Below are 57671 nucleotides of genomic sequence, written 5' to 3'. Positions count from 1 at the left end.
ACCCCGATAGCCATTGTTCACCCTCAACCGAGGAGACGGGCGTGCGGCTCGTTTTACCCCTGATCGTCCTGGGATCGATGTTGTCGCTGCCGGCTACTGCGGCAGACACTCGTGACGATGTCACGAACGCGATCGTCATGGTGGCCGTGCGTGGAAAAGTGGCCAACGGAACCACCGTTGAGCGCAACGGGACCGGGTTCGTCGTCGGCACCAGCAGAAACGTGGTCACCGCAAATCATGTCGTAGCGACGCCACCCGAAGGATGGGCTAAAACTGATTTTGGTCTCGCCGACGTCACCGTCGTCATAAGGTTCAGAGATCAGCAAACCGGGTTATTGACCGAGATCAGGCGTGCGAGCGTTCAAAAAAGCGTTCCGGACAAGGACTCCGCCCTACTCGAATTCGAAGGTCTGCCGCGGCGAGGACTAAGCACGTGCCCGGCCGCCGAAGCCGATAAGGTTGGGACGCAACTGAACGTGGCTGGCATACTCAACAGCGAGGGCACAGACGTGCCTCGCCTCGAACTAAACGTCGGTGTCCTCAACGAAGGACAACCAGAAGACGGTAAGCTTCGGCGATTGTCGGCTCAGACGAGATCCGGTTTTAGTGGCGGCCCGGTATTTCTCGTCGAGAACCAGGATAACTGGCGTTTGGTCGGCGTGTTAAAGGGAGGCCAATCGGTCGGTATCAGCTCGGAAAGCTTCTTCACGCCGGCCAGCGAGCTAAGAAACTTCGTCCTCGGGGCATGCGCGGTCGCGTGCCGCGATCCTAGTCACGGCGTCGAGCGTTATGACCGCGACATGCTCGGGCCGCGCACCGAATCTGACTGGCTCAGAGGCGGATCCACCAGTGAGGGCTTCTGCGGATCGCTAAGGTCGTCGGAGATGAACTCGCATCCAGGTGAAGACATCTCGATAGAAAACCACGGCAATGTGGATCAGCGGTTCTTTACCGGCTGGAGAGACGGCAGCTACATCGTGCGTGAATCCCAGTACAAATTCTACTGCCAGCTTCGCTATCGTTCCGGACCGACATTCAAGCTCGCACTTACCGATAAGTGCCCTCTTCCTCCCAATCCAGAAAAGCTGCCCAATTGACCGTTATGAAACTCGCAGCCATTCTGATGGTCTACCTTTGGGTAGACGGCTGCTACGCGGCCGGGAACCGAAGCACTCAGCCGCACGTGCCTCCGCCTCGTCCCCTGATCATCATCCCTGGGATCGCAGGGTCGGAATTATGGATCGATGGCAAGCTTGCCTGGGGTACACTCGACGGACTGCGTCACTTGGAAACCCTACGCATCGCGGACGGCCCCCGAAAGATCTCAGCGGCCGACACATGCGACCCAAACAACTCGAACGACGACTACAGAACAAGCTGTGGCACCCTGAACCAATTTGTCGCCTTAGGCCCTTTGAAGGCCGACGTGTACGCCCCTCTTTGGTCTTTTCTCGAGTCTCTCGGCTACCACCGGTTTGGCGAGCAAAAGAACCTTTTCGTTTTCCCCTACGATTGGCGACGTAGCAATTTCGACACCGCGGCCGACCTGGATACATTCGTCAAAAGCAAACCCGAATTGGCTGGAAAGGAATTCGATATCCTTGCACACAGCATGGGCGGCCTAGTGTCTCTCATCTACACCACGAAATACGACGCGCCTCCGAACTCGGAAGGAAAATGTGACTTTCCGAAGTCTTGCCGCGTAAAAACCGTCGTAACGATGGGAACACCCTTTTGGGGATCGGTGACCGCCGTCGCCACGCCCTTTCTGGGGTGGGGACGAGCCTCGCGCTGGCTGATCGGCGGCAGTGACACCATAATGCGAACTCTTATGTCCTGGCCTTCCCTTTACGAGCTGCTGCCGACCTACGAAAATTGCTGCGTGTCTACCGACGGGCCAAGTGTGCGGTCGCTGAACCTGCTCGATCCGGCCGACTTTTCCGTCGTGCCCTTCGATCTCGTGAGGAGCGGCATTTCTTCCGAACGTATCTCCCAGGCCCTGAAATCCGCGGCAGACCTCAAGACCATCGTTGAAGGCGGTTTTCCGAAGCACATCCGTAACGCTACAACCTGCCCCGGGCCATCACCCGAGGGGCTGTTCACCTTCGCCGGCGACAGGAACGGCACGCGCCAGAGCGTCACGATAGGATCGGGCAAAATGCTCTACGTCGAACGGCGGGGCGACGGAACGGTTTCCCTCCGTAGCGCCACCTCCGGCAACCCCGGTGGCGGCTTTCTCTCCTTCACGCCACACATGAGTCTCTTCAACGACGAGAACGCCCACGCCAAGCTCGAAACTATCCTATTTCGATGCGAAATGGCTTCTAGCGACTTCAGCGCGACAATTCCGACCGTGGAGATCGGCCGCCAATTGGGACCTTCCGCAAGATTGCCGATCGACTTTGTCTCGGTCGAGCTCTCGGAGGACGACACTTCGTCGGACGGCTTTATCGCCACGGGCATACTTTCGCTCTCAGCTCCCGACGACGCAGTCGCCCCGCCAGCGTTCCTCACGGTCACCCTGAACGGAGCGGAAGTCACCCGAGTGGACGTAAAGTCGACGTCGCGACGATTGGACGGATCAATGACGCAGTTCGAGTACGTTGCCCGATCGATCAAGGTAGAAGGCGAAGGCCGCCTTGATGTCGAGTTAAAATTCGGAAGATTCGGGCCGAGTGCCTCCGACCACCTCTCTTTGCTGGCCAAACCGTAGTTTGCGAAACAACTAAGCTGGTGCGGCCGCTAAGCAGCTACCGGCTGATTCGGACATCCTCAATAGCGGCCGACCAGTCTCCGAGGTCGCATGGCAATTTGTAGACATCGGCTCCAACCTGCTTGCGTACTCCAACCTCTCCGCTCGATAGCCATCCAACGCTCGGTCTCTTTAGAAGCGGCGCTCGGTGGGGAGATGAAAGTTGTGACGCCGCTGTTGCGCCATAGGTGGTCGAGGCTTCAGCCGGTCTTCGGCCGATCAATCCATCGAAGAGGCCGTACTCGAGCAATACGCCCGATGACTTGGGCTGTCGGCCGTATCTGCGATCCGCCGCTATTTGGTCGATCACTTACGCACGTATCTGCCTCCCTGCGATATTCGGTCGAGCCGCGAGGCTGGTGCTGCTCTGAGTGTCGCTTCAAAGACGAGGAAGGCGAGCGCTCTGGGTGCGTGATCAAGTCAACATCACTCGATGTGACGTTATGAGCCCATCGCTAAGCCCTGCCGCGCGGGTCCGGGCGCGGTCACTCTCCGGGCTCTGGATCGACAAATCCGACCACAGCGTGGCCGCTGAGACAATGGCAGCGGCCGGCGAGCCATCATCTTGCGGAACAGGCAATTCCCTGTGGCCTGCCTCACGTGGGCATTCTGTCAGAATACAAGCGCGCTTCATGTCTGAAACCCGTCTCCGACTGTCTTCGAAAACCACATTGCGCCAAGAAAGACGCGAGCGTGCCCCTTCAACAGTGCTGGCCCAAATCCTGCACCGGCTCTCCGCGCCAGGAAGTTGGGCGGCAGCAACAAGATGGGAGTCGCGTTTGGGCATCGATCTGTCAATCGATAATGCGGTTGCCGCACCGGAGGTCGCCTGTCCGCGCTGGGAGAACGGAAGACGCTTCTGCTTGCCACGGCCTCACCGGAAACCTGTTTTCAGAAGATGGCTGGGGTATCTTCACTTGCACGCGGCAATCCTTCGGTGGTGGGCGATGTCCGTGGGATTCGGAGACAGACAACCATGCCCACGTCGTTCTAGGCCTTCGTCGGACGGTGTCGCACGCCGCCCCCGAGGTCGGGGAACGGCTTGCTGGCGCACCGCTAGAAGCATTAATCCACAATACCGGCATTTCGCCATAGACAGCGGACCGTACCCCGCAGACGTCTTTGACGGCGTCAGTCGAAAGCGGGATGAGGCTGTTCCGGCTCAATCTGCTCGGCCTGATCCTGCTCCCGCAAGAGCACTTTCTCGAGCTGAAGGCGACCTCGGGATCGATCGTTAACGTGACTTGATCGGTGCCTTGCCGCGCACCCGTTTTCCAGCACCGCCAATGCCTCCCGCGTCAAGGCTGACGGTTGCTTGCTCACTCTGAAGCGAGGCGTCAATACATGATCGATGAACTGGATCTGCGAACCTTCACGCCACATCCGCAACGCGACGCCGTGCTCGGCGAAGTGCACGCGCGCCCTTTCACGCGCCTTGTTTCGCCATTCAGCGTGATCCACTTGGCTTTTCTTGCGCAGGGCGAGGCGGCCGCAAGCGATCGCTGCCGTTTTATCGATTTCTGCCTGGAGCGCAATCTTCCGCCGCCTGCGCAATCGGCGAAACATCATCAGATTGTCATCGGTCCCGCGACGCTACGCTGGGAGCAGCATTCGGAATTTACGACATTCACCTGGTTCTGGACTAACGCAAATGGTCCTGCCGCTCACCAATTCGACAAAGTTGATGATGCCGTCCGATCGCTGATCCGCGCGTTGCGGCAGTCCGGACAATTGCTGGTCGCGATCAGGTTAGACGTGGAGCAGGACGCTTCGCCGACCAAGCGGGCCGAACAGATTTTTGATAAGAATAGCCTGGCCATGGTCGCCACAAAGAGCGGTGCAGGCGTTGCCGCCTCAGACTTCCGCGTGGACGAAAAAGGCTTCACGAAAATCCTCGTCTGCGACCTCGGGTTGATGTCGCACGATCTCGGAGCGCTGGTGCAACGGCTCCTGGAAATCGAGACCTACCGTCCTTTGGCGCTGCTTGGCCTGTCGGCGGCCCTTGAGCTTGCACCGTCTGTTGATCGCATCGACCGCCGTCTTGTCGAGGCGCTCGAAAAAATGCAAAGCGGTGCAGGGCTGCAATTCAACAACCATCTGCTTGCCGAGCTGACGGCGTTGGCCGCCTCCTTCGAAAGAGGCGCGACCGGCAGCCTGTTTCGCTTCGGCGCCAGCAGGGCCTATAACGAGCTGGTCCAATCGCGATTGTCAATCATTGAAGGCAACGACGTCTCGGGCTATCCGACCTGGTCGTCGTTTCTGGCGCGCCGCATGGCGCCTGCGATGCGAACTTGCGCGACCGTGGAGGATCGTCAGGCGGCCCTGTCGGTCAAGCTCGCGCGTACCGCCGATCTGTTGCGAACCCGTGTCGACGTCGAAATTGAACGACAGAATCGTGACCTCTTGCACGCTATCAACGAGCGCGCGAGGCAGCAACTTCGGATGCAGTGCACGGTCGAAGGATTGTCGGTCGGGGCGATCGGATATTACGTGGTCAGCCTGTTTAGCTATCTGGCCAAGGGCGCGCACGACGTCGGACTGCGTGTAGAGCCCTCGTTCCTAACCGCAGCCTTCGTGCCGATCGCGGTCGGCGTGATCTGGCTGGTGAGTTACAACATCCGGAAGCGACACCTCAAGCACGACGACGCGCCCTCGGTGGCTCGCGACTAAAGCTCCTTGAGAGAAACAGTGCGTCCGTCCTACGAGGCTCGCATAGCCGTGGTGCGACGGTCGACAGGAATCATATATTTGAGAAGGCTCACTTTTCAGCATGCGGAGGCTGAGATGAGTCCGTCAAAATCGGGAGACGTAGGGTCGCGGTTTTCGGCATATATTGCGGGCCTTGCGGGCGTGATCGGACATGCGGGACGAGCCAAACCGCTTCGCGATTATTGCACTGGGCTGGTGATGCCATCCGATCGCAAGAGTGTCGAGCCGATGGCGGCGATGACGGCTCCTGAGCGGACAGCCGCGCAACACCAGGCGTTGTTGCATTTTGTTGGTCAAGGCGACTGGTCGGATCAGCAAGTGCTGGCCAAGATCGGTGAGTTAGTGCTGCCGAGCATCGAACGGCACGGAGAGATCGAAGCTTGGATCATCGATGATACGGGCTTTCCTAAGAAGGCGCGGCATTCGGTCGGGGTTGCACGACAATATTGCGGTCAGTTGGGCAAGCAAGACAATTGTCAGGTTGCCGTGACGCTTTCGCTTGCGAACCACCATGCGAGCTTGCCGGTGGCCTATCGGCTCTATCTACCAAGGGAGTGGGTGACGGACCGTGTACGTCGGCGCAAAGCTGGAGTCCCCAAGGAAATCACCTTCAAGACCAAGCCGGCAATTGCACTTGATCATTTGCGCTGGGCCTGTGCGGTGGGCTTACCGCGCGGCGTGGTCCTGATGGACGCCGGCTATGGCAGCGACACCGCTCTGCGTGGGAGCATTACCGAACTGGGCCTGAGCTATGTGGCCGGCATCTTGCCACAAACCTCGGTATGGGCGCCCGGAACTGGACCGCGGCCGCCGAAGGAATGGTCGGGGAACGGACGACCTCCAAAACTGCTACGGCGCGATAGCAAACACCAACCGACTTCGGTCAAGAAGCTTGCGATCGGTCTGCCAGCGCAAGCTTGGCACAAGATCACGTGGCGTGAGGGTGCGGCAGAACGGTTGTCTTTGCGGTTTGCCCGTGTGCGCGTCCGTCCGGCACATCGAGATTACTGGCTCGCCGAAAGCCGGCCGGAGGAATGGCTTCTGATCGAGTGGCCAGAGGGCGAGGAAGCGCCGACCAAATATTGGTTTTCAACGCTTCCGGCCAACATTGGATTTCGTCAGCTCGTCGATATCGCAAAGCTGCGCTGGCGCATTGAGTGCGACTACCATGACCTTAAACAGGAGGTTGGCCTTGCCCACTTCGAGGGGCGAAGCTGTGCGTGGCTTTCACCATCACGCAACACTGTGCATCGCCGCTTACGGATTCCTGGTCTCGGAGCGAGAAACGATTTCCCGCTCAGAAACAGCCTCCACCAAAATCTTCAAGGGAGCTACCATTCCCGAAAATTATCGGCCGAGGGCATCCGCCATTGCGGCCTGAACGGCACGTCCCAAATTCGATTGCGACCATCCGAAGAAAGTTGAGCGCTGCTCTCGTCGTCACACTATCTCGATGCCCTTGTTGCATCACGGCAATCTCAAGTCAAAGTAGCTATCGAAATTTATGACGCAGTAAGATTAGCTAGCTCCGGCTTCAGCGTGAGACACCATGATGCTCTGCGAACACGCCGATTGCTGACCTTTGATCGGCGAGAAGTCGCGTTTCCAACCAGCTGCGCGCGCCCTATTCAGTTGAAGCCGACATCAGCCCCTGAGACGGTTTTGCAGTGCCGGGCGATTGATGCGGAGGTCGTTGAGGTTCAGGGGGTCTGGGTATCTTTCCGCCAATCGCCTAACCAGCTCCCGCGTGCCGTCCACGACAAAGACGCCGCAATCATAGGTGTTTCTCTGCTGGCTTATGGGAGCGTCTTGCAGGTTGGCTCCCACCTGTGCTGCGAGCATTGCCGCGGGTCTGTCATTGTATCCCCGAGCGGAATCATAGTGATAGGCAACCGGTCTTGCCCGATCGCGGCGGTCAACCAGCAGCAGCGACCAGTGACTGCCGCGCCGCTCTCCATCCGCAGCGCTGGCATCGCTTACGGGCAGGAACAGGAAGTCGGCTTTATCACCGCGAATCCACCCGAATGCGCGTTCCGCGCCCTCGTTGGAGCCTGACCGCAACATTTGGGCTATCAGAGGATCCACGAACCGCATCCGGGCGGCGAGATCCGGATTGCTCTCCTGCAACTCCCGCCTCAGGAGGTCATAGTCCCGCTCGATATGCTCGTCACCCAGCCACTGCCTAGGACCCAGCACGCGTCCGCTGTGGTTGACGGAAGAGGCTCCGGTAACCGAAGGGCCGATCTGAGCACGCGGGACCGGGGACGGGTGAGGATGATGGATGAATTGCGCACCGCGTCCTCGCGGCCCCAATGCGATCGAGTAGGTCTCACCGTTGATCAAGACCTGCGTTGGGCCGCTGAACTGGGTCGGCAGCAACCCGTTATTATTCAGCACACCGAGCAGGGCATCCGGCACCGGCTGGGAGCCATGCTGCCAATGCTGGGCGTCCAGGAGATGCCAGATATCCTGCAGCTTTTGAGGCGCGCCTGATTGCCCGATGAAGAGCGAGGGTCTGCCGGCAGGGCTAAGCACCGGCGCGGACTGAGCATCGTCACGCATCTCCTGCGGCGTGTACGGCAGATCAACGAAAGACTGAAGACCGCGGTAGATATCTGATGAGGGAGCTGGCGCATTCTGCGGAGGCACCAGCCCGGGACCTCGGGAACGCGCTGTCGGGTCCAAACCTCTGATCTGAGCATCGCAGGGGAGGGCCGGAAATGCCCGCGCAGAATCAACCTCGTCGTCCAATTCGGATGGCGTCGGCCCGTTCAGATCAACGAGAGGCTCAAGACCGGCGTAGGTGTCTGAGCGAGTCCCGGCAGCGTGCGCTGGCGAAAAATGAGCGTCGTCGTGCAATTCGGATGGCGTCGGAGCATTCAGGTCAACAAACGGCTCAAGGCCGGCGTAAGTGTCTGAGGGAGCCCTGGCAGTTGACGGTGACGCGCGTTCTTGCATCTCCTTCCTCAACAAAGCCCAAGCTCCCTCGCTCGGGCTGGCTGGGGTTGCGGGAAGCGCCTGCGACGGGCTGGGCTGCCCAGCGCCCAGCCCGGACGGCAAAGCCGGCTGCTCGCGGGCTTCTAGCTCTAGAGCATGGTTCGCCTCGACGAGTTTTAAGGAGTTCCGAAGATGCGCCAAATCGGGATCATAGAGTCTGCTTCCAGTCAGTTTGAATGCAAGCACATCGTCGCGCAGCGCAAAATCCTCCTTGTCGGAGCGGTTAAGTCGGCCAGCCATGCTCTCCCTGCCATTTTCTTTAAGCCACGCACCCAGGGCATGAAGACGTGCAGCCCGCTGCTGGGCAGACTTCCTTAGCTCAAGATTGTTCAAGGCTTGGCCGAGCGCTCCGTCTATGATGGCGGCGTCTTCGGGATAAAGACCAAGATGCCATGAGCTACTTGCGCCGGATGGGCGCTCCGCGCGTTGAAAGTCGTTAATCATCTTCAACGCGGTCAAGAGGCTTCTGTCGTTCGGACGCAGCTCTTTGGCGCGCTTGATGCGTGACTCGTGATCTAGCCTGGCAATTCCGTGGCCCTCGCGGTTAAGCGCTTCAGAAAATATGCGAAGGCTGCAACTATAGACCTCAACCGCCGTTGCGGGTCGCTTGCTGCTACGAGCTGCGGCCTCGATGAGGGCCTGGTCTTCCGCTGGAATACTCCGTTGCCCCCCGGGCGCCGCCCACGCTGGGAACGGCCTAATGTAGCACCGGGTTCAAGATACTCCCGAAGATAGCGCAAGGCAGCAACTCTCGTGTCATCGAATTTATTAGCGTGGGCTGCCAGCGAATCGTCATCGAGCGCAGAAATCGATTGCCCATTACGTGCGAGGTCCTCCCCAAGCCGACGAAGAAAGGCTACATAACCAACGACCGTTGCCGCGCTCAGCCCCCGGCGTTCACCCGCTGACCGAATGGCATTGTCGATCAGGGAGGCGTCTTCATTAGACAGATTGGGGGTGTATCGGTCTCGAGGCGCGGGCGCCGCTGGGACTGGAGCGGCATCGGCTTGTTGCACCTCGTCCAAGCGTTGCTCAAAGCTCCGATGCGCAGCCTCGTCCGCTTGCCTCCCCTGACCTGACTGTTGCTCCGCCAAGGCGGGGTGATACCCATCTTGCCGGTCGGAAGGGAAAGTATTGAATCTGTTCGGATCCATCGCGACCTCGTTCGACTGGACAGGCTACCGTCGCAACCTGACGAGAGGCTGACGTCCTGGAACCGGCGCTGCCAGCGGCGCCCCCAAAGCTAGCAATCCGAAGACTTGAAAAATCTGTCGTGCTTCAGTTTGAGATTTTTCCGGCCCACCAGATCGTCGTCCACTAGATAGTGGGGCTAGGTGGTGTGGGCTCTAGGGATTCCCCTTTGGGAGCAAGTCAGATTCAAGACTGCTTTGGGGAGGCAGTCTTGGGTGTTGATGGATCGTTTGGTTCTGAGCGATGCGGCGTGGGAACGGATCGCGCCGCTGATCATAGGTCGGCCCGACCAGAAGGGTTCGACGGGCCGCGACAATCGGATGTTCGTGGAGTGCGAACCTCGAACTTTTGAGAATAGCCTCCTTCGGCTTTGCCTCCACCGCATCTATGGGGCACGCTCGTTATGTTTCGGAACCTTGACCGTCAATAAACGGACGCCGAACACGGGTCCAGCCGAGCTGAGGTGATGGGGTGCGAAGCGCACTTTGACGCTCTCCTTGTCCCTGGTCAGCTTGCTGGGCAGCGGGTAATCGACGTCGAAAAACTTGCCGGGTGCATTTTGGTCCAGCTTCTGCGTCGCGATCTTCACGCCGTCGACGAGGATGTCGAACGTGCGCAAACGCGCCCCGCCCCAGTAGCTGGCCTGCAGCAGCAGCGGGCTGGGTATCACTTTCATCGTGAACTCGAAATAGCCGCCAGAGCGGGCATCGCGCCCTTGGCGACCACGGTGGGTGACCGGATACGAGATGTGGGAGGTCAGGACATGGTCACGTTCGGACTGCATTTTGCCGAGGTGCATAACGTCAATCGAACGGGCAGCGATGTCGTTCTGGCGCGCCTGCTCCGCAACAAGGGCAGTTTCCTCTTGCTTCCAACCCGATTCGGTGAAGTGCTTGAAGTAAACCGCGCTGCGCCGATCGTACTGGCTGTAGAACGGCAGGAATGTAAGGTCTGCGGGGCGAACGATACCCTGCGCCCGAAAGCGAGGGCGATCCGAAGCCATGGGCGCGAAGGCGCTCAGTAGGTTCTCCCCTACCATGGTGGGTTCGACGCCAGTCCATTCCGTTTCCGGGCCGAGATCCGCGGCCATAACGAGGGGGCCGTACATGACGGCGAGGACATCCTGGGAACCTTCAGCCGTCTCGAGGCGAAGTTCCAGCGGCATGCTGAGGGAGACGACGTCGCCTTTTTTCCAACAACGGTGGATCACGGCATAGCCGTTGACCGGCGTAGAGGGGACTGGGTCACTGTTGACCGTGATCTCCGCGCAGCCATTGGCCCAGCCTGGAATGCGTAATGCTACCGCGAACCGATCTAGCTTCACCGAATCAAACACGAGCTTGGTCTCAGATCTAAACGGGTAATCGGTCTCAAGTGTGAGTGCGACGCCTTTCGCTTGCCATTGAGCGGTCGAGGGGATGTAGAGATTGACAAACAGCGTATCGTGTCCTTCCCAGAAGATGGAATCGCCGTGCTTGGCATGGCTTTCCATCCCCGTGCCGACGCAGCACCAGAACACCTCCTCTCCCGGCTTGGAATATCTGCGGGGAGCACCGCTCATCATCGGCATCAGATAAGTGAAGCCGCCCGTCTCTGGGTTCTGCGTCGCCATGACGTGGTTGAGATGCGCCCGCTCGTAATAATCAAAAAACGAACCGTTCGGGGCCCGGGAATAGAGCTGTCGCGTCAGCTTGAGCATGTTGTACGTGTTGCAATGCTCGCACGTCGATTCTGTGAGGTGCAACGCAATCGTATCGGGCTCAAAAAAGTACTCGTGATCGGAGTTGCCGCCTATGACATAGCTATGGTGGCGGGTTACGCGCTCCCAGAAGAACCGAGCGGCGTCGCGTGGAGCGTCCTTGCCGGTGAGCTCATGGATGCGCGCGAGGCCGATCAACTTGGGAACCTGTGTATTTGCGTGAAAGCCGGAAAGTTTGTCCTCCCGCGCCACAAGAGGATCGAGCAACTCGCGGTCGCAGAGACGCTCGGCGAGCTTCAACCAACGCTGATCGCCGGTGCGAGCATAGAGCTCTGCATAGCTCTCGTTCAGACCGCCGTATTCACAGACAAGCAGCTCCTGCATCTGCTCATCGTTCAGCGCAGCGAAGACCTTCTCGAAGTAGCTGCCAAGCAGAGTGGCAACCTTGAGGGCGGTCGCATTGTCCCAGGCCGCATGAACGTCCAGGAGCCCTGCTAGTATTTTGTGAACGGTGTAAAGCGGGACCCATGAACCATTGAGTTCGAAACGGCCCGGCTTGATCTCGCCGCGCACGATTTCTCTGAAGATTTCCTGACCATCGATGATTCGGCCGTCCCCTGCCTTTCGACCGAGTGCGCCGACATAACCGTCCTTGCGCTTCGACTGGCAGAGAGCGACCTCGTCGACGATGTAATCGGCGCGGCGGCGGCACTCGGCCTTGTCGGTCTGCTGCCAGGCTAGCACCAGAGCGCTCATGTAGTGGCCGAGAGTGTGTCCCGCGATCGCCTCAGATTCCCAGCCGCCATAGATAGGCGCCTTGGGTTCGAGCCCGGCGTACTTGCGGAAGTTGTGCAGCAGGCGATCCGGGCTGAGCGAGAGTAGGAATTTGATGTTGATCTCGACCGCGCTTGCATAATTTGACGGGCGAAGGCGCACATCGGTCAGCGGCAGTGGGTTGGCCTTCAGCGGAAGTTTGGGTCCGACAGTCGCTGCGCCCGCCTCAAGATGGAACCCGCAGATGGCCGTCGTCGCCGCACCTGCCATCCACTCCCGTCGACTGTTTCTCATTTCCGGCAAGCTCCTGTGGAATACGGTAAACTGAGGTGGTCGCGGTTATCTGGACGGCAATTCCGCGTCGATAAGTGGAGCTTCTGCCAGAGTTAGGTCGCCGCGCGGAACGGCAGCGGGTTGAAGTAAGCTTGATCCGGGGGCCGCCAAGACGCGAGTGGGGACGTGGGCCATTGTAAAAGTCGAGGTATCGGCGGATCGAGGCGCGGGCGTCGGACACGGTGTCTTAGGCGCGCAGATAGACCTCCTCGAATTTTGACGCTGCGCCACAGCCGCTGGACGAACACATTGTCGCGCCAGGCTCGTGCAGCTCATTTCTTTACTCCCATGCCAAGACATCTACCCGAGCAACGGCTGTTACCGAGCAGCAATGTCAAGCGCAGTCCCAGCAAACCGGCGGCGGATCAGGCCCTCGGCGGCGAACTGCGCGACTGAGCCGCCTTACATCACCAATCCTCCGGACTGATCGGTGACGTTGCCGTGAATAGAGCAAGTGGCGTGCCGAATTGGAAATTGCTGCTATCGCAGGCGCTTTGTGATCCTGTTTGTCGTGAACAGGTCGATTGTCGTCTTAAGGCTGACATCGGCGCGGCAGGTCTCCGACAACGGATCCAGAGCGCGTCAGATTCAACGCCTCGCCGTGATCTCTGTCGCGAGCTTGTAGAGCTCGGCAAATTGAGCAGAGCATAGAGAATACATCGATCTTTGCGCCGAGATTGGAGTCTTCCACGAATAGATCGCCGAACTTGCTGTCATACATTGCGCAAAAGCCCTGAACGTCATAGCTCAGGTCCTATTCCATCGTTGGCGAGGTTCGTCCATGCGAATCGTGAAGCGATCCATTCTCCTTTCCGGCCTGGGGCTGGTTGCGGGCCTAGCCGGGCCTTCGCTCGCGCAGGACCGTAGGCCGGCACCGATCGCCATCGACGCGCGACACAATCCCATTATCGCCGACGGCAGCTTCTATACGGCTGATCCCGCGCCGATCGCGCTGGCCGACACGCTGTACGTCCTTACGGGGCGCGACGAAGCGCGAAGGGACCAAGCGGGGTTCGCCATGCACGAATGGGAACTGCTGGCCTCGACCGACCCGGCATCCGGCAAATGGACGCTGTACCCGCAGTTTCTGCGGCCCGATAAACTGTTTGCCTGGGCCAGCGGCGGCGCGGCCTGGGCCGCGCAGATGGTACAGGGACCCGATGGGCTGTTCTACCTCTATGCGCCGGTCGAGCAGCGCGACTGTGGCGACCAGGACTGCATGGGCATCGGCGTGGCGGTTGCAGACCACCCGCTCGGGCCATGGCACGATTGGCATCCGGAAGGCCCGATCGTTTCGCAGCGCCTGCCGACGGCCAACCACATCAAGAACATCGATCCGACCGTCTTCGTCGACGAGGATGGTGCCGCCTACCTGTATTGGGGAACATTCGGCCAGTTGCGCGGCGCTCGCCTGGGATCCGACATGAAGACAGTGGGCGAACCCGTGTCGGTGAAGACGCTGACCGGCTTCTTCGAGGCGCCCTGGCTCTTCAAGCGCAAGGGCACTTGGTACATGGTCTATGCTGCGAACAATGCCGGGCCCGATTCACCCTGCACCAACGCCGTCTACCATGCCTGCCAGGCTTATGGCACCGCCCCCACGCCGCTCGGGCCCTGGACGTATCGCGGCGTGATCTTGGATCCGGTTTCGTCGACCACGTCTCACGCGGGCTTGATCCCGTTTAAGGGCCAGTGGTACATGGCCTATCATACGGCTGATGCGAAGCTGGGCGGCCATTTCCGGCGGAGCGTGGCCATCGACCGTGTGGAATGGGATGACAGCGTCCAGCCGGCGGCGATCCGCAAAGTGGTGCCGACGCACGCGCCGGCCGACCGCACGCCGACACACAATGTCGCGCGAATCGCCCATCCGACCGCGTTCAACGTGCCGATCCCGCTGCAATATCGGCTGGCGGCGCTCAACGACGGCGTGATCTACCCGGCGCCGCTGCCACCGGACATGTGGGCGAGCTGGAATGGGCGTGGCGACGTGAGCCACGGGTGGGTGCAATATCGCTGGGACGCGCCGGTAACAATCGACGGGGTTCGCCTGAAGTTCTGGGGCGATCAGCCGCCTGGTGCCGGCGTCGGCATCGCGACGCCACGCGCCTGGCATCTCGAGGTGGGCAAGGGCGGCCGCTGGCGCCCGCTGGTGACGCGGGGCGTGCCGACCACCGGAACGGCACAGCCGGTGGAGCTGCGCTTCGGCCCCGTCACCACGCGTTGCCTGCGGCTGGTGCTCGAAGCGTCGACCGATGGCAAGAGCCATGCCGCGTTCGGTATCGAGGAGTGGGAAGTCCTGTCACCCGCCAAGGTGGTGCCGCCCGCGGTGCCCCCGACGGCGGCAGATTTGGCGCGCTGCGACTGAACCGGGCGGCGCCTCAGCGCCTCGTCACCCGTAGTAACACCGTGCCGTGCGGCGGAGAGGGTAGGCGCCGCAGCGTGAGGCATCCTTCAACGATCCGGCCGAGGTTAATAATGAAGCATTACTCAATTGCAACAGTCTGTATGTCGGACGGATGTCCGTCTGCGCGATTTCGCGGACAATATCGGAACAACCGATGATGTTCGTGCGCAATGGAAGAGCAGATGGGCGGGCCCCACCAGCAGCTTTACGCCGAAAGCGGCGCTTCGCTACGGTACGGCTTTTCCGTTCCACTTATAAGAAGCGGCCTGAAGTGACGTACCCCAGCGCTCGAGGCTACACTTCTCAAATAAGGCGGTGCACCCGACGCAGCCGCTGCTGCAGATTGGCCTGCCACTTAACTTTCATCCAGCGGCAGTCTCGGGGTTTTTGTAGCATGTAGCGAGACCGAACTTTGGACCACCCAGAACTAGAGTTTTGCCCCTCTGTCACGTTGGCGGCTGGCGCCGACGTGGTTGTGCAGTAAAATCGGCGGTCGATTGCCGATCGCCCCATGGGGCCGTTCTTCGTTATAGAAGCCCTCGATGAAGGCGAAGATATCGCGCTGGGCCTCGGCGCGGGTCGTGTAGCTGCGATAATGCACGAGCTCGCTCTTCAGGGTATGGAAGAAGCTCTCCATCGCGGCTTTGTCGTAGCAATCGGCCTTGCGGCTATTGATACGGTGATGCCAGCTCTGGTGAGAGCGTTGCGATAGGCGTGTGAGGCATACTGTAATCCGGCCTACGGCTGTTGCTGCTGGATAGCCATCGTCAGTGCCGCGGATGCGAGTTCGATCTGCATGTGATCCCGCATAGCCCAGCCGATGATCTTGCGGCTGAACAGATCCACGACGGCCGCGCCAGATACAGCCAGCCCTCTGCGGTCGGGATGTAGGTGATATCGGCGAGCCAGACCCGGTTCGGGGCTTTAGCCGTAAAGTCGTGTGCGATGAGGTTCGGTGCGATCGGCAGGTCGTGACGGCTGTCGGGGCGCGGCAGCGCCATGATGGCGCGGATACCTGCTGACGCATCATCCGCTCGATCCGGCCGCGGCTGATGCCACGGCCCTGCCTGCGCAGGACGGCATGGACGTGGGGACTGCCGTAGCGCCTGCTGCTGTCTCGATGGACCTGCCGGATCGCGGCCAGAAGCGCAGCATTGGATTTTGTCCGCTCACTCACCGGGCGATCGCGCTAGGCGTAATAGCCGGCCGGCGAGACCTCGAGCACGGCGCACATCAGCCGTACCGGATAGGTGTCGCGGTGGTCCTCAATGAAGCGGAAGCTCATGTCCGGGTTCCGGCATCGACTTCCTAAGAAACAGCCAGGTCGGGGCGCCTGGAATTGCGTGTAACACGAAGCCCAGAGATTTGGCTCGGCGCTGAAGGTTAGCGAGGACACGGCCGCGATATTGCTGCTCATAGTGATCCGCGCCGGGGTCTCTGTAGTGCATGCCGTGCCGGAGGGTGTTGTAATGAGGACGGGAGCCGCCGCGCAGTCACTTCGGTAGAGAAGCTTCAGGCCAATCTGCGAACTCCATCTCGAAGCGACGAGAGCCGACAGATTTGGTCGTGAATTTGACGGTCTTTCCGGAGAGAGCCGCCAATGAGCCGGACGCGAATTTGAACACCGTCTTCCCGGCAGCTGCGATACCGGCAGCCCTGTTGTCCTCCATGACCGAGGCGCCGTCCCCGTCCAAGAGCTGACCGACCGCATATCCTTCGAGCGCGCGGTGAACGTCGAGAGAAGCCAAGTACCTCCCTTTCTCGCTGTCCCATTCGCTGACCGATATCGCCGTGATTCCTGCGTCCTTCAACAGCCCATCTGCAATGTGGCAGGTATATTGAAGGCTGACAATGATGTGCCCATTCCGATCACCTATCGCCTCGCGATCGGTTCCGTCTATGGTGCAGTCGTAGCGTCGGATTGAGTCCGCGAGCGCTCCCCCAGTCAGCCCGAGCAAACCGAAAGCAGAACATAGAACAATAGTGAAAAACGGTTGCTTCATTTGCCGATGCTTTCGCGAATGTGTCTTTGCAAAGAATGTACAACCTGACGCAAGGGCAGATTCAAGTGCCTTCGATCTGTTGCTGACTCGGTCTTTGTCGGTACAGAACGGCCGAGCGACGCGCGCGAGGTTAGCTGCGACGAAAGCTTGATCGCGCTCGGGCGACAACCATAAATCCTCCCCCTACACGAGATTCACGCAGTTAAAGAAAAACCCCCGCAGGCTTACACGGGATCGGGCCGCTCCGGCCCTTCACTAAGTGGCTCTACGTCCGCCCCCTGCCGAGCGCTTCTTCGCGGCAGATCGCGCCTTTGCGAAAGCGCGCCGGACGAGCTCGTTCTGACTTGAGTCGGCCCTTGCTGCATATTTTGGATGCCTTCCATGGTCAATCCATGCACGAACACGAAAAGCCGCGGAAACCGTTGAATCTGAAGGAGGTTGCTTCCCTCTTACAGAGCGCGACCTTCCATGGTGGATCGCGGTGGGTCGCCATTGAACACTTTGTCCGACGACAGTACCGGGCCATGCTTACATGGACGTCCTCGTGGTTCGTAAGGACGCCGGGCGCTTCGACGCTATCTCTCGGATCGGGATTGTTGGGTAGCCGACCCACCGGGCCAACTGCGCTTCTGGAACATCGAGGGGCTCTGATGACATCCGTGACGTCTGTTGCCGGAAAGACTAAAGCTTCCCCGTGGGCCTTTCAGGTCATGCTCGACGAAAGCGATGGTCTGGATTGGCCGCCCACAACTCGCCGCTGCCCCGATCACTGCCTGTCCGCCGGCAAGCACCAGCCACGTCGGCATCGTTAACCGGACGGCGCGGGACCTCTGGTCTGCGCGATGGATTTCTCACGTCCGCAGTTCAGATGATTGCGATCGTGCTTCGCGTCGCGACGATATCTGCATGCTCATGCCGTCACCGGCGCCTTCCACCGCATGAAGCGCTGCTCTAGCGCCTGAAGGACGGCATTGCAGGCGAGCCCGATGACCGTGATGCTAAGGATGCCGAAATACATCTGCGGGATCAGGAAGCTGTACTGGCTGTTGATGATGAGATAGCCAAGACCGGCCTTGGCGCCGACCATCTCGGACGCGACGAGCACGAGCATGGCGGATGCGCTCGCGAGGCGAATACCAACGAAGATGGTCGGAAGTGCAGCCGGCAGGATCACCTTTCGGAACAGCTGCGGCGGCGTTGCGCCCATGGTCCGCGCCGATTTGATCAAGAGCGGATCGACCTGCTTCACCGCGGCAATGGTGTTGAGCAAGAGCGGCCAGGCGCAGCTATAGACGACCATCGTGATCTTCGACATCTCGCCGATCCCGAGCAGCAGGATGAACACCGGCAGCAGCGCGAGCGGCGCGGTGTTGCGGCAGATCTCGATGAACTGGTTCAGGAGATTACCGAGCCGGGCTGACCGGCCGACCGCCAGGCCAAGCGGCACAATTAGTGCGACTGATATCAGAAACCCGCTCAGCGCGCGCAGCAAGCTGGCGGAGACATCATCACAGAGCTCGCCGGTTTGCGCGAGCTGCCAGCCGGCGGCAATCACCTCCGAGAACGGCGGTAGGAACACCGCATCGATCAGGCCGAGCCTGGGAGCCGCCTCCCACAGCAACAACAGGGCAATCAGTAACAGGGAGCGGTGTCCAAGGACAGTCAGCCGGCGGATCGCGGCACGAACCCTACTCACCGTCGGCGACGGTAGACCTTGCGCGCCGGTGAGCGCCTCTCGGCGTCCGTGCGCGAGTTCCAGCAGTGTCAGCGTTTCAAGACTAGACATGTGCAACCTCCTTCACCTCGTGGTCCACATGACGCACACCGACACCTGCGTTCAACTGGCCCCGCTGAGCCTTCTGAACCTCGTCGCGCAGTAGGCACCAGACTTCATGGCGTACATGGCCGAACTCCGGCAGCGAGCGCACATCGTCTGCCTCGTGGCTCAGTACCTTGGGGATGTCGATGACTTGCTTGATCCGGCCCGGACGCGACGTCATGACCGCTACGCGCTCGCCGAGCACGACGGCTTCGTCGATGCCATGGGTGATGAAGACGATGGTCTTGCCAGTGGCGCGCCAGATCCGCAGCAATTCACCCTGGAGCGTCTCGCGAGTCTGAGCGTCCAGGGCCGCGAACGGTTCATCCATCAGCAGCACCTCCGGATCGTAGGCGAGGCTTCGGGCGATCGCGACGCGCTGCTTCATGCCGCCGGACAGCTCGTGCGGATACCGATTGGCAAAGCCCGACAAGCCGACCAGGTCGAGGAAATGTCGCGCGATCTCAAGCCGCTGCCTGGCCTTGAACCCGGCGATCTCGAGCCCGAATTCGACGTTCTCCGCGGCGGTCCGCCAAGGAAACAGGGCGTACTGCTGAAACACGATTCCGCGGTCGCGTCCGGGTCCGACGATGGGGCGCCCGTCGAGCAGGATGCGGCCGCTGGTCGGCGTCGTCAGTCCGCCAAGCAAGTCGAGCAAGGTTGATTTCCCGCAGCCGCTTGCGCCGACCAAGACCAGGAACTGGCCGGCGCGAACGTCGAGCGTGATGTCGTCAAGGGCCGTGAAGCGCCCTGCAGGGCGGCCGCCCTTACCTCGCGTGATGAATTCCTTGCGGACCTGCTCGAAGCTGATCTTGACCGGGATCATTGCACCTCCGCCGTCTTGCCGGGACGGAAATAGTTGAACGCGTTGGTGTAGGTGTCGGAGGCCTTGATCTGACCCGGCCTGAACAGGCCATCCTTCTCGAGCCAGTCGATCCACAGCTGGATTTCGCGGTCCGAGATCACCCCGCCCTTGGATGCGACGCCGGTGCTCTTCCAATACTTGATCGAAGAGGCATCCTCGTTGCGCTTGCGCTCGGCGATGATCCGGTCGAACCGGGCCCGCACCTCTTCGGCGGGCGTCGTCTGCGCCCAGTCAATCGCGCGCGAAATGCCCTCGACCAGCCTGCGGGCGGCATCAGGATTGTCCTTGATGAACTTGTCCCGCAGCACATAAGAGCCGCCGGTGAACTGGCCGAACAGATCGGTGTCGTTGAAGAGTGAGCGGATACCACCCCTTTCCAGTGCCTTGTCCCGCAGCACGCCGCCGAGCGCGCTCACTTCGACCTGACCCTGACGCAACGCCTGCTCGCCGGTCACCGGCGGGACCGCCACAAGCGTCACCTGCTTGGCTTCGCTTGTGCTGAGGCCGTTACGGACCAGATATTCGCGAAGCACGAACTCCAGATGCGCGCCCAGCGTATTTATGGCGACCTTCTTGCCGATCAAGTCGCGAGCGGTCTTGATCGGGCTGTCGTCCTTCACATAGTAGCCGTTATAGGTGTTGGCGTCGGAGCCGTAGTACCCGACGACGGCCTTGATCGGCGCCCTTGCGGCAATGAGCTTGAGGATCGCGCCATAGAAAGCGCCGCCGATATCGATATCACCGGTCACGACGGTTTGGATGTCCTGCGGGCCGCTGATGGTGTTGCCGACCCATTTCAGCTTCAGCGGTGCGAGATAGCCGAGGTCGTCGGCGAGCTCGATAAACGTCACCTGCCCGACCCACCCCTGATAGCGGATCTCGGTCTTTTCGAGCGGCGGCTCGGCGGCGGCCGGAGCCGCGAGGCCCAGCATGAAGGCGCCAGCGAGCGCCAATCGCGCGGCGCGATGCCGTGCGCGATCCAATCGAAATAGCGAATTCATTCTGATAAATCCGGTCAGTGAAGCGGGATCAGGCGGCCTTGGCCGTCTGCGGTTTCGACGCCTTGATGCGCGTCACACTGCGGCGACCGTCGACGCTGAGCGGCACCTCGCCGTCGATGGTGGCGCGGCGAACGACCCGGCGCTGGTCGCCATAGTCGTTGACAGCGTAGTGCTGGGTTGCGCGATTGTCCCAGATCGCGACGTCACCGGCCAGCCAGGTCCAGCGCACGGTGTTTTCGGGCGCGATGATGTGGGACTGGAACAGGTCGAACAGTTTTTGGCCGTCGTATTTCGGCAGGCCGACGAAGCGCTGCACGAAATTGCCCAGCACGAGCGTGCGCTCGCCGGTCTCGGGATGAACGCGCACCACCGGGTGCTCGGTCTCGTAGATGGTGCCGGTGAACACCTCGTCGAAGTGCTTTCTATCCGCCTCGCTCGCGCGCGTCTTCACGGCGTAGTCGTAGGCGTTGCTGTGGACCGCCCAGAGCTCGTCGGCGAGCTTGCGCAGCGGCGCAGGCAGGTCGAGATAGGCTGCCGCCGTGTTCGACCACACGGTGTCACCACCGTATGGCGGGATCACCACGCCCCGCAGCACCGAAATCTTCGGATAGGCGTCGACGAAAGTCACGTCCGTGTGCCACTGGTCGGCACGGCCACCGCCCCGACCCGAGTCGAGCTCCAGAATCGACGACGTCCCGTTGGTCGCGCCGACCGTCGGATGCGGCACGAGTTTTCCCAGCCTGATAGCAAAGCGCTCCTGCTCGGCATCGTCGAGATGCTCCTGGTCCCTGAAGAAAATGACCTTGTGCTCGAGCAGCACCTGGTTGATGGCGCGAACGACATCGTCAGGCAGGTCGCCCGACAGCTTGACGTTCCTGATCTCGGCGCCGAGCCGTGCCGCGCGTTTCACGATGTCGGCGCGCGGGATGACGTTGTCGATGGTGATGGTCGTAGTGCTCATGATCGTTGTCTTTCCTGTGTGTTTTGGACAAAGCTGCGCCATGCGCCGGTCGTACGAGCAGCGGCGAAGGATGATGGTGATATCTCGGATGTGGTCCTAGGGGATTACGTCGGCGGCTGGATGGCTCGCGGCACACGGATCCCGGCGGTACAGCTCTCCGCCATCGTGCCGGCGCAGCACCGCACACGCAGAGCCGAGGTCAGCCGGGCTGCTTCGCGAACGACGGGTGGACCGGATTGCCGCATGGTGAACGACCTCGCTTGGACGGTGCAGATCGTAAATGCGATCGCGATCCAGTCAATGAAACGAAACCAGCTTTGTTTTGCGCGGCGAGCAATGATCGCTTCGCACGCCAAGCGGACACGGAAATATTTGCGATGGTGGTGGTCGGTTACGCCGTTTCACCGGCGTGACAGCGAGCGAAATCAGTCCAGCCGAGGTACGAAACAGCTCGAATTGCTGCGGTCGTTCGTGACGACGAACGCACCCGTCTCCGATCGACGACGAGCTCACGCGCTTCATGCTCGCTTCGCCCGCAACAACGCAAATTCATTTCATCGACAGCTTCGCGAGCTCCGACATAGACTCGGATCAACACGCAAGCACGATGCAAACATTCGACAACGTCCAACATTTGCGAGCCAAGCAATGAGCAAACGGCAACTTTCTCTCGACTTCTTCATTTATCCTGACGGTCACCACGAGGCGGCCTGGCGTCACAATGCCTCGACGACGGACCGCATCCTCGATGTCACCTACTATCAGGAGCTGGCGCAGCGCGCCGAAGCGCACAAGTTCGACGCGGTGTTCTTCGCCGACGGTCCGGCGCTGGCCGACAACGTCCGCTACGCGCAGCGGTTCCGGCTCGAGCCAATCACCCTGCTTACTGCGATCGCATCGGCCACAAAGCGTATCGGCCTGATCGCGACTGCGTCGACGACTTACACTGAGCCCTACAATCTTGCGCGGCTGTTCGCCTCGCTGGATCACATCAGCGGCGGGCGCGCCGGGTGGAACATCGTGACCACGAGCTCGCCGCAGGCGGCCCAGAACTTCGGCCTGCCCGAGCATCCGCCGCATCACGAACGCTATGAGCGGGCGCGGGAATATCTCGATGTCATCACCAAGTTGTGGGACAGTTGGGAAGACGACGCGCTGGTCAACGATCCCGTCTCCGGCATTTTCGCCGACACCAGCAAGATCCACACGATCGATCACATCGGACAGCATTTCCGCGTACGCGGCCCGCTCAACGTCTCGCGGCCGCCGCAGGGGCGACCGGTCTATGTCCAGGCAGGATCGTCCGAGGATGGGCGAGCCTTCGCCGCGCGCTTTGCGGAAGCCATCTTCACCGCGCACCAGACATTGACCAGCGCGCAGGAATTCTATGCCGACATCAAGCGCCAGGCGCGCGCGTTCGACCGCACTCCCGATCAGATCAAGATCCTGCCCGGCATCAGTCCCTTCACCGCGAGCACTCAGGTTGAGGCTGATCGCCTGCAAGAGGAGTTCAACGCGCTGATCCAGCCGGAATTCTCGCTGAGCCAGCTCCGCCAGATGACTGGTCTTGACCTCACCGGGTTCGACCTTGATGGCCCCTTCCCACGGCATCTGATCGACACCAACGGCGCGCATGGCGTCGCCAGCAGGTTCAAGCTGGTGGTCGACATCGTTGATCGGGAGAAGCCGACAATCCGTCAGCTCGTGCAGCGCCTCGCCGGCGCGCGTGGCCATTGGGTGATCGCTGGCCCGCCGGAAAAGATCGCCGACAACATCCAGACCTGGTTCGAAAACGCCGCAGCTGACGGCTTCAACGTCATGCCGCCGTTCCTGCCCGGCGGCTTCGACCTGTTCGCCGAACAGGTCGTACCGATCCTGCGCAAGCGCGGCTTGTTCCGCCACGACTACATCGGCACGACGCTGCGCGAGCACTACGGGCTGGAGCGGCCGGCGAGTGTGTATGCGAAGGAGATTCAGGCGATCGCCTGATCGCTTACAACCGGAAATGGAGCACTCGATTTGGGCGCAATGCTCGCACACACTCGATTCTTACGGTTCGGTTGAGGCGTGAATACTTGAGACGTGCGTAGTCGTTAAGCGCGCCTCCTAGCCGCAACACAATGTGACCCAGCGTCCCGAACGCAGTGAACATCTTCTAAGCTCAAACCTACGTTATCTGCTCCTATCCTGCGCCTGACCGAGCTCGACAGGGGTCGGGTGCATGTCATCGGTCTTACCCGGGGTCCGCCATCAATACGGAGCCGGTTGATGATTCCGTAATAAACAATGCGCCCGTTGGACCGAAGGCAACTTTTGCATGTCGGTCCGGCGCAGGATTTGATGCGCGCCAGGTCCGAACAATCCCACGCCACCACCGCTTCAGAAAACTTGATAAATTTGTCTCCATCTGAGAGATCTTCGCTCAAGTCGTGCTTGCCTCGCATGACACCATCAAAGTCGCTCACGCCGATCATGGCCGCGTGGGCTGGATTCGCCCCAGTCACTCTGGCATCAATTGGCACTAGTCGAAATCCTGCGTCACTAAATCGAACACCTGGTCCATCCGCATCGCCTGCAACTTGCGATAGTCATCCTCAAGTTGAGTCCAGTCGTTATTCACGAGATAAACGATGCCTGGTGTCGACACCAAGTCGATCGTCGGAACCAGCTTTTGACCAATCGGAACGAATGCAATGGCATCCGCGAAGCTCGGAAGCTTGCGGATCGATTCGAGTCCGGAATAACCGGCAACGACACCGCCCGTATCGGAGATCAACGAGACGCACAGTGCCTGAGCACTGCCGCTTGTAGGACCCGCGCAGCCTCATATACTCATCAAAGCCCTTGGGATCTGCGTAGCGCCACGCCGTAGCGTCATATGGTTGTGCCCCAACGCCATGCTTCGCGCTTTTGCCGACATGGTCCCTTGAAGCCTCGCTCCGAAGTCCACCAGAACCGCCCCCCGATTATCGACGATGATCTCAGCATGAGCCGGTCCGTCGACGATCTGAAGCGCCCGCAACGCACGCACCAAGTAGTCGGATAGCTCCTGAACGATTAGTTCTGTGCCACCCAACAACCTCTCAAGTCAGCAGACCGGCCTGCTCAATAGGAACGGTGTCATAGGTCGAGGCCTCCGTGACAAACGCTTCCCCGTCGATCGAGACGGCATTTACGGTGTAATGCTGGCCGTTGATTTTCTCCTGTCCAAGCGCGAACCGATTCAAGGATCCGACACGGTTCATCTTCCCGACAATTGCGCTTAGAGCCCGCTGAATATCAGCATTTGTCGAGCAAAAGAACACATCCTCGGTACCCGTACTGTTCATTGGCTTAATCACAATTTCGTCGAAACCTGCCTGATCTTTCCAGCTTGCGACCTCTTCCGCATCGTCCGACACGACTTGTCTGATCGATCGCACACCTGCTGAGGCCAACGCTTCAGACAAGCGTGCTTTGTCACGCCGAGCGGCCGACAGCGCGGTCCCATTTGAAGGTAAGCCAAGCCGCTCCGACAATGAATCCGCGAGCTCAACTTCGGTCTCGCAACCCGCGATAACGACTCCAATTTCCTGCCGCGGAGAGCCTGAAGGTGATATTCAACGATGTCGTCGTACCCCATGCGCTCGCTGGGGCGAATGACTTCATCATACAGATCTGCATTGAAATGCGATTGGAATATCGGCGGAATCTGTGCAGCCGACATCACATGCACCGTTCCAATTCCATAACGCTTGAATTCTTCCGGTAGGTATCGGCCGGCAGAGTACGCGTCGACGATTGCACACTTCCGTTCGTTCATGCGGATCTCCATTACTGCAAGTAGATGTTGCCGACAGCGACAGCCGCAATGAGAATATTTCCAACGAATGTATGTGACGAAGGCACGATGCGAGAATCGAAGTACTGAAATAGAAGGTGGTGATGGGGGCCGTGGACAGGACCATGTTGACGGTGAAGGGTTCTACGCGGCGAATGCCCTCCTAGATCAAGAGCAAATGGAACAATGATCGTCGACAGCCCAATCGTTGCGATCGCAAACCAATGCTGTGAGATCTCAGGCACGATGGATGAATGGTCAACCAGTCCCAGCAGCACGAGAATCGTTCCATAAAAACGATGCGCCAGCACTTGTCGGGCAGAAAACCCGCGGTCGAACAGCAGTTTGACAAGCATATTCGTAACGGCCAGCGATAGGCCGGCCACGATGGCCAAGACGACGCCAAAGGACGATCGAGGCCCCACCCCACGCCCGCGTTGCCGCTGGCCGAGATCCAAATCATGTAACTCCCGATCGTCGCGATCGTAACGCTCACGATGATATCGGATGCTGGAGGGGCGCCATGGCGCCTGATCAGTGCGTTTAACCACACTGTTGCGGTCGATCCTAACGCGACCATGAAGGCGACGACGATCGCAGGTTCAGTATTCAGTCCGATAAAAAGGCCGATCCAGCTTATCGCTGTCACGACATTGAGCGCGACAAAGACCAGGCCGTGCCTATGCAGCAGAAAAGGGCATTTTATGACGCCCTTGGGAACAACACCTTTCATCATTGGTTGCGGGAGGTAATTGCCGACGAGGCGGTTCACTCAATGAACGCGGTTAACGTTATCAGCGCGCGCTATCGCGACTGCATCGGCCAACTCGGCTCAATTGTCGATAACCTAATCCGCGCGACTAATATACGCAATTCTGGCGCCTTCGTCCTGGACTACTTCGGCGCAGCGTACTCCAAGGAGCTGCTCGCCGACTCCCGCCTCGCGACCATGAGAAATATTGCCAGGCCGCTCACGGTGTAGAGCGAGATGTGTAATAGCGAGCCTGGCGCAAAATGAGCCGGCGTCACATCGCCGCTCAATCTACGCTTCTCTGTAAGTTTCCATTCTGCCAGTTGGCGCCAGCTTGTGCGCGGTCATACGCAATGTCGTGTTCATGACATGGCCGACTGTTGACCGTTGGCCCGACACACGCGCCGGCTCTTTTTTGCGTCCACTTGGCGTGCCACGCGGCCGTGCGCAGGCCACCGGGCAATTGGCCCGGTCTTTGCTGCGCTACATGCCACACGGTGTGCGGCTGACCGCTTTGTCGGATTTGCCCGCCACAAAACGTGGATCAGCATGGAACAAAAGGCGATGCCATGAAGAACCGGAGTTCGGTCACCGCCAAGGCGGGCAGCACCACTGGTGCCTTGGATTCGACGATGCGCACCACGCCGGCAATCGAGCACAAAACAGATGGTAGCACTGACCTATACTTTCCTGAAGAGGGGATCACATTTGCCGAGGACTCGGTCAAGTCAGATCGGCCAGCCAACTTCACGCTTCAGAACGGCCTGCAGGTAGTGGTGATTGCGGATCGTCGCACGCCCATTGTCACTCAGATGATCTGGTATAGGGTCGGCTCAGCCGACGAGCCGCCCGGCAAATCGGGGCTTGCGCATTTCTTCGAACACTTGATGTTCAAGGGTACGTCCAAACATCCGACGAATGAGTTCTCCCAGACCGTGCTGCGCGTCGGCGGCAAGCAGAACGCCTTCACTGGGGTCGACTACACCAGCTATTTCCAGCACGTGCCACGCGAGCAGCTTGGCAAGATGATGGAATTTGAAGCCGACCGCATGACCGGTCTTATTCTCAAAGATGAGAACGTGCTGTCTGAGCGCGATGTCGTGCTGGAGGAATTCAATAGGGGCGTCGCCAATAAGCCGGATGCGCAGCTCGACGAGCTCATGATGGCGGCGCTTTACCTCAACCACCCCTATGGTCGGCCTATTATCGGGTGGCGGCATGAGATCGAAAAGCTCGACCGCGAGGACGCGCTTGCCTTCTACAAGCGCTTCTATGCACCGAACAACGCGATCCTGATCATCGCTGGGGACGTGGACCCCAAAGAAATCCGCCCCATGGTGGAGGAGAAGTTTGGCGGCATCCCACAGCGACCATCGATCCCCGCGGAACGCCAGCGACCGCAGGAGCCGACGCCGGCGGCGCCGCGCACAGTGACGCTGGCCGATCCCCGCGTCGAGCAGCCAGCGTTGCACCGCTATTATCTCGTGCCGTCGGCTCGCACCGCGGCCGCCGGCGAGAGTCCGGTGCTTGACGTGCTCGAGCAGTTGATGGGCGGCGGCGTCAACTCATATCTGTATCGCTCGCTGGTAATCGACAAGCAGCTCGCGGTTGCTGTCAGGGCGAGCTACCACTCTGCCGCGTTCGATCCCTCGCCATTTCGGATTTCTGCCATACCAAAATCTGGCGTCAAGTTCGACCACATCCAGCACGCCATCGACGATGTGATCGCCGACATTGCGCATAATCCGCCGAGCACGGAAGATCTCGAGCGGGTCAAGACGCGGCTGATCGCGCAGGCAATTTACGCTCAGGACGATCAGGAAATGGTCGCGCGCTGGTATGGCCGCGGCCTGACAACGGGATTATGCATCGATGATATTCGGGGTTGGCCGGATGGAATCCGCGCCGTCGGTGCCCAGCAGGTGCGCGAGGCCGCGCGGAAGTGGCTCGACAAGAAACGCTCGGTGACCGGCTATCTCACCAAAGAGTTAGCGCCAAAACACGAGGAGAAGCTGCAGTGACCTATTCTTGCACACGACGTGGGGTTCTCCTCGGCGGAGCATCGCTCTCAATCACGATGATCGCCTCGGCCGCTCCGCTTGCCACCGCCAGAACGCTTGCCGCGACCAAGATCAAGCGCCTGACCTCGCCTTGCGGTATAGAAGCCTGGTTCGTGCGGGATTCCACTGTCCCGTTGATCGCTATGGAATTCGCGTTCGCCGGCGGGGCGACCCAAGACCCCGCCGACAAACCCGGCGTCGGCCACATGGTTGCTTGCCTGCTCAAGGAAGGTTCCGGCGATCTCGACTTCAAGACCTTTCATGAGAGGCTCGACCGTCGTGCCATAGAGCTGAGCTTTCGCTCGACCCACGATCACTTCTGTGGTGCCCTGCGCACACTCAACGACAATGGGGACGAGGCCTTCGACCTTTTACGGATGGCACTAACCTCGCCGCGTTTCGACCCGGCCGATGTCGAACGGATCCGTGCCAGCGAGCTTGCGCGCCTTCGGCACGACTCGACTGACCCTTCCTCGCTCGCCAATCGCAAGTTCCTCGAAGTCGCCTTCAACGATCATCCTTATGCTCGCCCAGCCCTGGGCTCGATCGAAAGCGTGCCGAAGATAGAGGTCGCGGATCTCAGGGACTATGTCCGACGCGTGATCGCAAAAGACACGCTCAAGATCGCGGTGGTCGGCGACGTCGATCCGGAGGTTCTCTGTACACTGCTCGACAAGGCCTTTGGCGGCCTGCCGGCCAAGGCGGAATCGACGCCGGTCTCCGAAGTGGTCGCAGCAAAGCCGCCGCAGCGCGTCTTCATCCCGTTCGATGTGCCGCAGACAGTTGTGACTTTCGGCGGTCCCGGCGTTCGCCGCAGCGAGCCCGATTTCATGGCGGCCTGCGTCGTCAACCAAATCCTCGGCGGCGCCGGTCTGACGTCGCGATTATTCCGCGAAGTCCGTGAGAAGCGCGGCCTTGCCTATTTCGTCCGTGAGCACCTCGTCTGGATGGATCATTCGGCCATGTTTGTCGGCAGTAGCGGCACCTGCGCCGATCGCGCCGGCGAGACGGTCGAACTGATCGAGACGCAAATCCGGCACATCGCCGAGGAAGGCCCTACCCAACAGGAACTCGATGATGTAAAGTCATACCTGAAGGGCTCGCAAATGCTCGCCCTCAACACATCATCAAAGCTTGCGCGATCGCTGCTGCAGCATCAGCTTGATAAGCTGCCGATCGACTATTTCGAAAAGCACAACGCCGTAGTCGACGCGGTGACGTTGGAGGACGCCAAGAGGATCGCGCAGCGGCTGTGGGGCCGGGGCCTGCTCACCGTTATCGTAGGCCGCTCGCCAATGGACCCAGCCCAGTCGACCACCGCGCCATCGATGCCCACATCGCCGCCAGCCGAGAAGCTAGACGCCACATCGATAGCACCGGCGAACTCCGATTGACTTCTAGGCAGCCAGGCGCTTAGCGAGTGTCTCGTTGTGTCCACTGACATCGGAGCGGTGAGAACAGGAGGACGGCCCCCGCTGGCACACAGCATCTGCCTCAAAATGTCTGACCAAGGCTGAAACACAGGAAGCCCCCGCCCCCACGATACCGAGAACAGACGAGAACGTGCTCGCCCGTGAAAGCAGGTGGTCAGGTTGGGCGGGAAACCGGTTCGCGTGATGATCTGCATACCGATACGATCCCAGGCCACCGGGTTCCGGACAAGCATTCGGCTTGTGCTGAACGATGCCTGGCCCTGGGAGGCGGCGAGCCGGCTGCCCTGCCGTCTCGTCCACGACACGATAATCCTGCCTCGGCCCGAGCAGATGCGGCGTCGTCGCGCATTTGAGCGCTCGCATATCTCGATATTCTCTCATGAGTTGAAAGCTAGGCCGTTTCAAGCAATTTCAAGAACGGACGAGCCACTGCGCGCTCTAGCGAAGAGTTAATTCTGGAGACTCCAGGATCGGCCAAGCCATCGGACGAACTTGATGCGCGACTTTTCTCTAAGTCTGCGTAGCGCCGCCTCGATCGCGCTTCCACCGAGGCTACAATCTGACACTACGTAAGCTTCACGTCCTTTCATGCGTCTCCCTCCGGCGGCGGCCGTCTTGTGGAGTTCGGCGGCGTTTCTGAGGATGTGACCTTAAGTCTAGCCTTAAGGTCATGTGGCGAATGCAGCTCAGGGTGCTGGGTGCCGAGCGCCGGCGCCGGTGGAGTTACGACGAGAAGGTTCGTCTGGTTGAGGAGACCTTGCAAGCTGGCGAGACTGTGTGCGGCGTTACGCGCCGGCATGGAATGGCTCAGAGCCTGTTCACCTGGCGTCGGCAGGCGCGCCAGGGCCGCCTAGGCGGCGAGGCTGTGCCGGCTCTTGTTCCCGTCGAGATCACATCCACGCGGGCTTCGGCGTCGACGTGTGCACCGCAGCCGTCATCTTCGCCTCCTGCGCAGCGCGTGAGGGCCGGAATAATCGACATCGAACTTGGCGGCTGTCGCGTGCGCGTTGACCGAACGTGGACACCGAGGCATTGCAGCGGGTCCTTGAGCTTCTGAGGCGGCGATAATCCCGATCCCGAGCGGCGTCCGGGTCTGGATCGCGACTGGCCACCCGACATGCCGCGGGATGCGAAGCCTAGCTCTTACGGTTCAGGAGAGTTTGAAGCGCGATCCTCATGCCGGCGATCTCTATATCTTCCGGGGTCGTCGCAGCGATCTGGTCAAGATCCTCTAGCACGATGGGTTGGGCATGTCGCTGTACGCCAAACGCCTGGACCGCGGCAAGTTCATCTGGCCCTCAGCGTCGGCTGGTGCGGTGTCGATCTCGACCGCGCAGATGGCTTATATGCTCGAGGGCCTTTGTTGATGCCCCTACTTTTCGTGGTGATCCTCCCTCAGATCGATCTTCGCGACACTGTGATGTCTCAAGCTGCGGATGGCGTGCAAAGCGGTTTCGTTGTCGGGGAAGAGAAAGCGGCCTGACAGCTCTCGGATGGTCAGGATGCTCCCTCGCTTGAGCTGGACATAGATCCACTTGGTGGGAATCTCGAGGCGGGTTGCCAATTGGGTTACTGTCAAATGGTCTGCGACCGCCGGCCATCGTGTTTGCCGATGTTGTATCTTGAGGCGGCGTTTAAGACGAATGCGCTGGACGGTGATCGGCAGGACTTTATCCGCCTCCTATGGCGAGTGATGTCCTTCCTGCGTCAGAATGCGCGCGATCTCATCGTCATGCATGCCCTCACGAGTCAGCGTGCATATGCGCTCCACCATTTCTTGGTGCCGCGGCAAGGCAGCCACGGCATTAACTGGTAGTGAGCAGAAGCTGGAGTAGTTGCGCCACCGCGCCACACGATGCGCACCTCGGCCTTGTCGCGGGCGCAACGACGCATCACGACCTTTTCGATCAGACAGCGCAAGAGCGCCTTACGATGATCCCTGCGGGTCGCCTGATTGTCCCACAGCGCCGGAAGGCGATTTCCGAGGGCGATCACGTTGGCACGCACATCATGAGGAACGCCCAGGGGTTCATTGGCCTGGGGCATCTTTCGCTGGGCCGATGCTTCCTCGGCTCGGCGCAGCTCCAACAGAGCGGCTTCCCACCGCCGCTCCAGTTCGCCAGCCACCAGCCGGTTGTCGGGATCGGCGCGATTGAACTGGCGCTCGGCGAGGGCTGCTTGATAGCGAAGCCTCTCAACCTGCTGCTCCTCAGCATGACGTAGGGCTTTTTCGGACTGCAGGTGGGTCTTGCGCGCTTTGGATATCCATGCCGTCCGGTTGTGCGAACGGCAGCCACTCTCTCGAACAGCATCAAAGGTGATGCGGCATCCGCAGGTTTCTGAGACACACAATCTGTACGAACCCGCTCTGATGAGGAGGTCGGCCGTTGTGAGAGCTTTGCCTGGTTTGCCCCCTGAACTGCGCAACCGCTGCGACGGCACGGCAACCTCCGACCTCGTGTGAGCCGCGGCACGCTGCGTGTCTCGTCTGCGGAATTCGCTATCTGACAGGCGGACGCGGTCGCATCGAAGATGCGCACGAGCTCCCGCAGGCTGCAAGCTGAGACTGCTGCCTCAGGCTCGCGACGAGCTTCTCAAGAAGACCATTCGTTTATAAATGGCTCTTCGCTCGAAATGCTGCCCGGCCTGAGTTTCGGAGAGCAATCGCGCAACGGCGCCTGCGACCAAATGATCAAGGATGTTTGCGCCATCATCCCCTTATTTGCTCTTCGGCAGCTCGGTCAGTACGGCGTTCCAGTTCGGCGGTCTCTGACCGAGTATGTTGCGAACAAAGAAGTCCAGCAGCTTGAGCTCGGCATAAGCACCCGGCGTTCCGTGATCGGCACCCGGCACATAAAGCATGTCGAAGTATTTTCTCGCCTTGATGAGCCGATCTGCAAGCTGGAAGGTGGAGGCCGGATCGACATTGTGGTCCATTTCCCCGACAATGAGCATCAGCTTACCCTGCAGTCGATGGGCGTTGTCGATCGCTGACGACTGCGAATACTCGATACCGACCGGCCAGCCCATCCACTGTTCATTCCACCAGATCTTGTCCATCCGGTTGTCGTAGCAACCGCTGTTGGCCACGGCTACTTTGTAGAACTCAGGATAAAAGAGCAGCGCGCTCACCGCATTCTGCCCGCCAGCGGATGTGCCAAAGATGCCGACATTGGAGATATCGTACCACGAATACCTTGCGCTGGCCGCCTCGTGCCACAGAATTCGATCCGGAAAGCCGCCGTCCTTCAGATTCTTCCACGCAACATCATGGAAGGCGCGCGAACGGTTGTTCGTACCCATGCCGTCGATCTGGACGACGATAAATCCCAGCTGGGTGAGCGGCTCGACCCTGGTCGAGAAGGATTTCGGAACGAAAGAACCCTGTGGGCCGGCGTAGATGCGCTCCACGACCGGATACCTCTTGTTTGGATCGAAGTTGACTGGCAGGTGAATGACGCCCCATATATCGGTTTTGCCGTCCCGCCCCTTGGCATGAAAGCTGAGTGGCGGCTGCCAGCCGGCGCCGATGAGTTCGCTTATGTCGGCGTTCTCGACCTTCATCAGTTCGGCATTATCGCTGGTTCGGTACAGCACGATGTGCGGCGGAACATCAATGCGTGACCACAGATCGACATAGTAGCGGCCGCTCGGTGAGAACTCAATGTGATGATCGGCCTGCTCAGGTGTCAGCGCAGTCAGTCCCTTTCCGTCGAAATCGATGCGATAGGCATGGACGAAATAGGGATCCTCCCCTGAGTTCATCCCACTGGCGCCAAACCAGATCTGGCGCATGATCGGATCGACATAATAGACGGCGCGAACCACCCAATCTCCCCTGGTGATCTGGTTTTTGAGCTCGCCGGTCCTGCCATTGAACAAATAGAGATGCTCATATCCGTCGCGCTCGGACGCCCAGATGATCTCCTTCCCATCCTCGACGTCGTAGCGGAAGATCCTTCCAGTTGCCAGACGCTTGTAGTCGATAAAGGTCTGGCTGGCCTCGTCAATCAACGAGCGCACCTGGCCCGTGGCGGCGTCGACCTCGACAAGGCGATAGAGCTGATGCCCACGTTGATTGTATTCGAAGGTAAAACCGCGCCCGTCCTTCCACCACTGGATCGGCGAAAGGAAATAGGGATTGGGAAACGCGGTGTTGTCGATTGCGATCACGCGCTGGCTGATGATGTCAAACAGCACCGGTTGGGACAGTGCCACGGCATCACCCGGCTTCGGGTATCCAATCGACCAAGGCTTGGGTTGAAGCTGGTCGGTTGGGGAAGATTCGACGTAATGAATCTTCCGTTGGTCGCCTGGACGGACCCGATAACCAGCCAGGTGAGTTGAGTCCGGAGACCATCTCAGCGTCGATAAAGCATAGTAGTTGCCTTCAGATCCGTCCCACGTCAATGGGATGTCTTGCGAACCGTCCTTGCTGCGCAGGAAGATATTGTAGTTTCTAATATAGGCGTCCCATTTTCCGTTAGGAGATACTGTTGTCTTGCGCGGATCATTCTCAGCGGGTGGCGTGTGGCCGTAGCCCAACCGCTGAGGGACCTGCGTGCTTGTGCAGACATAGCCTGCAAGGTCGCAACTCCAGTGCGTATTCTCGATCTCGAAGCTGAGCCTTTGACCGTTATCGGTCAGCTCGAAACGGGCGAACGGCAGATCGTCGGACTTGTAGGTCTTATGGCTCATGCTGTTCAGCGCCGCCGCGAGGCGGATCTGATCAAAAGCCGGCCGCTTTACGCCTGTGGCAGCATTAATCAGCGTGAACTGACGTTTGCCCTGGGTTGTCTGTCGGTAGACGAACGCCTCGCCTTCTGAGAGCCAGAACGGCATGTCGGGGACATTGACGGTAAGTTGGCCATAGCGATCGCCGATCGTCAGCGCTCGTTCGTAATCGGACTGCACCAGCGGTGGATTGGCGATGTCGTCAGCCAGGACGTTCGCGGCAGCAGAAGCGTGCTGAGCCAGTATCGCAAGCATTACAAGAACTCCAGATCGCATATCACCTCACGAAAGCAAGACAAGCTTGTGCCAACCGCAACGACCAGACCAACGTCCCGGCGCTGCTTAGCCGCCGCTAATATGCAGGGGCCATGCCAGCTGATGCGGCGGGCGTACCAGCTTTTTTTCGATCTCAATGTCGTTTTCGCGCCAAGACCGGTGACTGTTCAACGCATCGCGGGTAGGAAGTCGTGCACAAGGCGCTTGCTGCACGTGTCACCTGAAGTGGTTGGTTTCAGCTCGAAGCATGCTGAAGGACTTGAAGTCCGGCTCTAGGGAACTGCCGAGCGGCCTGACGATGCTGTCGAAGGTCAACCGATGGGTTCTTTCGAATCTGTTCAAACGTCGCCGCCATTTAAGGACGCGGCAATCGTTGTCCATAGCCTCCGGCGGCGTCGCAACCCGTCAGATGTGAGGATTCCGCCTCGTCAGATCACGCGCCCCCATCTCGGTGGCTATCGAAGCCAGGCGGTAGTGCCGCCAATTAGACGGATGATCTCATCCGGGTTGACACTTCTATGACTCTCCTTGCGGGTCGGCGCGATTGATGGACTGCCAATGATCAAGCCGCTGTCCGCATCAGTACAGATGACCCTAGCCGGCGAGTCTCCCTCCTCCAGGAACGCAATGTCGCAGTCTCGATACGTGATTGCGGGGCGCTGATGCGCAATGGTGCGATAGCCCTGGTTGTCCTATATACTCGTGTTCGATGAGAGAATGGTCCGCATAGCGGGACACAGTTGACCGTTCGCCGATGCGGACAGGACTAGATCGTGATCTCATGTACTGACGATAGCTCGCGTCTTTTAAATGTCGAAGAGATCACTAAATTTCTACCCAAGTGATCATATGCCTTCAGAGTGCCGATGAGCCGACCTCCATCTGCGCAGATCGGAAGTTCGACAAATTGGATGGTACCGATTATGCATCAGTCTCTCGCGGGATCGCCAAACACTATCTTCAACACAAGAGGTGATAGCATCGTTGTCAGCTCCCACCTCGTGCGTCCTGCTTGTCCGCTTAATGACTCGAACGTCAGAAACACGACGATACAATGTGGTCAGCCGCACGCTGGGCTGGATACTATGCGAGTTCCTCATGAACAAGCCGGCCGCGCTCCGCAGTCCGCGAAGCGGCATGCAGATTGCTGGATGAAAGAGCAAAGGAGCCGCCGCAAAGAATTCGGTCGCGGCGGACATCCTCGGAGTTCCAATGAGACTTATGCGATTGATTCTGATCAATCTGGTTTTGACGTTGCTTGCACCTGAAATTGCCGAAGCCATGGACATGAGCTCGCGCGCAAAATTCATATTGGTTACCAGGACTATGCGCATTGCCGACCCAGAAGCGCCGTCGAACTCTGGTGATCGCCGATACTTCTACAGCCGAGCGAGACAACCCGGGCAATCCACCCAGGGGACAACCTCGTCAGGCCAAGCCGGCTAAAACTTCACAATCTGGTGGTCTATCGGCAAGGGGCGCGGCAGCGTTCGGTTGCGACGAGCCTTGATGGCGCCGAGACGCTCAGGCTGCCGGCTTTCGGGACACAATGGATTTGCAATCCAACCGCCGCAGGTCATGGCCTTCCCCGAGCGGAGACGCCGCCTGGCCGGCTTGTCGGCGGCATGGTGATTACCACCACTGCACCATTCTACTCGCAACCTTAGTCGAGAAAAGACAGCGCAGGCGCGAGCACGTGAGAGCAGCAAAACAGGGCTATATTGAAGTTGCCTTCAGCGGCTCTCCGGCAAGCGTGCCGCTCGACGCGCACTTCAGCGCACCCGCCAAAGGCGTCACGGCAATTTTCGGACCGCCTGGATGCGGCAAGGCCACACTCGCACGCTGCATCGCGAGCGCACAGCGTCGGCCGAGCGGATTTTGCGCGATTCACGGCGAGATTTGCCAGGATGAGAACCACGTTTTGCCCGCACCTGCGTGCAGTTCCCAGCGGCCGATTCTTTTTTCGCATTTGTCTGTCAGGTTCCGTAACGCGTCAAAGTCGAAACCGACGCTGATCGACTTTGATGGCGTGATCGAGTTGCTCGACCTGGGGCCACTCCTTGAGCGTTCGCCATCACATCTTTCTGGTGCCGAACGACAGCGACTCGCCCTGGGCAGCGCATCAAGATCAGTAGTTGTGGCCCGGTAATCCAAGCGCGTTGGCCCGCAGTTGCGAAGATCCTCGAGACATACATTAGCATCTAATCTCCTACATGCGTTGCGGGACCTCATTCCACTCACGGCAGAGCCAATTCCGGCTTGTGTTGCAGGGCAAAGACTAGGACGTCAACAGCCGAAAAGGTTGGTCGGCCGCGCAACTTCGAGTCGACGTCTTTGATGGTCCGACCGTTGCGTTCTTGAGCTTGTAATGCCGTCTGCAGCCATCCCGCCAGGAGAGACAAGGCCAAGCCTTCGATGCGCGGCGCTTAGATGCTGCGATGCCGATAGTAAGACCAGCCAGCGCGATCATTAGAACGGCAACTTCCAAAGGGAGTAGAGAAGCCACCCGAGAGCGCCCCAAAAGAGCATCGCGGCGATGACGAAATATGGTGATCTAACCAATGGCCGACCTTCCTCAGGAATATTGGGCGATGTAGCATCACAACCACAACGATTAGCGGCGGTTGCGGGCGCTCAGGCGCCGTATTTCTGCTCAGAACTGCCGCCCAACGGCGAGGTATATCCACACTCTGGTAGCAATCAAAGCAGTGGGGCCGCCCTGCCTCAGCATCACGCAGGGCGGCCCCTTGCCAGTCTGCTTGCAGCCGCCGGCCCAAATCGACAGCACAGCCGGCCCACCGATGTTAAGCCGGACAATACGTTTGCGGTATCACGGGCGACATTTCTTGCCTCTGCCGCCCAGATGCTTAATCGACAATAGGATCAAGTTGCCGACGTAGATTGCCAAGGATCTCGTAATGAACGCAGACGACATCGAGTCAATCTGCGTGCTGCCGCCCCGTACGCGCAAACAAGATGGTTGCGTTCAAGTTCTATCAATGAAACCTGGAGAGGCTAACGCCCTATTAGGGAAGCTAACGACGCACACGGATTACTCACCCATATTGGACTTTCGGAAAACGAATTCGCGATCGTGGCCATAGAGCATCCGCAGCAACTCTGCCGATGTCTCGCCTGATAAGGAACGCCGAGGCATGCCTCTTCTATGTCGCATGGATCAGTGACTTATGGCGCCGATCGGGGTCGGGACCCCACGCCGATACACGGACATGGCTTAAGTCAGGGTTGGTCAAGCCTTCGAGTGAGGCGTCGCGAAGAGTCGTCCGGCCTCGCGATCAACCGGATGGGATCCGGCGCGCAGGTCGCGTCACGGCGCTAGCCCGCATTGCCGCCAGCATGCCTCCGGAACGATGCTGCCGGTTGTCAGATTTCCGACATCGTCGTTTCAATTCGACGTAGCTGATCTCACAGCATCGAACGCGTTTCGCGGCTGATTTCGCTCGAGGCGCGCACAAATGACGCGCTTCAAGGCGACGTGATGACGGCACTTCTATTCGGATCTTCGCACAGGAGGGATGGGGAGCGCTGCGAGCAGCAGCGAACCGTCGTCGGCGAACAGGTCCCAGATCATGATCCCGGCGAGTCCATGGGCGCGCGCGTACATCGTCTTGCGTGCGATGGATAGCGGATCGTCGTAGCTGATCCATATCCGCCGTTCGGCGTCATAGAGCCACGGCACCTGGGCCTCATCACTCCAATACCGGCGAAAGCCCTGCTCTTCCGGTCGCCGGACAACGAGATCGCGATAATCGATGCCGTCGTTCCCTCCCCACTCCTCGCTCGCCGTCGTCCCCTTTTGCAAGAGCCCCCCGTTCTCCTGCGGAACGCCTGCAATAGCTCGGCCATAGAAGGCTATCCCGAGCGTGACCTTGGCTCGCGGCACCCCGGCCCGGATCAAGGCGTTCACACTTGCATCGACATTGAGATCGGGACTTGGATCGCCGGCACAGGCAAACAGCGGAGCATTGAAGCCGGCAAAGGTCGAGCCCGCATGATAGTCGTAGGCCATTAGATGAATCCGGTCGACCAGCGGGGCGAGAGCGGCCGCCTCCAGATTGGCAATCTTATTGGGGACGGCCGATGCGGCAATGGTGAGCTCCAGCTCCCTGCGCTCCAATGCGGAAAACTCAGTGAGTCTTCGGCGAAGCTCCGCAATCAGGAGCGTGAAATTCGTACGGTCCTCGAGGCGCGCGAGATTCCCTGGACGTCCTCCTGAGACGGGAAACTCCCAATCGACATCCACACCATCGAACAGACCCGGATACGGCCGAAAGAACGCCTCGATAACGGATTGTGCGAACCGCGCGCGCGACATCGGCGTGCCAGCGGCGGCCGAGAAATATTTCGACCCGCTCCAACCGCCCAACGAAATCAGGATCCGGAGCTCCGGACTGCTCCGCTTCAATTCGGTGAGTTGGGCGAAATTGCCGCCGAACGGGGTCGACGGCGCGGTTCCTTCGCAGGCTCCTGCGTCGAGGCAACGATCCGAAAGTCCAGCCAGTCCTTCTGCCGAAACGGTGCCGAACGCGTACATCAAGTGGGTCAGCTCGCGAGCCGGGATCGTCTTGATGTTTGGGCCGCCCGTCCGGGCCTTCCACGGGGCGACATAGCCGGCGACCACTGGCCTCCTGGACGGCGTGGCCCGTCCCGGCTGCATCAGTGCGTATCCGCACACGAGCGTAGAAAACCCGGCTGCAGCGAAGTTTCGACGATTCATTGCCACGGATTACGGCCTTATGCTCTCTGTCTGATTTTACCCTGCGCCAACCGATAACGCGATCACCTCAGCGAGATCGACAGCGTGGCACTGGCTCCCTTCGTTTCACCTGATCGCTACGACCTTATTGCGGCATCGAGAGCTGTATTTGCTGCGCGCCGGATTCGGCGCTCGAATGGCGAGGATACGACGAATTGAATGCGGTGGAGGAAGGCTCGTCTAAGACGAGGTATGGAAGTTTCTAAGAGCTGTCCTGTAGCTGGCTTCCGACCGTTTGTGGCTAACATCCGCCGCGTTGTCCCATCCGAATTTGTCGAAAGGCGCACAACTAGATTCGGTGTATTGGAACGTATGGGCAGCAGCTACGGCTGCTCTCGTCGCTGAATTGCGCTTCGCTTCATCGTCTTTGCAACAGGATGGGAGGCTATGAAGGGCAAACTTTGGCCCGCATCCTACCCCGCACCGGCTCCGCGTGAACCTGCGTTCGGGCCCGAGCAGCCCCCCTTTTGGTAGGATTTATGTTGCAACCGACGCGTGATACGGATCATTCTTGCACTTGCGACTTGGACCACCTACAGAAAGTCAGGGAGCTCGAAAATGAACGACAACGCGTCTTCAATGCGAAGCGATCTGCAGGGACTTAGGCTGATCCGCGCTTTTCTCCGAATAGGCGATCAACGCGCACGGTCCGAGTTCGTCGAACAAGTCGAAAGGCTCGCCGCGGAGCAGCCTGCGGGATCGGGTTCGAGCTTGCCCGGTTCATCTGGTTTCGCCGAGCATCCGGCGGATCCTCTCAGTTGATCGCTCGCCTTCTTCGTGTCGCCCAACGCCACCTTCCAGCATCATTTGCGTCTGCCCTTGTTGCAGGAAGTCCATGACTTGGCCGCAAATCGTGATAGCAGGGAGCCACGATCTGGCGATGCCTCAAATGCGAGTCCGCAGGCTAATTCCGCCCTGATGCCACCACTGGGGTGTGGCGACGTCGGGACGATCGGCGTGCTCAGATCTTCGGGTACGTCGCCGCATTTCCGGATCACCTTGGCGTCGCCGAAGTCGCCGCGCGATGGGTCCTTCGGTCACCGAGAAGGCGACCGCGCCCATGATGCCGGGCTTGCGGGACAACGCCTCGGCACGCCTCACGGCGGCGTTCGCGGAAATGCATTCCGTCTTGCCGGCTGCAACTCCATCGTCGAGAACAGGCCGGCTCTCGTCGGGAGCGAACCGGACCGACACCTTCTTGCCATCGATGGTGTCGTCCTCGGAGAACGAGGTGAACGGCACCAGGCAGCAGCTCTGCGGATCGAGCCAGCGCTTCCAGTGCGCGCTCTCACTACCGGACGTTGGTCGTGCCGCCATCGAGCTCATCCTCAGCAGCTGCTGGAAGTCGACTGGCCTGCCCCTTGCTTCTAGCTTCTTGGTGGCGTCCACAGAACCCGCCACGAGTTCGGCACGCCCCAGCGTGCCATCACGAGTTCGCGTCCGCGCGGGATAGTGAGGAAAATCCTAGGCACCAAGGGCAGATCGCCGGTTCGGTCATTCGCCGGTATGACCACGAACAGCCGGCGAGTACCCTGAGCCCCTTTTTTCTGCGAGGAGCCCTTGCTTCCCGAAAAGACCAGCCCTACTTGAGCTCAGCCCGCATTGGCACTCGTGGGCATCGACTGCTAACTACCTAAAATCACCAACCCAAGCAATTGCTTAGGAGGACTGCATGAAATTCCGTCCGCTTCACGACCGCGTCGTGGTCAAGCGCATCGACGCAGAAGAGAAGACCGCAGGCGGCATCATTATTCCCGACACGGCCAAGGAAAAGCCGTCCCAGGGCGAAGTGATCGCCGTTGGCCCGGGCGGCCGCGACGAGAGCGGCAAGCTGATCCCGATCGACGTCGAGGTCGGCGATCGCGTGCTGTTCGGCAAGTGGTCGGGCACCGAGGTCAAGATCGACGGCCAGGAGCTGTTGATCATGAAGGAGAGCGACATCATGGGCGTTCTCACCGATGCGTCGGCCAAGAAGAAGGCCGCCTAATCCAACCGCTCGCACCGCTCACCTCTGAGGAGCGCCTGCCGGGCGCCTCAGGAGTGAGATGAGACCAATCAACTCAGGGAAACAAATATGTCAGCCAAAGAAGTCAAATTCGGCGTCGACGCCCGCGACCGTATGCTGCGCGGCGTCGACATCCTCAACAACGCGGTGAAGGTGACGCTCGGTCCGAAGGGCCGCAACGTCGTGCTCGACAAGTCGTTCGGCGCTCCGCGCATCACCAAGGACGGCGTCACCGTCGCCAAGGACATTGAGCTCGACGATAAGTTCGAGAACATGGGCGCCCAGATGGTGCGCGAAGTCGCCTCCAAGTCCGCAGACGCGGCCGGCGACGGCACCACCACCGCGACCGTTCTCGCGGCTGCGATCGTGCGCGAAGGCGCCAAGGCGGTCGCCGCCGGCATGAACCCGATGGACCTCAAGCGCGGTATCGATCTGGCCGTAGACGCCGTCGTGGCGGACCTGCAGAAGAACTCCAAGAAGGTCACCTCGAACGACGAGATCGCCCAGGTCGGCACCATTTCGGCCAATGGCGATGCCGAAATCGGCAAGTTCCTCTCTGACGCTATGAAGAAGGTCGGCAACGAGGGTGTCATCACCGTCGAGGAAGCCAAGTCGCTCGAGACCGAACTCGAAGTTGTCGAGGGCATGCAGTTCGACCGCGGCTACATCTCGCCCTACTTCGTCACCAACGCCGACAAGATGCGCGTTGAAATGGAAGATGCCTACGTCCTGATCAATGAGAAAAAGCTATCTCAGTTGAATGAACTGCTTCCCTTGTTGGAAGCCGTGGTGCAGAGCGGCAAGCCGCTTGTGATTATCGCGGAAGACGTCGAAGGCGAAGCGCTCGCCACCCTCGTCGTGAACCGTCTGCGCGGTGGTCTGAAGGTCGCGGCCGTGAAGGCTCCGGGCTTCGGCGATCGCCGCAAGGCCATGCTGCAGGACATCGCGATCCTGACCGGCGGCCAGGCGATCTCGGAAGATCTCGGCATCAAGCTCGAGAACGTCACGCTCAACATGCTCGGTCGCGCCAAGAAGGTGATGATCGACAAGGAGAACACCACGATCGTCAGCGGCGCCGGCAAGAAGGCCGACATCGAGGCGCGCGTGGCCCAGATCAAGGCGCAGATCGAGGAGACCACCTCGGACTATGACCGTGAGAAGCTCCAGGAGCGTCTTGCCAAGCTCGCGGGCGGTGTCGCGGTGATCCGCGTCGGCGGCGCGACCGAGGTCGAGGTGAAGGAGCGCAAGGATCGCGTTGATGACGCGATGCATGCGACCCGCGCGGCTGTCGAGGAAGGCATCGTCCCGGGCGGCGGCGTCGCCCTGCTCCGTGCTTCCGAGCAGCTCAAGGGCCTGCGTACCAAGAACGACGACCAGAAGACCGGCGTCGAGATCGTGCGCAAGGCGCTCTCCGCGCCCGCTCGCCAGATCGCGATCAACGCCGGTGAAGACGGTTCGGTGATCGTCGGCAAGATCCTGGAGAAAGATCAGTACGCCTATGGCTTCGACTCGCAGACCGGCGAGTACGGCAACCTCGTCACCAAGGGCATTATCGATCCGACGAAGGTCGTTCGCACCGCGATCCAGAACGCCTCCTCCGTGGCGGCGCTGCTGATCACCACCGAAGCCATGGTCGCCGAGCTCCCCAAGAAGGGCGGCGCCGGCCCGGCGATGCCCCCGGGCGGCGGCATGGGTGGCATGGGCGGCATGGACTTCTGAGTCCGGCCACTCAGGCGAACCACGGAATGCGAAACCCCGGCAGCGATGCCGGGGTTTTTGTTTGTGTGCCGAGCATGTTCGACAACTCTGCGGAGAGCAACCTGCTTAGCTAGCGGATATCGAACATCTGCCGATTCTGGGGCGGGCGGCCAGCTCCCCACGTCGAATAATTTCGTCGCGTGCTCATCTCAATCGATCTCCTTTTCGCGGAGCCACCGGCGTCCTTCATATGCTGCGATCCTACGATCGTTCTGCCAAAGCTCAACCGCGTGGTCGCTTGCAAGCTTCCGCACCCGCTCCGTGGCGGTCCCTTCGTCCGAACAGATAAACTCGACAAAGCCTACGAGATGCCCGTCGCGTCTGACGACGTAGACAGTGTACCGTTCCATGCAAGTCGCCTCTCCACGTTGTCCGTTCAGAGCCTACTCGGCAGGGTGCTCCGGACATCGGGATGTCCTCGATCGCGCGGCCAGAGTTGCCAAGGAGAACTGACGCCACGACCGATCGTCGGGGCATCAGACATTCCCGTAAGCTGGCAACTCATATGGCCCGCAATGGTTTACTTCTTTGAAGCAATGAGCACGTCAGCATAGCCCATTGCGGCACAGAGCTCGTTCGGCTGACTAAGATGCGACATCCCGTTCCATTAGCCGCGCTTGTGCGATCCGCGGCAGCGAGTCGGCGCAAGCAGCAAGACTGGCCAGTCCAGGTGACATTGGCCTGCTATGCCCGTGGGCAGCGTGGGTCCTATGATTTCCAATCCAGCGTTGACCAAAGCTAGGCGGAACAGCCAAAGCCGAGCGGATCATCACATTGTCGCGTCTCATTACTCGTCGGACTCAGCGGGGCGGAAACGTACGCTATGATCGACTTGATAGCGGTGGCGGGGCATCTTTCGCGCTTGGCTGCGCGCGGGTCCCTCAATGCAGCCTCCGGAATAGAAACGTCAGGAAACGCACTTTGCAGCGCTCTATTCGGAAGACGATACCAAAGACTATTGTTGACGAGCCCAAAGGCTTGCGAGCCGTGCGACAAGGTTCGCTTCAGGAGGCTATGGCGCGGGTCAGGTTCGATCACTTTCAAAAGCAAAGACACGCGTTGCGGCTCCTTGTCACCGCACTGCCCAGTAGCACGCAACCAGGATGCCGGTGAAAACGAGCCCGGCGCAACATCCCAAGACGATCTCCATTGGGTACTCCCTGATTGTTGCGTAGTTCTTCCGGCGGCCGTTTCATGTCGCCTCGCAGATCGACGGGACGGACTCAAACGCAGGTGATGCGTCCGGTCCGCCCCTGCATCACCAAGCCCTGGAATGGTGATGGTATGCCCACCAAAGCAAGCTGCGTGCCGCGACGAAAACAGCTGGGTTCATAGACCCTTCGCATCAGTGTGCGTAGCGTCAGCTCATGGACAATGGTACCAAAGCTGACAAACTCACAATGATCGCACCACGCGCTGTCGCAAGGGCCGCCTGGAATTCATGCTCAAACCGAACGCGTCTCGCATTGCGCTTGTCCAAAGCGTGCCGATCTGCGCCAAATCCATGGCGCGTGAGCACGGACGTCCAGTTTCATCGAGGGAGAAAACATCGCTGATCCGCTTGATTGACTTGCGGAGATCGCGACTGGAGTCGGCTCGGTTCCTTCTTTCAAACTCGTGGGCACGTTGAGAACGCTGTCGGGAGTTCGACCATGTTGTCGGCATCTGACGTCAGCGATCGAGCGAGATTGGCAATAGCCGTCTCCGAGGCCGGCGGAATTGCCATATGTCGGCGAGAAGCCAGCATGTGCCTTGCGCGGAGCTCACGGACTACCGAGAGCTGGCGGATCAGAGCCGGGCTTCGGTCAAATGAACGAGTTGCGCCCCGATGCGATAGAGCGCCTCCCGCGTGTCGCGGAAGCGCGGCTCCTCCACCGGTGTGATCGGAAGCGGAAGGTCTTGGTCGGCAACGTGCCCCAGCACATAGGACGCGAGCACGCCGCCGAACACCGTGCCTGGCGCAATTCCGCGGCCGTTGTATCCACTGAACGCAATTACATTGCGGTCCAGCTTGTGAAAGCGGGGTAGGTTGTCCGAGGTCATACCGATCATCCCGAACCAACCGGTCTCGAATTCGATGTCGGCGAGCTGAGGAAACAGCTTGCCCAGTGAGCGGATTGCCCACGCCCTGTGCACTGCTGCACTGCTCCGCTCAAGAGCACCGATGCTGCCATAAACCAGCCGACCTGCACGGTCGAAGCGAAATGAACTGAGCACCTGTTTCGTATCCCAGGCTCCCTGGCGTTCGGGCAGGATCGATGCTCTCAAATTATCCGAGAGGGGTTGGGTCGCAAAGTTGAAGTAAGGCAGTTGGATCTGCTCCTGCCGAACCTGCGACCAGGGTCCTCGCGCGTAGGCATCGGTGGCAACAATCACCCAATCTGCACGCACAGATCCGGCTGTCGTATTGACCTTCCAGCGCGATCCGCCGTCGCTGGCGGTGAGAGCGGCACTCTGAGTGAATATTTTCGCGCCCGCAGCAAGCGCGGCACGAGCCAAACCACGAACATAGGCCAGCGGCTGAATTGTGCCAGCGCGTTTATCCAGCAATGCACCGGCGTAGTCGCCACCGCCGATCCTCCGGCGCGTCTCCGCGGCATCGAGAATCTCGACCGGCGCGCCACGTCGCTGCCATTGTTCAGCACGAGCCTCGATTTCTTCCAATCCCCTGCGTCCGACTGCACAATGCAACGTGCCCGTTGGCTCTTGCTCGCATTCAATGTCATGTTGCGCGATCAGATCGAACACCCGTCGCGGCCCATGGCCGAGCAGATCGATCAGGCGCTCCCCAAGGGTTTGTCCCAGCGTCGCTACGAGAGTGTCCGGCATGACCCACATACCGGCATTCACGAGACCGACATTGCGTCCGGAGCCGCCGAAGCCGATTTCAGACGCATCGAGGACCGCGACGCGCGCTCCTGCTTCTGCAAGGTGGAGAGCCGACGAAAGCCCAGTATATCCGCCACCGATGACGAGGATATCGACGTCAATCTCGCCGGCTAGACGACCGGTCTGAGGTGCATGCGGAGCCGTCAGTTCCCAGAGTCCGTGCGAAGTCGGATCGCCTTGCATCACGCAAACTCCCTCGGCTGCAATTGTCCGTCACGTCGGAAATGCGCCGACAAGGCTCCCCGAACTGCGAGGCCGTGGCGGAGGAAATCCGGCGGTACGGCGCAAGCTTGCGAATAATCCGCGGGAGCGTCAACTTTGAATGCCGATTAACAGCCTGGGCATGAAGCTCCAAAAGCGGATTGGCATGAGGAGGGCAAAAGCCCCCGTTGCGCGAAACACCGCGATTACTTCTTCACTGCATCCGGCTCGACCGCAAATCGGCGAAGAGAGCCTGTTCCTAATTATCAGCTCCCGAGCCGGGCAGCCGAGCTGACGTTATCCTGCCGGAACGTGCTGTGACGACCTCATCTATGCGGGTAGCGGCTGGACGCACTCCGCTGCAGAGCTTGAGGCGTCGCCCCGAACAGCACCATTCGGCGCTACGCGACCTGGATAAACGATAGCATCAGCAGTGAGGGCGCGCCCAACGCTTGGCTGACAACACATATCATCCGCGCTCGCGCCGGGAGAAACCAGAAATATCACTTGATAATCAAGCCAGATCATTCCGCGTATTGAAGTGCCGCCGTGTTGGCGCGCAGACTCGACCAGCTCACGGAGCGTTCTTCCGCGGTAAGACCAACGGCAAATGCTTCCACCCTATGCCGAACAGCAACTCAGTTTGGTGGACGAGCCGCAAGGGGGCGCTGATAGCCTTGACGCAGCAATCAACTTGATCGCTTGCTGCTGGGCCATTCGCGCCGAGATCGAACTACGCACGGAAAAACCTCCGGCCGCCTGCGCGCGACCGGAGGTTTGCCGATAAGAGTCGCCCGCGTTAGTGGCGCTTGCCGGCCGTCGGCGTCCCGCCGTCTGAAGACTCGTCAGCTGCCCCCTTGTTCGGAGCGATCCCAGTGGTGCCGGCTGCCCCCTTTGTGCTCTTGGCCGGCTTCATCCCCGCCTTTCGGTCCGCAGCGCCGAGCTGAGCGGTCGAATCCTCATCATCGCTCATGCCGCCCTGTATGCTCTTGCCTTGCATGCCGCCGCGATTCTTGGCGCCGGTCGAAAGGTCTTGCGCGAGCACCTGGCCCGCAAGCAGAGCCGAAAGGACACATGCGACTACAGAGGTCTTCACCAACTTCATCATCTCTCCTGGACTTGTTCGCGATTGAACGATTCCATCACTCCGACGCCATTCGCGTTCACCGGATCGTTCAACGCGTCAATACTGAGAACGGCGCCGTCAGCACGGAACGTGATTCTTGTGGTCATCGTTTAGAGATTTTAAGGCGATTTCGCGGAGCTACCGTCCTGCGGGCAGCGCGGCGATCATCTGCACAAGCAATTCAACTGCCGGACCGAGATCCTCAAGGTCAGGGCCATGAATGGGCACCGGAGGAAGCTTCTTGGGATCCACTGATGACTTATGAGTTTTAGAGGCGGATACGAGCACAGAGCAGCTGGCAATAGTCTCACCACAGGCTTGCCCGAGGCAACAATGCAGTAAACGGCCCCGCGAGCCATTTCATCGAGGATTGCCGCCCCGGTCCCACCTGTGGGCGTCAGACCTCGAATATATGTGAACGCAATGATGCGCAGGATTCATATCGTCTGACCAAGCCCGACGCCCATAGTCGCACTCGCATGTCATCTTTGGCCGGTCAGTTGGCGAGGAGTTCATTGGTAAAGAACGACGCCGCGGGTTTTGGATGATCGATCGCTTGTTCGGTCTTGAGCAACTCGATCGCTTGTTCGATGAGCTTCGCGTCGACCCATCCAATGGGCTTTCCTTCCTCGGGCACCATCGCGTCAATCGTTGCCCTGACTTGTGCTTCGATGACGTCCACCGACGGGCCGACTTGCCAAACCTTGGCGATGGCATTGGCAGCGGCCCTCGAATCCCTTCGCGTTGCCTCGATACCCTCGCTAACAGCCGCGAGATAGCGCTTGAGGACATCGGGCTTCTTCTCGATAGCGGCATCGCTCGTGACTGCCGCCAATCCTGGAACGACAAGCCCAAATTGTGCGAGATCGAGGATCGGAAACTTGATTCCGGTCCGCTGCTCGAGGACGGGCAGGTCGCTGGTGCGATAGATGCTCACAGCGTCCACCTGGTTCTGCAGGAACTGGGACACGCGCGATTGCGCGTCCATCTGAACCTTCTTGATCTTGGTGCAGTCGATCTTGTTCACCGCGCAGAAGGTTCCGAGATAGGATGTCCCCGTCTCGCCGACGGCATGCGCCACGATCTTGCCCTCGAGATCCTGCGGTTTGAGGATGGGCTTGTCGGGATGCGAGATCATGACGACAGGTGTCTTTGGATGATAAAGCGCGATGATTTTGATCGGCATGCCCTTCTGGATCGCGGAGGCAGCGAAGATCCCAGGCATGATGACGATGTCTTCTTGGCCCTGAACGAGCGCCCCAAGTGCCGCCTGCGAACCTGCGCCTTCCCCCATGCGTACGGTGAGGTTCTTGGCAGCATAAAGACCTCTGTCTTGCGCCAGATAGAGGTGACCATACTCGCCCTTGAGCTTCCAGCTGAGCCGCACTCGCACATCGTCGGCCGCCAAGGCCATCGATGAACTGATGACAGCGACGAGCAGAGCTATTGCCGCCACCGCAGTGCTGTTCGGCATCGTTCTCTGGAACCCTGCAGCCATAGATTCCCTTTCGAGTTGCCGACATCATCTCTCGCGGTTGGACCACCGCCTCCAAGTGAACTTGAGGCGCCGTGCCGTCCAAGCGCTGACCTGCCCCCGCATCGGATGATCAGCGACGCCGGAATCCGGCCGCTATGCTTGCGAAACCGGGTGGCCGCGGCGTCCCGAACGCCAGCCGAATTGATTCGCTCGTGACGACGTTGGTGATTTGACGCAGCTCAGCATCTTCAGTGCTGAGCCGGCGGAAATGGTCAGGTCGGTTCAATCAGGAGCTTTGATGGCGCCGCGTGATTGACCGCCGCGCCATCTTGCTGTGCGAACGAGACCAGGTGCTAGAATTTCACCGAGACACCCGCGCTGGCTGATTTTTCCGTACAGCTGTTGGTGCTGACGCCCGTTGCCGCGACGGTGCAAGTGCCGGGTGTAGCATTGCTATCGAGACCATACTTATTCTGCCAATATCGGTAGGCAACCCAGACGTCGACAAAGTGACTGTATTTTGGACCAATGAAGGCTTTGCTGGCGTCAAACGTCAAGCGGATCGGCTCGCTGTTCAATTCGATCTTGGTGGCGTTGCTGAACCGTCCAACACCGGACAGCGCCGGGAGCGTGTTGATATCGCCCTTCGCTCCCGTCACAGAAACACGGCCGCTGATGGCGAAATACCTGATGCTTTCGGGGAGGAATCCCAGATCCATGTAGTAATTTGTTTCAATCTTCCAGGTCGCCGGGAACACACGGTTTCCGTCCGCAAGGCAGGTTACCCCCGGAACGCCGGGGCTAAAGAGACCGCACTGAAGAAAGGATTTGTGGCTCGCCAACCCTTTGACGACCAGCGGCGCCACGTTGAAATAGCCCTTGTACGGAAGATCGAAAGCGAATTGCAGGCCGCCAACGACGTTATTGGTCGAGGGTGCATAATAGCTATTTGCCGTACCGAGATCGAGGCCCACCTCGAACGAAATGTTTCGCAGCGGCCCTATGCTGAACTGCTTTGTGTTGAATAGCTCATTCCAGCCGAACGTGCTGCGCTCTATCCCGTAGAACTCTGTCGCGCCGGCGCAAGTCCCTTGTGGCCCAAAGGGCAGCACGCCGGCGGGCGAGCAAGGTGAGGCAGGATCGTTGTGATCGGATTTCAACATATCAACGTTGAAGAAGTTTGTGCCGTAAGCCCATATGTCGAAATGAGTGAATGAATAGACCTGTTTTGCGGTCTTACCGTTGATCGTCCCATCCGGCCGGGTGCTAAAAGCTCCGGGATCCGTAGCCGTAAACTGGTAGGAGTAGGTAAGCCGGTTGTCATTCACCAGGAAGAACGGAGCGTCCGCAACGAGTTTTGGCTTCGCCTTGGCCGGTGCCTGTTCATCCGCAGCTCTTGCAGTAGATGCGCAAGCGATCAGACTGACCGCAAGTATTGTTCGACTCACAAGTTTGGCAGAAAGCATGTTTAGTCCCCCTCTTCAAAAACGAGCTGCCCGTCGGGCATACTCAACGCGATAGTCGGAATGCGACGAGGCCTCGGAAATGGCGGCGGCCACATCACTGCGGACCGCACCCAATTCCGCATGAAGTCCCTGAATAGGCTCACAGCCGCATGATTTGGGACGCAAGTCATCTCCCGCAGGAGATCATCCTGCGGCACTCATGCCTGGTTCTCTTGAAAATTGACGCGCCTACCCTTGCTCAGTGGGCGACGAGTACACCCTTAGCCTCGAAGATCTCGCGGATCTGGCGCACGTAACCATGATAGACCTTGTCTTCGTGGACCTTGCTCCACTGTCGTGGACGGGGCATATCGATCTTCAGGTCAAGATCAATCCGACCGGGGCGGGGAGACATCACCAGCACGCGATCGGCGAGGAATACAGCTTCGTCAATACCGTGCGTGATAAACAGAACCGTGTTCTGCACCCTCAGCCACATAGACTGCATGTCCATGATCATCTGCTCGCGGGTCAGTGCGTCAAGCGCACCAAAGGGCTCGTCCATCAACAGCAGGCCCGGCTCCTGGATCAGCGCGCGGCATATCGCCACTCGTTGGCGCATGCCGCCCGAGAGCTCCGATGGAAACTTGTTGCCGAAACCCTTGAGGCCAACTTGCTCAAGTAGCTCCTCGGCACGCATTCGGAACTTTGAAAGATCGAGCTTCTTGATCTCGATCGGCAGCAAGATGTTATCGAGCACGGTGCGCCAGTAGAGAAGGAGATCGGACTGAAACACGACGCCGATCTTGGGATGCGGACGGTTGATCGCGTCCCCGTCAATGGCGATCTTGCCACTGGAGGCGGAGACAAGGCCCGCAAGCATCGAAAGCAAGGTACTCTTGCCGCACCCGCTCGGCCCCACCACAGCAACGAAGGTGCCTGGCTCGAATTGAAGATCTATCCGCTCGATGGCGACGACATCATCATCTTCGCGGGTCTTGTAGACCTTCGAAAGCTGCGAAATTTCGACTGCCGCACCTGATGTTTGGATGGCATTCATCGCACTGCCTCGCTGTAACTGTGCATCGTTGTAATCAATTGACACCTAAAGGCATTTCATTTGGCGTCGTCGCGCTTGTAGGAAACGCGCGCCTCGACCACATCGATGATGTAGTAAAGGATCACGCCGAGCAGCGAGATCGTCACTACGGTCGCGAAGTTGAGCGTGGTATCGAACAGTGAATTTGCCTGAAGCTGCAGATAGCCAAGCCCCCGCTCGGCTGCCACGTACTCACCGATGACCGCACCGATGACGGCGAGAGATATGGCCACCTTGAAGCCACCGAAGATGTTGGGCAGCGCTGCTGGCAGACGCAGCTTGAAGAAGGTCTGCCACTCGTTTGCACCCATTGAGCGGACCAGGTTGACGAGATTCTTGTCGAGGGACTGCAGGCCGACGACGGTCGATATCACGATCGGGAAAAACGAGATCAAGAAGGCAAGCACGATCTTCGGTGCCCAACCGTAGCCGAGATACAGTACCAAGATCGGCGCCAGCGACACCTTGGGTACCGTCTGTAGACCCACGAGGATCGGATAGATGGCGCGCTCGAAGGGCTTGGAGTAGAAGATCGATAACGCCAGAGGGACACCGACCAGCACGCCCACGCCAAAGCCGACGATCACTTCGAACAGCGTCACATAGAGGTGGGCGGCGAGCAGCGGCGCGTCATTGATCATTCGGGTGGCGACGGCCGACGGCGTCGGGAGGACAAACTCTGAAAGACCCGACAGCGGCACGAGAATTTGCCAAGCACCGATCAGCGCCGCGGCTACGAGGAGCGCCGAATAGCGTTCTAGCCAGCTGCCGCGAGCGCGTTTCTTGCCGCTCATGCTTTTGCCCTGCTTCCGCTGTGCCTTGCCGGCACTGACAATATGCGTACTCGCCACCGTAGCCTCACCGCGTTAGAAGATTACAGTTGTTTTTGGCAGAACCGTCCACCGACGCCTTCGATGGTCTTGTCACATCAACGAACACATCGCCGACAAGCGCGCTCTCGAGGCACAGTCGGACTTCCTCAACGAACCAATCAACGAGAGGTCGCGCAGATTTGACGACCGCCCGGCGATCTCGTCGAAAGAACCCGGCTCGCCGGCGCGCCCTCAGGGCCGACACTGCTGCTGCGAGATTCACCCGAGACATCCCGTTCATCCCCGTCAATCTTGGGCTGGGTTTCGCCACCGGACAACACGACTCATGCGGCGCGTCCCTGCGGTGAGATGGCGTCACTTCCCAAACCAACTATATTTGATCTCATGATGTGATCACAGTTTGGTATTGTCAAGCGTGTAATATCGGCTGCCTCCGGCCATTTTTCATGCATTCGAGTGATTTCTGCGCCGCAAACATGAGCAGGAAAGCATGGCGACGAATTGCCCGTGCCTTCGATGAGCGGCTCGGCTTCGCAGGTGATGGAGAAGAATTGCGATCGATATCGTATCGGCGCGGTTGCGCTTTCGACCGTCAGTGCCTGGCGGCAAAGATACTTGGCAGGGAATTTTCGATCGCGGTGCGCGTCAAGTTGCGCGCGATGAACACCAGCCAGCCGCGTGGCGAACCTTCCGGCCAGCGTGGCAGAAATTCTGGCGGATAGACGACGTGTTGCACACCGTGGATGACAACCGGTCGCTCGTCGCCTCTGACCGGCAACAACCCCTTTACACGGAGAATGGATTCACCGCGTGCAGCCAGCAACAATTCCAGCCAATCGACAAAGGCCGGCCATTCGACTTCACGCGTCACCTCGACCGTGAAGGTTTTTATGCCGTGGCTGTGGACTCCCTGCGCAGGCCTGTCAGATACTCTCAGATAGTGTGGCTCCCAGTCGTCGCCATGGGCCAGGACGTCGGCCGCCGAGGGCATCGCCTGTTTGCTCGAGGTCAGCGCGCGCACCGAAGGATTGACCTTGGCGACATCGAGCTCAAGCGTGTCCAATTGGCCGCGCTCGACAAGATCCGACTTTGTGATGACAACGCAATCCGCTAACGCCACCTGCTGCGCCGCTTCTGCGAAGTTTCGAATGCTGTTGAGGCCACTGACGCCGTCCACAGTCGTAATGATGCTGCCGGGTCGATAGCCATGCAGCAATTCGGAGGCGCTCATCACCGCCTGTATGATGGGCGCCGGATCGGCGAGGCCGGTGGTCTCGACCACGACCTGGCGGAAAGGCGCCACTGCGCCGCTGCGGACCATCGCCATAAGCTCGGCCAAGGTTGACACGAGATCGTCGCGCACAGCGCAGCACAAACATCCGGACGACAGCAGGACCACATCTTCCGCGACTTCCCGCACCAGCAGGTGGTCCAGTCCTATTTCGCCGAATTCATTGATGATCACCGCAGTCTCGGCGAGTCCCGGCTCCCCGAGCAGGTGACGAAGAAACGTTGTCTTGCCGCTCCCGAGAAACCCCGTCAGCACATGAACTGGAATCCGCGCATCGGGGGAGGGAGCGACAGGCTGCATGGTTCAGTTGACCTCGAATATTGCGTCGACCTCGACAGGAACGTTGCGGGGCAATGAACTGCAGCCGACCGCCGCGCGGGCGTGGCGCCCCGCCTCGCCAAACACCTCCACCATCAGGTCAGACGCCCCATTGATGACTTTGGGATGATCTTTGAAGTCCGGCTCAGCATTGACAAAGCCGCCCAGCCGAATGACCCCAACCACCCTGTCGAGATTGCCGTCCAGCGCCTGCTTGAGCTGGGCAAGGATGTTGATGGCGCAGAGACGCGCAGCTTTTTGACCTTCCTCTACGGAGAAGTCCGAACCGAGCTTACCGGTGTACTTGTCCTTGCCGCCCTCGCTAGGGACCTGCCCGGAGATGTAGATCTGGCTACCCAGTCTGCGCGCAGGAACGTAGTTGGCGCTTGGAGACGCGGTTGCGGGCAGGTTGATTCCCAGTTGGGCCAGTTTTTGTTCGATCTTTGCTGCCATGGCGCGGTACTCCGGATCTCTGTTCGTCAGTCCTCGAATTGCAGTTCCATTCCTTGTGCGAAGGGCAGCTCGGCTCCCTGCGAGCCGGCGATGCTGAGCAAGGCCCGGCAAGTCGTCCGGATGTCCTGGATCGTCCCGCGTTTGACCGCGGTTGCGTTGCCCTCCTTCAGACCCGCCAGAATGTCCTCGTGATGAGACGCACTCCAAGGCTTCGAGGGGATCAGTAACGACATGTACATGGTCGGCCCGAACTGCAACCAAAGCGACTCGATCAAGAGCATGAGCGTCTCGGATTCGCTCGCCTGGTAGAGCGTGAAATGAAATTTTTGGTTGAACGAAAGGCAGTTCAGGATGTCACGCTTGGCGATCGCCTGAAGCAATTGCTTGTTGATGGACGTCAGTCCGCTAAGGAGCGCAGGTGAAGCTTTCTTGGCGGCAAGCTCGGCTGCCGTACCCTCAAGCAGTTCGCGCACCGAAAAGATATCGCTCAGCTTCTCAGCGCTCAGCCTCGGCACGCGTACCGAGCCCCCCTTGGTTTCTTCCAAGGCATTCGCCGCTACGAGCTGGCTCAGCACTTCACGAACCGGCATGGGGCTGGTTCCTAGCCCTGCCGCTAACTTGCGCAAACTCATGACCTGGCCGGGAACAAAGGCCCCGACCATAAGCCCTCTGCGCATATAGCTCAGCACACGTTCGTAGATGTGCCCCCGCTGCCGCTTGCCTTCTTCGTTGCCGTTTGCGGCAACTTCCGCTTTCTCGGTCCGCATCTCCCGACTCTCTTTCTCTTAGGACGTCGCTACGCGCCATCCGATATGCCTGAGGACATTGAGACCAATCCTTGAAGACTTGGATGGCTTGCATCCTGTGATCTCATACCGTGATCAGTAGTAGATTTGAGACCGGGCGGCAACCGCAGCGTGGAGCAGTGATGCCGCAAATCGGCACGCCAAGGTTGGCTCGGCCTGCCGATTGGCGCAAACAACGTTGTCTGGAGCACCCGCCCTGGGATTAAGCGTTTGCCCCGACCTGATAGAGCTCGACCTTGGTTCCGTCCGGATCGGCGATGTAGATCGTCAAGCCATAAGGCCCATCATGCAGCTCATTGTAGTAGTGCACGCCGGCTTTTTTCAACTTGGCATCGAGCGCGCGCACATCGTTGACCTCAAAGGCGATGTGGTCGAGCTGGCGATGGTCTGTAGCCTTGCCGTTGATGAGAGCTATGCCTTGGTGGAAGGCAATGAAAGGCCGTCCGTCAGCCAGCGGCTTGGCCGGCCTGATCGTGAATCCCAGTTGACGGGTATAGAAGTCGACCGACCTGTCGATGTCATTGACCATGATCAACTGGTGACCGTAGTTGGTAACCCTCGGCTTCACTTGCTCGGCGATCCAGTCGAGAACTTCCGACGACGGCGCTATCTCGCAGAAGTACTGCTTCCACACCTGCTTGGCCGTGGCTTCCCAATCCGCATTGACGCCCGATACGCAATCCTCGACGGCAATCACATCGAGATCCCGGAGATAGGCTTCGCGGATGCTCGTCTCGACGCAGGCGTTGGTGGTTGCCCCGGTGATGAACAGGTGCTGCGTCCCCAGCATCTTCAACATCATTTCGAGCCGGGTCTCGTAGAACGCACCGAAACGGTGCTTGCGGATCACGAAGGAAGGATTGAACTCGGCCAGCGGCTTGAGCTCGTCGATGATTTCCTCGTCCCAGCTGCCGGCGAGTGCGGATACCTGCTTGCGGCGGGCGGTATGGCCGAGCAACTTCTTTTTGGCACGATTCCTGTCGACGGCGAAATGCTCCTGCATGGTCCAGATGACGGGAATGTCGACGTCCTGGCACCGCTTGATCAGCCTTGCCAGCGGCGACACGATCGAGGACAGGCGCTTTGTATCCACTCCGGAAATGCCCAGCGTTCCCTTCTCGTGGATGAAGGCATTCTGGAGATCGATGGCCAGCAGGGCCGACTTGCGATAATCGAGGGCTTCCAGGCTCATTTCTTGTCCTCCGCCATGTCGATGCCGAGCACCCCGGCGCGGCCCCAGCTGTCTTTTGGCGTTTCATGGATCACCACATGCAAATGATCAGGCTTGCAGGCGGCCTCCTCAACCATTGCATTGGTGATAGCCTTTACGAGTCGGCGCTTCTGCTCGACTGTGCGGCCCTCCCACATCTCGACGACGACAAACGGCATCAGATATCTCCTCCTCTTTGGATGGGCAGAGCGCCGGACGCCCAAGTTGGCGCGGCGACGGCGAAGCCCGTAACCAGATCGTTGCTTGCCCGATCGACGCCGCTGAGCAGCCACAGTGGACGGTTGGCATAGTTGATCAGAACCTGCTCCTCCATGCATGCGCGATGGGCGGAATGCCGCGGGTCTCGATCGAAATGACTAGTGCCCGGCATTAGCCGGATGACATAAATCGGTTCCGACGGATCGAGCATCTCGAGCACATTCGTTCCGATCTCATTCACACCGATCGCCCTCGGTTTCGGATCAGCCTGGCCAACGGGTATCAAGACGATCGCTCCAGCGAATGGCGTAACCGGCCAATAGCGACCTTCCCGCCCTTGGCGCAGGAAGTCGGCATAACCGCGCGCTTCCATGAACAGCTCGCTGTCCCACAGGATGATGTCAGGCCCCAGGACGTTGCGCGCTGCATTGACGACACCCTCGCTCTCGCAAAGGCCCAGAAAAGCCCAGGGATCGGTCAACCCGATCGCATGTCCCCATGGATTGTGGATTCCAGACAGTCGTTCCTGGCGGACCGTGGCCTTCCGCGCCACAATACGGGCGACCGCCTCGCTCGCCGACATTTGAGCGGGCAAGAGCGACTCTCGGCCCGCCAGCTCCAGTCGATGAAAGTCCGCGCCACTCATGACGGCAGGGTCACGCATCGGCCGCGACCATAGTGGTTGTCGGCCACGGAACCGTTTTCATAGACGATGTCACCGCGGGCAACCGTCATCACCGGCCACCCCTTGAGCGTCCATCCTTCATAGATGCACGTGCCCTTGCCGGTGTGCTTGACCGTGCGCTGCTCATCGAGGTCGACCAGCACGAGGTCGGCGTCGAAGCCGACATCGATATGGCCCTTGCGCGGCCAGAGCCCGAAGCGTCGCGCAGGGTTGAAAGAGTTGAGCTCGACAAGCCGGGTCAACGGCAAGCCGCGCTGATGGACGCCGAAATGAAGCATCAGCGACAGCTCCCAGGGGAAGCTCACCACACCTGGGAATTCGGTCCAAAGATCTTCCAGCTTCTTGGGCAGGAACGGCACGTGGTCCGTCCCAAGGCTGTAGACCGAGCCGTTCATGACGCCGTGCCAAAGACCTTCGAGTTCGTTCCGGTCGCGCAACGGCGGCGATATCTTCGCACGCATGTCGAGATCTTCGTCGTAGCACGTGCGGGTGAG

The 57671-nt window shown here is 59.6% G+C and carries 39 protein-coding genes and 6 pseudogenes (1 of these 45 cut by a window edge); 16 read left to right on the top strand and 29 right to left on the bottom strand.

Annotated features, from left to right (window positions below):
* Positions 1-41: 41 nt before the first annotated feature.
* The 4 genes and pseudogenes from K3F49_RS32990 to K3F49_RS32975 all read left to right on the top strand — a co-directional run bounded on the left by K3F49_RS32990 (position 42) and on the right by K3F49_RS32975 (position 6842).
* The gene (locus tag K3F49_RS32990) at positions 42-1097 is read left to right on the top strand and encodes a S1 family peptidase (protein WP_234685047.1); all 1056 of its coding nucleotides are present in this window, start codon (positions 42-44) and stop codon (positions 1095-1097) included.
* 5 nt (positions 1098-1102) lie between these two features.
* The gene (locus K3F49_RS32985; RefSeq protein WP_234685081.1) at positions 1103-2713 is read left to right on the top strand and encodes an esterase/lipase family protein; all 1611 of its coding nucleotides are present in this window, start codon (positions 1103-1105) and stop codon (positions 2711-2713) included.
* Positions 2714-4096: 1383 nt separating this feature from the next.
* On the top strand, positions 4097-5422 hold the full coding sequence (locus K3F49_RS32980; protein WP_234685046.1) for a DUF3422 family protein: 1326 nt from the start codon (positions 4097-4099) through the stop codon (positions 5420-5422).
* Between the two features lie 114 nt (positions 5423-5536).
* Positions 5537-6842, top strand: a pseudogene (locus K3F49_RS32975) (IS701 family transposase).
* A 263-nt stretch (positions 6843-7105) separates the two neighbouring features.
* Here K3F49_RS32975 and K3F49_RS32970 read toward each other — a convergent pair.
* Positions 7106-8917 carry a Ulp1 family isopeptidase gene (locus K3F49_RS32970; RefSeq protein WP_234685045.1) on the bottom strand — a complete coding sequence of 604 codons (1812 nt, stop codon included), beginning with the start codon at positions 8915-8917 and terminating at the stop codon, positions 7106-7108.
* Positions 8918-9870: 953 nt separating this feature from the next.
* Here K3F49_RS32970 and K3F49_RS32965 point away from each other — a divergent pair.
* Positions 9871-9981: pseudogene (locus K3F49_RS32965) on the top strand (IS5/IS1182 family transposase); the annotation flags it as partial.
* A gap of 53 nt (positions 9982-10034) precedes the next feature.
* On the opposite strand, the gene K3F49_RS32960 reads toward K3F49_RS32965, so the two are convergent.
* Together K3F49_RS32960 and K3F49_RS32955 are read right to left on the bottom strand one after the other, a co-directional pair.
* Complete coding sequence (locus K3F49_RS32960; protein WP_234685044.1) at positions 10035-12416, bottom strand: glycoside hydrolase family 127 protein; 2382 nt, start codon at positions 12414-12416, stop codon at positions 10035-10037.
* Positions 12417-12508: 92 nt separating this feature from the next.
* Positions 12509-12718, bottom strand: a pseudogene (locus tag K3F49_RS32955) (integrase core domain-containing protein); the annotation flags it as partial.
* 518 nt (positions 12719-13236) lie between these two features.
* Between K3F49_RS32955 and K3F49_RS32950 the strand changes: the two are divergent.
* Positions 13237-14823, top strand: coding sequence for a family 43 glycosylhydrolase (locus tag K3F49_RS32950; protein ID WP_234685043.1), 1587 nt, complete (start codon positions 13237-13239; stop codon positions 14821-14823).
* 466 nt (positions 14824-15289) lie between these two features.
* On the opposite strand, the pseudogene K3F49_RS32945 reads toward K3F49_RS32950, so the two are convergent.
* From K3F49_RS32945 to K3F49_RS32920, 6 genes and pseudogenes are all read right to left on the bottom strand, one after another.
* A pseudogene (locus K3F49_RS32945) lies at positions 15290-16147 on the bottom strand (IS3 family transposase); the annotation flags it as partial.
* Between the two features lie 208 nt (positions 16148-16355).
* Positions 16356-16865 carry a hypothetical protein gene (locus tag K3F49_RS32940; RefSeq protein ID WP_234685042.1) on the bottom strand — a complete coding sequence of 170 codons (510 nt, stop codon included), beginning with the start codon at positions 16863-16865 and terminating at the stop codon, positions 16356-16358.
* Positions 16866-17775: 910 nt separating this feature from the next.
* Positions 17776-18651, bottom strand: a complete 876-nt coding sequence (locus K3F49_RS32935; RefSeq protein ID WP_234685041.1) for an ABC transporter permease — start codon at positions 18649-18651, stop codon at positions 17776-17778.
* Positions 18644-19510, bottom strand: coding sequence for an ABC transporter ATP-binding protein (locus K3F49_RS32930; RefSeq protein ID WP_234685040.1), 867 nt, complete (start codon positions 19508-19510; stop codon positions 18644-18646). The genes K3F49_RS32935 and K3F49_RS32930 overlap by 8 nt, the downstream gene beginning before the upstream one ends.
* Positions 19507-20550, bottom strand: coding sequence for an ABC transporter substrate-binding protein (locus K3F49_RS32925; protein WP_234685039.1), 1044 nt, complete (start codon positions 20548-20550; stop codon positions 19507-19509). Before K3F49_RS32925 ends, K3F49_RS32930 begins: the two co-directional genes overlap by 4 nt.
* A 28-nt stretch (positions 20551-20578) precedes the next feature.
* Positions 20579-21511: a TauD/TfdA dioxygenase family protein gene (locus K3F49_RS32920; RefSeq protein WP_234685038.1), complete on the bottom strand. Its 933-nt coding sequence runs from the start codon at positions 21509-21511 to the stop codon at positions 20579-20581.
* A gap of 648 nt (positions 21512-22159) precedes the next feature.
* Between K3F49_RS32920 and K3F49_RS32915 the strand changes: the two genes are divergently transcribed.
* Complete coding sequence (locus K3F49_RS32915; protein WP_234685037.1) at positions 22160-23500, top strand: LLM class flavin-dependent oxidoreductase; 1341 nt, start codon at positions 22160-22162, stop codon at positions 23498-23500.
* A gap of 532 nt (positions 23501-24032) precedes the next feature.
* Here the strand turns inward: K3F49_RS32915 and K3F49_RS32910 are convergent.
* The 3 genes from K3F49_RS32910 to K3F49_RS32900 form a co-directional block, all read right to left on the bottom strand.
* Complete coding sequence (locus tag K3F49_RS32910; protein WP_234685036.1) at positions 24033-24287, bottom strand: hypothetical protein; 255 nt, start codon at positions 24285-24287, stop codon at positions 24033-24035.
* Positions 24288-24594: 307 nt separating this feature from the next.
* Positions 24595-24960 carry a hypothetical protein gene (locus K3F49_RS32905; RefSeq protein WP_234685035.1) on the bottom strand — a complete coding sequence of 122 codons (366 nt, stop codon included), beginning with the start codon at positions 24958-24960 and terminating at the stop codon, positions 24595-24597.
* Between the two features lie 364 nt (positions 24961-25324).
* Complete coding sequence (locus tag K3F49_RS32900) at positions 25325-25726, bottom strand: hypothetical protein (protein WP_234685034.1); 402 nt, start codon at positions 25724-25726, stop codon at positions 25325-25327.
* A 287-nt stretch (positions 25727-26013) separates the two neighbouring features.
* On the opposite strand from K3F49_RS32900, the gene K3F49_RS32895 reads away from it, so the two are divergent.
* The 5 genes and pseudogenes from K3F49_RS32895 (at position 26014) to tnpB (ending at position 30942) form a co-directional block, all read left to right on the top strand.
* Entirely contained in the window at positions 26014-26313 is a 300-nt protein-coding gene (locus K3F49_RS32895; protein WP_234685033.1) for a hypothetical protein, read from the top strand.
* A gap of 338 nt (positions 26314-26651) precedes the next feature.
* Complete coding sequence (locus tag K3F49_RS32890) at positions 26652-28103, top strand: M16 family metallopeptidase (protein ID WP_234685032.1); 1452 nt, start codon at positions 26652-26654, stop codon at positions 28101-28103.
* Positions 28104-28159: 56 nt separating this feature from the next.
* The gene (locus tag K3F49_RS32885) at positions 28160-29536 is read left to right on the top strand and encodes a M16 family metallopeptidase (RefSeq protein ID WP_234685080.1); all 1377 of its coding nucleotides are present in this window, start codon (positions 28160-28162) and stop codon (positions 29534-29536) included.
* A gap of 709 nt (positions 29537-30245) precedes the next feature.
* The gene (tnpA, locus tag K3F49_RS39725) at positions 30246-30632 is read left to right on the top strand and encodes an IS66-like element accessory protein TnpA (protein WP_452101139.1); all 387 of its coding nucleotides are present in this window, start codon (positions 30246-30248) and stop codon (positions 30630-30632) included.
* A gap of 7 nt (positions 30633-30639) precedes the next feature.
* A pseudogene (gene tnpB, locus K3F49_RS32880) lies at positions 30640-30942 on the top strand (IS66 family insertion sequence element accessory protein TnpB).
* A 382-nt stretch (positions 30943-31324) separates the two neighbouring features.
* On the opposite strand, the gene K3F49_RS32875 reads toward tnpB, so the two are convergent.
* Positions 31325-32017 (bottom strand): hypothetical protein, encoded by a 693-nt coding sequence (locus K3F49_RS32875; protein WP_234685031.1) that lies wholly within the window; start codon positions 32015-32017, stop codon positions 31325-31327.
* Positions 32018-32293: 276 nt separating this feature from the next.
* The gene (locus K3F49_RS32870) at positions 32294-34564 is read right to left on the bottom strand and encodes a S9 family peptidase (RefSeq protein ID WP_234685030.1); all 2271 of its coding nucleotides are present in this window, start codon (positions 34562-34564) and stop codon (positions 32294-32296) included.
* A 1717-nt stretch (positions 34565-36281) separates the two neighbouring features.
* Here K3F49_RS32870 and K3F49_RS32865 point away from each other — a divergent pair.
* Positions 36282-36734, top strand: a complete 453-nt coding sequence (locus K3F49_RS32865) for an ATP-binding cassette domain-containing protein (protein WP_234685029.1) — start codon at positions 36282-36284, stop codon at positions 36732-36734.
* Positions 36735-38096: 1362 nt separating this feature from the next.
* Here the strand turns inward: K3F49_RS32865 and K3F49_RS32860 are convergent.
* The gene (locus tag K3F49_RS32860; protein WP_234685028.1) at positions 38097-39227 is read right to left on the bottom strand and encodes a glycoside hydrolase family 18 protein; all 1131 of its coding nucleotides are present in this window, start codon (positions 39225-39227) and stop codon (positions 38097-38099) included.
* Positions 39228-39920: 693 nt separating this feature from the next.
* On the opposite strand from K3F49_RS32860, the gene K3F49_RS32855 reads away from it, so the two are divergent.
* A complete protein-coding gene (locus K3F49_RS32855) occupies positions 39921-40124 on the top strand; it encodes a hypothetical protein (RefSeq protein WP_234685027.1) in 204 nt (67 codons plus the stop codon).
* Positions 40125-40321: 197 nt separating this feature from the next.
* On the opposite strand, the pseudogene K3F49_RS39720 reads toward K3F49_RS32855, so the two are convergent.
* Positions 40322-40556, bottom strand: a pseudogene (locus K3F49_RS39720) (hypothetical protein); the annotation flags it as partial.
* Positions 40557-41034: 478 nt separating this feature from the next.
* Between K3F49_RS39720 and groES the strand changes: the two are divergent.
* Complete coding sequence (gene groES, locus K3F49_RS32845) at positions 41035-41349, top strand: co-chaperone GroES (RefSeq protein WP_027548167.1); 315 nt, start codon at positions 41035-41037, stop codon at positions 41347-41349.
* Between the two features lie 87 nt (positions 41350-41436).
* Positions 41437-43086, top strand: coding sequence for a chaperonin GroEL (gene groL, locus K3F49_RS32840; protein WP_234685026.1), 1650 nt, complete (start codon positions 41437-41439; stop codon positions 43084-43086).
* A gap of 1827 nt (positions 43087-44913) precedes the next feature.
* Here the strand turns inward: groL and K3F49_RS32835 are convergent.
* The 13 genes from K3F49_RS32835 to K3F49_RS32775 all read right to left on the bottom strand — a co-directional run.
* Complete coding sequence (locus K3F49_RS32835; RefSeq protein ID WP_234685025.1) at positions 44914-46197, bottom strand: NAD(P)/FAD-dependent oxidoreductase; 1284 nt, start codon at positions 46195-46197, stop codon at positions 44914-44916.
* 817 nt (positions 46198-47014) lie between these two features.
* Positions 47015-47320: a hypothetical protein gene (locus tag K3F49_RS32830; RefSeq protein ID WP_234685024.1), complete on the bottom strand. Its 306-nt coding sequence runs from the start codon at positions 47318-47320 to the stop codon at positions 47015-47017.
* A gap of 517 nt (positions 47321-47837) precedes the next feature.
* Positions 47838-48815, bottom strand: coding sequence for an ABC transporter substrate-binding protein (locus tag K3F49_RS32825; RefSeq protein ID WP_234685023.1), 978 nt, complete (start codon positions 48813-48815; stop codon positions 47838-47840).
* A gap of 356 nt (positions 48816-49171) precedes the next feature.
* Positions 49172-50284: a hypothetical protein gene (locus tag K3F49_RS32820; RefSeq protein ID WP_234685022.1), complete on the bottom strand. Its 1113-nt coding sequence runs from the start codon at positions 50282-50284 to the stop codon at positions 49172-49174.
* 238 nt (positions 50285-50522) lie between these two features.
* On the bottom strand, positions 50523-51323 hold the full coding sequence (locus K3F49_RS32815) for an ABC transporter ATP-binding protein (RefSeq protein WP_234685021.1): 801 nt from the start codon (positions 51321-51323) through the stop codon (positions 50523-50525).
* A gap of 56 nt (positions 51324-51379) precedes the next feature.
* Positions 51380-52156 (bottom strand): ABC transporter permease, encoded by a 777-nt coding sequence (locus tag K3F49_RS32810; RefSeq protein ID WP_049823396.1) that lies wholly within the window; start codon positions 52154-52156, stop codon positions 51380-51382.
* Positions 52157-52787: 631 nt separating this feature from the next.
* Positions 52788-53786, bottom strand: a complete 999-nt coding sequence (locus tag K3F49_RS32805) for a CobW family GTP-binding protein (RefSeq protein WP_234685020.1) — start codon at positions 53784-53786, stop codon at positions 52788-52790.
* Positions 53787-53789: 3 nt separating this feature from the next.
* Positions 53790-54257, bottom strand: coding sequence for a RidA family protein (locus K3F49_RS32800; protein ID WP_234685019.1), 468 nt, complete (start codon positions 54255-54257; stop codon positions 53790-53792).
* 26 nt (positions 54258-54283) lie between these two features.
* Entirely contained in the window at positions 54284-55024 is a 741-nt protein-coding gene (locus tag K3F49_RS32795) for a GntR family transcriptional regulator (protein ID WP_234685018.1), read from the bottom strand.
* Positions 55025-55265: 241 nt separating this feature from the next.
* Positions 55266-56255: an isochorismatase family protein gene (locus tag K3F49_RS32790; RefSeq protein ID WP_234685017.1), complete on the bottom strand. Its 990-nt coding sequence runs from the start codon at positions 56253-56255 to the stop codon at positions 55266-55268.
* Complete coding sequence (locus K3F49_RS32785) at positions 56252-56452, bottom strand: 2-hydroxymuconate tautomerase (protein ID WP_234685016.1); 201 nt, start codon at positions 56450-56452, stop codon at positions 56252-56254. The genes K3F49_RS32790 and K3F49_RS32785 overlap by 4 nt, the downstream gene beginning before the upstream one ends.
* Positions 56452-57156 carry a resolvase gene (locus tag K3F49_RS32780; protein ID WP_234685015.1) on the bottom strand — a complete coding sequence of 235 codons (705 nt, stop codon included), beginning with the start codon at positions 57154-57156 and terminating at the stop codon, positions 56452-56454. The genes K3F49_RS32785 and K3F49_RS32780 overlap by 1 nt, the downstream gene beginning before the upstream one ends.
* Positions 57135-57671, bottom strand: partial view of a dihydroorotase gene (locus tag K3F49_RS32775; RefSeq protein WP_234685014.1) — the final stretch only. It continues 810 nt past the right edge of the window; 537 of the gene's 1347 nt are visible here — the last part of the coding sequence; its start codon lies off the right edge, out of view; it ends in the stop codon at positions 57135-57137. The genes K3F49_RS32780 and K3F49_RS32775 overlap by 22 nt, the downstream gene beginning before the upstream one ends.

Source organism: Bradyrhizobium monzae, assembly GCF_021458635.1.
GTDB lineage: Bacteria > Pseudomonadota > Alphaproteobacteria > Rhizobiales > Xanthobacteraceae > Bradyrhizobium.
Note: the sequence above shows the minus strand (reverse complement) of the source record. Positions and strands in the feature narration are given on the sequence as shown.

Coding starts and splice junctions, on each gene's coding strand:
- K3F49_RS32825 (WP_234685023.1), bottom strand. CDS start 48,815: ATGCCGAACAGCACTGCGGTGGCGGCAATAGCTCTGCTCGTCGCTGTC.
- K3F49_RS32815 (WP_234685021.1), bottom strand. CDS start 51,323: ATGAATGCCATCCAAACATCAGGTGCGGCAGTCGAAATTTCGCAGCTT.
- K3F49_RS32980 (WP_234685046.1), top strand. CDS start 4,097: ATGATCGATGAACTGGATCTGCGAACCTTCACGCCACATCCGCAACGC.
- K3F49_RS32925 (WP_234685039.1), bottom strand. CDS start 20,550: ATGAATTCGCTATTTCGATTGGATCGCGCACGGCATCGCGCCGCGCGA.
- K3F49_RS32940 (WP_234685042.1), bottom strand. CDS start 16,865: ATGAAGCAACCGTTTTTCACTATTGTTCTATGTTCTGCTTTCGGTTTG.
- K3F49_RS32780 (WP_234685015.1), bottom strand. CDS start 57,156: ATGCGTGACCCTGCCGTCATGAGTGGCGCGGACTTTCATCGACTGGAG.
- K3F49_RS32830 (WP_234685024.1), bottom strand. CDS start 47,320: ATGAAGTTGGTGAAGACCTCTGTAGTCGCATGTGTCCTTTCGGCTCTG.
- groES (WP_027548167.1), top strand. CDS start 41,035: ATGAAATTCCGTCCGCTTCACGACCGCGTCGTGGTCAAGCGCATCGAC.
- K3F49_RS32820 (WP_234685022.1), bottom strand. CDS start 50,284: ATGCTTTCTGCCAAACTTGTGAGTCGAACAATACTTGCGGTCAGTCTG.
- K3F49_RS32795 (WP_234685018.1), bottom strand. CDS start 55,024: ATGCGGACCGAGAAAGCGGAAGTTGCCGCAAACGGCAACGAAGAAGGC.
- K3F49_RS32885 (WP_234685080.1), top strand. CDS start 28,160: ATGATCGCCTCGGCCGCTCCGCTTGCCACCGCCAGAACGCTTGCCGCG.
- K3F49_RS32895 (WP_234685033.1), top strand. CDS start 26,014: ATGCAGCAGAAAAGGGCATTTTATGACGCCCTTGGGAACAACACCTTT.
- K3F49_RS32805 (WP_234685020.1), bottom strand. CDS start 53,786: ATGCAGCCTGTCGCTCCCTCCCCCGATGCGCGGATTCCAGTTCATGTG.
- K3F49_RS32870 (WP_234685030.1), bottom strand. CDS start 34,564: ATGCTTGCGATACTGGCTCAGCACGCTTCTGCTGCCGCGAACGTCCTG.
- K3F49_RS32915 (WP_234685037.1), top strand. CDS start 22,160: ATGAGCAAACGGCAACTTTCTCTCGACTTCTTCATTTATCCTGACGGT.
- K3F49_RS32890 (WP_234685032.1), top strand. CDS start 26,652: ATGAAGAACCGGAGTTCGGTCACCGCCAAGGCGGGCAGCACCACTGGT.
- K3F49_RS32930 (WP_234685040.1), bottom strand. CDS start 19,510: ATGATCCCGGTCAAGATCAGCTTCGAGCAGGTCCGCAAGGAATTCATC.
- K3F49_RS32855 (WP_234685027.1), top strand. CDS start 39,921: ATGAACGACAACGCGTCTTCAATGCGAAGCGATCTGCAGGGACTTAGG.
- K3F49_RS32800 (WP_234685019.1), bottom strand. CDS start 54,257: ATGGCAGCAAAGATCGAACAAAAACTGGCCCAACTGGGAATCAACCTG.
- K3F49_RS32960 (WP_234685044.1), bottom strand. CDS start 12,416: ATGAGAAACAGTCGACGGGAGTGGATGGCAGGTGCGGCGACGACGGCC.
- K3F49_RS32950 (WP_234685043.1), top strand. CDS start 13,237: ATGCGAATCGTGAAGCGATCCATTCTCCTTTCCGGCCTGGGGCTGGTT.
- K3F49_RS32790 (WP_234685017.1), bottom strand. CDS start 56,255: ATGAGCCTGGAAGCCCTCGATTATCGCAAGTCGGCCCTGCTGGCCATC.
- groL (WP_234685026.1), top strand. CDS start 41,437: ATGTCAGCCAAAGAAGTCAAATTCGGCGTCGACGCCCGCGACCGTATG.
- K3F49_RS32835 (WP_234685025.1), bottom strand. CDS start 46,197: ATGCAAGGCGATCCGACTTCGCACGGACTCTGGGAACTGACGGCTCCG.
- K3F49_RS32985 (WP_234685081.1), top strand. CDS start 1,103: ATGAAACTCGCAGCCATTCTGATGGTCTACCTTTGGGTAGACGGCTGC.
- K3F49_RS32935 (WP_234685041.1), bottom strand. CDS start 18,651: ATGTCTAGTCTTGAAACGCTGACACTGCTGGAACTCGCGCACGGACGC.
- K3F49_RS32785 (WP_234685016.1), bottom strand. CDS start 56,452: ATGCCGTTTGTCGTCGTCGAGATGTGGGAGGGCCGCACAGTCGAGCAG.
- tnpA (WP_452101139.1), top strand. CDS start 30,246: ATGTGGCGAATGCAGCTCAGGGTGCTGGGTGCCGAGCGCCGGCGCCGG.
- K3F49_RS32810 (WP_049823396.1), bottom strand. CDS start 52,156: ATGAGCGGCAAGAAACGCGCTCGCGGCAGCTGGCTAGAACGCTATTCG.
- K3F49_RS32920 (WP_234685038.1), bottom strand. CDS start 21,511: ATGAGCACTACGACCATCACCATCGACAACGTCATCCCGCGCGCCGAC.